Annotated in this window: 59 protein-coding genes (2 of these 59 running past the window's edge); 26 read left to right on the top strand and 33 right to left on the bottom strand. The window is 71.2% G+C overall.

The annotated features are described in order from the left end of the window. Window positions 1–2,380, top strand: the 3' portion of a protein-coding gene (locus ACZ4TR_RS44045) for a PA14 domain-containing protein (RefSeq protein WP_465294412.1). 758 nt of this gene lie to the left of the window's left edge; the window shows 2,380 of its 3,138 coding nt (coding positions 759–3,138); the start codon falls outside the window, past its left edge; its stop codon occupies window positions 2,378–2,380. A 107-nt stretch (window positions 2,381–2,487) separates the two neighbouring features. On the opposite strand, the gene ACZ4TR_RS44050 is transcribed toward ACZ4TR_RS44045, so the two are convergent. Further along, on the bottom strand, window positions 2,488–3,342 hold the full coding sequence (locus ACZ4TR_RS44050) for a DeoR/GlpR family DNA-binding transcription regulator (RefSeq protein WP_465294414.1): 855 nt from the start codon (window positions 3,340–3,342) through the stop codon (window positions 2,488–2,490). A gap of 194 nt (window positions 3,343–3,536) precedes the next feature. Between ACZ4TR_RS44050 and ACZ4TR_RS44055 the strand changes: the two genes are divergently transcribed. Genes ACZ4TR_RS44055 through ACZ4TR_RS44075 form a run of 5 tightly spaced genes read left to right on the top strand, consistent with a single transcriptional unit; the run spans window position 3,537 to window position 8,432 of the window. Beyond that, entirely contained in the window at window positions 3,537–4,694 is a 1,158-nt protein-coding gene (locus ACZ4TR_RS44055) for an SIS domain-containing protein (protein ID WP_465294416.1), read from the top strand. Between the two features lie 3 nt (window positions 4,695–4,697). Beyond that, a complete protein-coding gene (locus ACZ4TR_RS44060; RefSeq protein WP_465294418.1) occupies window positions 4,698–5,669 on the top strand; it encodes an N-acetylglucosamine kinase in 972 nt (323 codons plus the stop codon). After that, the gene (locus tag ACZ4TR_RS44065) at window positions 5,666–6,613 is read left to right on the top strand and encodes a DMT family transporter (protein ID WP_465294420.1); all 948 of its coding nucleotides are present in this window, start codon (window positions 5,666–5,668) and stop codon (window positions 6,611–6,613) included. Before ACZ4TR_RS44060 ends, ACZ4TR_RS44065 begins: the two co-directional genes overlap by 4 nt. After that, window positions 6,610–7,602 (top strand): 1-phosphofructokinase family hexose kinase, encoded by a 993-nt coding sequence (locus ACZ4TR_RS44070; protein ID WP_465294422.1) that lies wholly within the window; start codon window positions 6,610–6,612, stop codon window positions 7,600–7,602. The genes ACZ4TR_RS44065 and ACZ4TR_RS44070 overlap by 4 nt, the downstream gene beginning before the upstream one ends. Further along, window positions 7,599–8,432 (top strand): class II fructose-bisphosphate aldolase, encoded by an 834-nt coding sequence (locus tag ACZ4TR_RS44075; protein WP_465294424.1) that lies wholly within the window; start codon window positions 7,599–7,601, stop codon window positions 8,430–8,432. The genes ACZ4TR_RS44070 and ACZ4TR_RS44075 overlap by 4 nt, the downstream gene beginning before the upstream one ends. Window positions 8,433–8,482: 50 nt before the next feature. Here the strand turns inward: ACZ4TR_RS44075 and ACZ4TR_RS44080 are convergent, their stop codons facing one another. After that, window positions 8,483–8,698 (bottom strand): hypothetical protein, encoded by a 216-nt coding sequence (locus ACZ4TR_RS44080; RefSeq protein ID WP_465294426.1) that lies wholly within the window; start codon window positions 8,696–8,698, stop codon window positions 8,483–8,485. A 14-nt stretch (window positions 8,699–8,712) separates the two neighbouring features. Continuing rightward, on the bottom strand, window positions 8,713–9,759 hold the full coding sequence (locus tag ACZ4TR_RS44085; protein WP_465294428.1) for a ferritin-like domain-containing protein: 1,047 nt from the start codon (window positions 9,757–9,759) through the stop codon (window positions 8,713–8,715). A gap of 156 nt (window positions 9,760–9,915) precedes the next feature. Between ACZ4TR_RS44085 and ACZ4TR_RS44090 the strand changes: the two genes are divergently transcribed. From ACZ4TR_RS44090 to ACZ4TR_RS44100, 3 genes are read left to right on the top strand one after another with little or no spacing between them, the layout of a single operon-like run. Beyond that, entirely contained in the window at window positions 9,916–10,674 is a 759-nt protein-coding gene (locus tag ACZ4TR_RS44090; protein WP_465294430.1) for an SDR family oxidoreductase, read from the top strand. A gap of 23 nt (window positions 10,675–10,697) precedes the next feature. Then, window positions 10,698–11,591 carry an RNA polymerase sigma-70 factor gene (locus ACZ4TR_RS44095; protein WP_465294432.1) on the top strand — a complete coding sequence of 298 codons (894 nt, stop codon included), beginning with the start codon at window positions 10,698–10,700 and terminating at the stop codon, window positions 11,589–11,591. Beyond that, window positions 11,575–11,940, top strand: coding sequence for a sigma-70 family RNA polymerase sigma factor family protein (locus tag ACZ4TR_RS44100; RefSeq protein WP_364514939.1), 366 nt, complete (start codon window positions 11,575–11,577; stop codon window positions 11,938–11,940). The genes ACZ4TR_RS44095 and ACZ4TR_RS44100 overlap by 17 nt, the downstream gene beginning before the upstream one ends. A gap of 40 nt (window positions 11,941–11,980) precedes the next feature. On the opposite strand, the gene ACZ4TR_RS44105 is transcribed toward ACZ4TR_RS44100, so the two are convergent. Next, window positions 11,981–12,349 carry a cupin domain-containing protein gene (locus tag ACZ4TR_RS44105; protein WP_364514936.1) on the bottom strand — a complete coding sequence of 123 codons (369 nt, stop codon included), beginning with the start codon at window positions 12,347–12,349 and terminating at the stop codon, window positions 11,981–11,983. 217 nt (window positions 12,350–12,566) lie between these two features. Here ACZ4TR_RS44105 and ACZ4TR_RS44110 point away from each other — a divergent pair, with 217 nt between their 5' ends. Further along, window positions 12,567–13,811, top strand: coding sequence for a peroxidase family protein (locus ACZ4TR_RS44110; RefSeq protein ID WP_465294434.1), 1,245 nt, complete (start codon window positions 12,567–12,569; stop codon window positions 13,809–13,811). Window positions 13,812–13,834: 23 nt separating this feature from the next. On the opposite strand, the gene ACZ4TR_RS44115 is transcribed toward ACZ4TR_RS44110, so the two are convergent. Further along, the gene (locus tag ACZ4TR_RS44115) at window positions 13,835–14,314 is read right to left on the bottom strand and encodes a MarR family winged helix-turn-helix transcriptional regulator (protein ID WP_465294436.1); all 480 of its coding nucleotides are present in this window, start codon (window positions 14,312–14,314) and stop codon (window positions 13,835–13,837) included. 85 nt (window positions 14,315–14,399) lie between these two features. Here ACZ4TR_RS44115 and ACZ4TR_RS44120 point away from each other — a divergent pair, with 85 nt between their 5' ends. Then, window positions 14,400–15,524, top strand: a complete 1,125-nt coding sequence (locus ACZ4TR_RS44120) for an NAD(P)/FAD-dependent oxidoreductase (RefSeq protein WP_465294438.1) — start codon at window positions 14,400–14,402, stop codon at window positions 15,522–15,524. A gap of 10 nt (window positions 15,525–15,534) precedes the next feature. Here the strand turns inward: ACZ4TR_RS44120 and ACZ4TR_RS44125 are convergent, their stop codons facing one another. The 4 genes from ACZ4TR_RS44125 to ACZ4TR_RS44140 all read right to left on the bottom strand — a co-directional run bounded on the left by ACZ4TR_RS44125 (window position 15,535) and on the right by ACZ4TR_RS44140 (window position 20,215). After that, on the bottom strand, window positions 15,535–16,200 hold the full coding sequence (locus ACZ4TR_RS44125) for a response regulator (protein ID WP_465294440.1): 666 nt from the start codon (window positions 16,198–16,200) through the stop codon (window positions 15,535–15,537). Continuing rightward, entirely contained in the window at window positions 16,193–17,455 is a 1,263-nt protein-coding gene (locus ACZ4TR_RS44130) for a sensor histidine kinase (protein WP_465294442.1), read from the bottom strand. Before ACZ4TR_RS44130 ends, ACZ4TR_RS44125 begins: the two co-directional genes overlap by 8 nt. A gap of 65 nt (window positions 17,456–17,520) precedes the next feature. Then, window positions 17,521–18,822 (bottom strand): serine hydrolase domain-containing protein, encoded by a 1,302-nt coding sequence (locus ACZ4TR_RS44135; RefSeq protein ID WP_465294444.1) that lies wholly within the window; start codon window positions 18,820–18,822, stop codon window positions 17,521–17,523. A 229-nt stretch (window positions 18,823–19,051) separates the two neighbouring features. Further along, on the bottom strand, window positions 19,052–20,215 hold the full coding sequence (locus tag ACZ4TR_RS44140) for an acyl-CoA dehydrogenase family protein (RefSeq protein ID WP_465294446.1): 1,164 nt from the start codon (window positions 20,213–20,215) through the stop codon (window positions 19,052–19,054). Window positions 20,216–20,397: 182 nt separating this feature from the next. On the opposite strand from ACZ4TR_RS44140, the gene ACZ4TR_RS44145 reads away from it, so the two are divergent. Next, on the top strand, window positions 20,398–21,609 hold the full coding sequence (locus ACZ4TR_RS44145; RefSeq protein WP_465294448.1) for an oxygenase MpaB family protein: 1,212 nt from the start codon (window positions 20,398–20,400) through the stop codon (window positions 21,607–21,609). A gap of 35 nt (window positions 21,610–21,644) precedes the next feature. Here ACZ4TR_RS44145 and ACZ4TR_RS44150 read toward each other — a convergent pair whose 3' ends face one another. Next, window positions 21,645–22,814, bottom strand: coding sequence for a TetR/AcrR family transcriptional regulator (locus ACZ4TR_RS44150; RefSeq protein WP_465294450.1), 1,170 nt, complete (start codon window positions 22,812–22,814; stop codon window positions 21,645–21,647). Window positions 22,815–23,082: 268 nt separating this feature from the next. Here ACZ4TR_RS44150 and ACZ4TR_RS44155 point away from each other — a divergent pair, with 268 nt between their 5' ends. Further along, window positions 23,083–23,250 carry a hypothetical protein gene (locus ACZ4TR_RS44155; protein WP_465294452.1) on the top strand — a complete coding sequence of 56 codons (168 nt, stop codon included), beginning with the start codon at window positions 23,083–23,085 and terminating at the stop codon, window positions 23,248–23,250. A gap of 45 nt (window positions 23,251–23,295) precedes the next feature. Here the strand turns inward: ACZ4TR_RS44155 and ACZ4TR_RS44160 are convergent, their stop codons facing one another. The 5 genes from ACZ4TR_RS44160 to ACZ4TR_RS44180 form a co-directional block, all read right to left on the bottom strand. Beyond that, window positions 23,296–23,589: a DUF1330 domain-containing protein gene (locus ACZ4TR_RS44160; RefSeq protein ID WP_465294454.1), complete on the bottom strand. Its 294-nt coding sequence runs from the start codon at window positions 23,587–23,589 to the stop codon at window positions 23,296–23,298. Between the two features lie 24 nt (window positions 23,590–23,613). Next, window positions 23,614–25,029: an MFS transporter gene (locus ACZ4TR_RS44165; protein ID WP_465294456.1), complete on the bottom strand. Its 1,416-nt coding sequence runs from the start codon at window positions 25,027–25,029 to the stop codon at window positions 23,614–23,616. Beyond that, a complete protein-coding gene (locus tag ACZ4TR_RS44170; protein ID WP_465294458.1) occupies window positions 25,026–25,388 on the bottom strand; it encodes a MarR family winged helix-turn-helix transcriptional regulator in 363 nt (120 codons plus the stop codon). The genes ACZ4TR_RS44165 and ACZ4TR_RS44170 overlap by 4 nt, the downstream gene beginning before the upstream one ends. 391 nt (window positions 25,389–25,779) lie before the next feature. Continuing rightward, a complete protein-coding gene (locus ACZ4TR_RS44175; protein ID WP_465294460.1) occupies window positions 25,780–26,415 on the bottom strand; it encodes a response regulator transcription factor in 636 nt (211 codons plus the stop codon). Beyond that, a complete protein-coding gene (locus ACZ4TR_RS44180; protein WP_465294462.1) occupies window positions 26,406–27,611 on the bottom strand; it encodes a sensor histidine kinase in 1,206 nt (401 codons plus the stop codon). Before ACZ4TR_RS44180 ends, ACZ4TR_RS44175 begins: the two co-directional genes overlap by 10 nt. A 607-nt stretch (window positions 27,612–28,218) precedes the next feature. Here ACZ4TR_RS44180 and ACZ4TR_RS44185 point away from each other — a divergent pair. Next, a complete protein-coding gene (locus ACZ4TR_RS44185) occupies window positions 28,219–29,139 on the top strand; it encodes a CPBP family glutamic-type intramembrane protease (protein WP_465294464.1) in 921 nt (306 codons plus the stop codon). 196 nt (window positions 29,140–29,335) lie between these two features. Here the strand turns inward: ACZ4TR_RS44185 and ACZ4TR_RS44190 are convergent, their stop codons facing one another. Continuing rightward, complete coding sequence (locus ACZ4TR_RS44190) at window positions 29,336–30,253, bottom strand: hypothetical protein (RefSeq protein ID WP_465294466.1); 918 nt, start codon at window positions 30,251–30,253, stop codon at window positions 29,336–29,338. Between the two features lie 133 nt (window positions 30,254–30,386). Then, window positions 30,387–31,139, bottom strand: a complete 753-nt coding sequence (locus ACZ4TR_RS44195; RefSeq protein WP_465294468.1) for an alpha/beta fold hydrolase — start codon at window positions 31,137–31,139, stop codon at window positions 30,387–30,389. A 91-nt stretch (window positions 31,140–31,230) separates the two neighbouring features. Here ACZ4TR_RS44195 and ACZ4TR_RS44200 point away from each other — a divergent pair, with 91 nt between their 5' ends. Next, a complete protein-coding gene (locus ACZ4TR_RS44200; protein WP_465294470.1) occupies window positions 31,231–32,130 on the top strand; it encodes a LysR family transcriptional regulator in 900 nt (299 codons plus the stop codon). A 54-nt stretch (window positions 32,131–32,184) separates the two neighbouring features. Then, window positions 32,185–32,997 (top strand): SDR family NAD(P)-dependent oxidoreductase, encoded by an 813-nt coding sequence (locus ACZ4TR_RS44205; protein WP_465294472.1) that lies wholly within the window; start codon window positions 32,185–32,187, stop codon window positions 32,995–32,997. 300 nt (window positions 32,998–33,297) lie between these two features. Here ACZ4TR_RS44205 and ACZ4TR_RS44210 read toward each other — a convergent pair whose 3' ends face one another. Continuing rightward, on the bottom strand, window positions 33,298–33,708 hold the full coding sequence (locus ACZ4TR_RS44210; protein WP_465294474.1) for a DUF6292 family protein: 411 nt from the start codon (window positions 33,706–33,708) through the stop codon (window positions 33,298–33,300). A gap of 8 nt (window positions 33,709–33,716) precedes the next feature. Here ACZ4TR_RS44210 and ACZ4TR_RS44215 point away from each other — a divergent pair, with 8 nt between their 5' ends. Then, the gene (locus tag ACZ4TR_RS44215; protein ID WP_465294476.1) at window positions 33,717–33,926 is read left to right on the top strand and encodes an SHOCT domain-containing protein; all 210 of its coding nucleotides are present in this window, start codon (window positions 33,717–33,719) and stop codon (window positions 33,924–33,926) included. Window positions 33,927–34,177: 251 nt separating this feature from the next. Next, entirely contained in the window at window positions 34,178–34,603 is a 426-nt protein-coding gene (locus ACZ4TR_RS44220) for an AMIN-like domain-containing (lipo)protein (RefSeq protein WP_465294478.1), read from the top strand. A 223-nt stretch (window positions 34,604–34,826) separates the two neighbouring features. On the opposite strand, the gene ACZ4TR_RS44225 is transcribed toward ACZ4TR_RS44220, so the two are convergent. The 3 genes from ACZ4TR_RS44225 to ACZ4TR_RS44235 form a co-directional block, all read right to left on the bottom strand. Beyond that, a complete protein-coding gene (locus ACZ4TR_RS44225) occupies window positions 34,827–35,588 on the bottom strand; it encodes an HD domain-containing protein (RefSeq protein ID WP_465294480.1) in 762 nt (253 codons plus the stop codon). After that, window positions 35,588–36,553 (bottom strand): GlxA family transcriptional regulator, encoded by a 966-nt coding sequence (locus ACZ4TR_RS44230; protein WP_465294482.1) that lies wholly within the window; start codon window positions 36,551–36,553, stop codon window positions 35,588–35,590. Before ACZ4TR_RS44230 ends, ACZ4TR_RS44225 begins: the two co-directional genes overlap by 1 nt. A 162-nt stretch (window positions 36,554–36,715) precedes the next feature. After that, a complete protein-coding gene (locus ACZ4TR_RS44235) occupies window positions 36,716–37,369 on the bottom strand; it encodes a hypothetical protein (RefSeq protein WP_465294483.1) in 654 nt (217 codons plus the stop codon). Window positions 37,370–37,423: 54 nt separating this feature from the next. Between ACZ4TR_RS44235 and ACZ4TR_RS44240 the strand changes: the two genes are divergently transcribed. Then, the gene (locus ACZ4TR_RS44240; protein ID WP_465294485.1) at window positions 37,424–38,083 is read left to right on the top strand and encodes a TetR/AcrR family transcriptional regulator; all 660 of its coding nucleotides are present in this window, start codon (window positions 37,424–37,426) and stop codon (window positions 38,081–38,083) included. Between the two features lie 266 nt (window positions 38,084–38,349). On the opposite strand, the gene ACZ4TR_RS44245 is transcribed toward ACZ4TR_RS44240, so the two are convergent. After that, window positions 38,350–38,940 (bottom strand): TetR-like C-terminal domain-containing protein, encoded by a 591-nt coding sequence (locus ACZ4TR_RS44245; RefSeq protein ID WP_465294487.1) that lies wholly within the window; start codon window positions 38,938–38,940, stop codon window positions 38,350–38,352. Window positions 38,941–39,000: 60 nt separating this feature from the next. Here ACZ4TR_RS44245 and ACZ4TR_RS44250 point away from each other — a divergent pair, with 60 nt between their 5' ends. Further along, window positions 39,001–40,041 (top strand): amidohydrolase family protein, encoded by a 1,041-nt coding sequence (locus ACZ4TR_RS44250; RefSeq protein ID WP_465294489.1) that lies wholly within the window; start codon window positions 39,001–39,003, stop codon window positions 40,039–40,041. A 337-nt stretch (window positions 40,042–40,378) separates the two neighbouring features. On the opposite strand, the gene ACZ4TR_RS44255 is transcribed toward ACZ4TR_RS44250, so the two are convergent. Together ACZ4TR_RS44255 and ACZ4TR_RS44260 are read right to left on the bottom strand one after the other, a co-directional pair. Continuing rightward, complete coding sequence (locus ACZ4TR_RS44255; protein ID WP_465294491.1) at window positions 40,379–40,663, bottom strand: hypothetical protein; 285 nt, start codon at window positions 40,661–40,663, stop codon at window positions 40,379–40,381. Between the two features lie 308 nt (window positions 40,664–40,971). Then, a complete protein-coding gene (locus tag ACZ4TR_RS44260) occupies window positions 40,972–42,096 on the bottom strand; it encodes a cytochrome P450 family protein (RefSeq protein WP_465294493.1) in 1,125 nt (374 codons plus the stop codon). Here ACZ4TR_RS44260 and ACZ4TR_RS44265 point away from each other — a divergent pair, their 5' ends adjacent. Beyond that, a complete protein-coding gene (locus ACZ4TR_RS44265; protein ID WP_465294495.1) occupies window positions 42,097–43,083 on the top strand; it encodes a helix-turn-helix domain-containing protein in 987 nt (328 codons plus the stop codon). 75 nt (window positions 43,084–43,158) lie between these two features. Here the strand turns inward: ACZ4TR_RS44265 and ACZ4TR_RS44270 are convergent, their stop codons facing one another. Then, window positions 43,159–43,416: a hypothetical protein gene (locus tag ACZ4TR_RS44270; protein WP_465294497.1), complete on the bottom strand. Its 258-nt coding sequence runs from the start codon at window positions 43,414–43,416 to the stop codon at window positions 43,159–43,161. Between the two features lie 106 nt (window positions 43,417–43,522). On the opposite strand from ACZ4TR_RS44270, the gene ACZ4TR_RS44275 reads away from it, so the two are divergent. Further along, entirely contained in the window at window positions 43,523–44,236 is a 714-nt protein-coding gene (locus ACZ4TR_RS44275; RefSeq protein ID WP_465294499.1) for a Rossmann-fold NAD(P)-binding domain-containing protein, read from the top strand. Window positions 44,237–44,462: 226 nt separating this feature from the next. Here ACZ4TR_RS44275 and ACZ4TR_RS44280 read toward each other — a convergent pair whose 3' ends face one another. Together ACZ4TR_RS44280 and ACZ4TR_RS44285 are read right to left on the bottom strand one after the other, a co-directional pair. Further along, window positions 44,463–44,612: a hypothetical protein gene (locus ACZ4TR_RS44280; RefSeq protein WP_465294501.1), complete on the bottom strand. Its 150-nt coding sequence runs from the start codon at window positions 44,610–44,612 to the stop codon at window positions 44,463–44,465. A 38-nt stretch (window positions 44,613–44,650) separates the two neighbouring features. Next, window positions 44,651–45,571, bottom strand: coding sequence for a helix-turn-helix domain-containing protein (locus tag ACZ4TR_RS44285; RefSeq protein WP_465294503.1), 921 nt, complete (start codon window positions 45,569–45,571; stop codon window positions 44,651–44,653). Window positions 45,572–45,695: 124 nt separating this feature from the next. On the opposite strand from ACZ4TR_RS44285, the gene ACZ4TR_RS44290 reads away from it, so the two are divergent. The 3 genes from ACZ4TR_RS44290 to ACZ4TR_RS44300 all read left to right on the top strand — a co-directional run bounded on the left by ACZ4TR_RS44290 (window position 45,696) and on the right by ACZ4TR_RS44300 (window position 47,870). Further along, window positions 45,696–46,091: an MmcQ/YjbR family DNA-binding protein gene (locus ACZ4TR_RS44290; RefSeq protein WP_465294505.1), complete on the top strand. Its 396-nt coding sequence runs from the start codon at window positions 45,696–45,698 to the stop codon at window positions 46,089–46,091. After that, window positions 46,088–46,456, top strand: coding sequence for an MmcQ/YjbR family DNA-binding protein (locus tag ACZ4TR_RS44295; protein WP_465294507.1), 369 nt, complete (start codon window positions 46,088–46,090; stop codon window positions 46,454–46,456). The genes ACZ4TR_RS44290 and ACZ4TR_RS44295 overlap by 4 nt, the downstream gene beginning before the upstream one ends. A gap of 100 nt (window positions 46,457–46,556) precedes the next feature. Then, entirely contained in the window at window positions 46,557–47,870 is a 1,314-nt protein-coding gene (locus tag ACZ4TR_RS44300) for a replication-associated recombination protein A (RefSeq protein WP_465294509.1), read from the top strand. A 426-nt stretch (window positions 47,871–48,296) separates the two neighbouring features. On the opposite strand, the gene ACZ4TR_RS44305 is transcribed toward ACZ4TR_RS44300, so the two are convergent. Next, a complete protein-coding gene (locus tag ACZ4TR_RS44305; protein ID WP_465294511.1) occupies window positions 48,297–49,265 on the bottom strand; it encodes an alpha/beta hydrolase family protein in 969 nt (322 codons plus the stop codon). A 187-nt stretch (window positions 49,266–49,452) separates the two neighbouring features. Here ACZ4TR_RS44305 and ACZ4TR_RS44310 point away from each other — a divergent pair, with 187 nt between their 5' ends. Further along, window positions 49,453–50,058, top strand: a complete 606-nt coding sequence (locus ACZ4TR_RS44310) for a TetR/AcrR family transcriptional regulator (protein ID WP_465294513.1) — start codon at window positions 49,453–49,455, stop codon at window positions 50,056–50,058. A gap of 543 nt (window positions 50,059–50,601) precedes the next feature. Here ACZ4TR_RS44310 and ACZ4TR_RS44315 read toward each other — a convergent pair. The 5 genes in view from ACZ4TR_RS44315 to ACZ4TR_RS44335 are tightly spaced (each overlapping or abutting the next) and all read right to left on the bottom strand, a layout consistent with a single transcriptional unit that may run on beyond the window. Next, on the bottom strand, window positions 50,602–51,228 hold the full coding sequence (locus ACZ4TR_RS44315) for a chemotaxis protein CheB (RefSeq protein ID WP_465294515.1): 627 nt from the start codon (window positions 51,226–51,228) through the stop codon (window positions 50,602–50,604). Continuing rightward, complete coding sequence (locus ACZ4TR_RS44320) at window positions 51,225–51,491, bottom strand: PRC-barrel domain-containing protein (RefSeq protein ID WP_465294517.1); 267 nt, start codon at window positions 51,489–51,491, stop codon at window positions 51,225–51,227. The genes ACZ4TR_RS44315 and ACZ4TR_RS44320 overlap by 4 nt, the downstream gene beginning before the upstream one ends. Continuing rightward, window positions 51,478–51,870, bottom strand: coding sequence for a hypothetical protein (locus ACZ4TR_RS44325; protein WP_465294519.1), 393 nt, complete (start codon window positions 51,868–51,870; stop codon window positions 51,478–51,480). The genes ACZ4TR_RS44320 and ACZ4TR_RS44325 overlap by 14 nt, the downstream gene beginning before the upstream one ends. Continuing rightward, the gene (locus ACZ4TR_RS44330; RefSeq protein WP_465294521.1) at window positions 51,867–53,093 is read right to left on the bottom strand and encodes an NRAMP family divalent metal transporter; all 1,227 of its coding nucleotides are present in this window, start codon (window positions 53,091–53,093) and stop codon (window positions 51,867–51,869) included. The genes ACZ4TR_RS44325 and ACZ4TR_RS44330 overlap by 4 nt, the downstream gene beginning before the upstream one ends. Next, window positions 53,090–53,393 carry the 3' portion of a hypothetical protein gene (locus ACZ4TR_RS44335; protein WP_465294523.1) on the bottom strand. The gene runs 155 nt beyond the window's last position, so the window shows 304 of its 459 coding nt (coding positions 156–459); its start codon lies beyond the right edge, outside the window — the gene reads right to left on this strand; the stop codon is at window positions 53,090–53,092. Before ACZ4TR_RS44335 ends, ACZ4TR_RS44330 begins: the two co-directional genes overlap by 4 nt.

Raw genomic sequence — 53,393 nt, forward strand, 5'->3', positions numbered from 1 at the left:
CGACGGCGCGGGTGCGCTCGCGGTGAACGGCAAGAAGGTCGGCAAGACCATCCGCAGCGTCGCGAACGCGTCGACCGAACGGCTCCGGACGCCGTGGGGCGAGAACGTCGACACGCGCCACCCGTTGCCGGAGTACCCACGGCCACAGCTCGAACGCGAGAAGTGGGTCAACCTCAACGGCCCGTGGGAGTTCTCGGCCGCCAAGGAAGGCCAGCAACCGGCGTTCGGCAAGAAGCTGCCCGAAAAGGTGGTCGTGCCCTACCCGATCGAGTCGCAGCTGTCCGGGCTCGAACGGCACGAGGACCACATGTTCTACCGCCGCACGGTCACCGTCCCGCACGACTGGAAGATCGGCGGCGGACAGCGTCTCAAGCTGAACTTCGGCGCGGTCGACTACCAGGCCAAGGTGTGGGTGAACGGCAAGGTCGTCGCCGAGCACACCGGCGGGTACACGGCGTTCAGCGCCGACATCACCGACGCGCTCAAGCGCGGCGGCGAGCAGGAGATCGTCGTCGCCGTCACCGACACGACCGGCCCGTACCAGCCCAAGGGCAAGCAGTCCCCCAACCCCAGCGGGATCTTCTACACCCCGTCGTCCGGCATCTGGCAGACGGTGTGGCTGGAACCGGTGGCGGACAAGGGCATCGACGAGATCAAGACGACTCCCGACCTCACCACCGATTCGCTGGCGCTGAACGTCAAGTCCGCGGGCAACGCCACCGTCACGGCGGTCGCCAAGGACGCGCGCGGCCGGCAGGTCGCCGCGGTCACCGGACCGGCGAACGCGAACCTGAAGATTCCGGTGCCGAACCCGCACCTGTGGACACCGGACGACCCGTACCTGTACCAGCTGGAGATCAAGCTGGGCGGCGACAAGGTCAAGAGCTACTTCGGCATGCGGTCCACCGGCATCACGAACGTCGGCGGCGTCCCCAAGCTGACGCTCAACGGCAAGCCGTTCTTCTCCCTGATGCAGCTGGACCAGGGCTTCTACCCGGACGGCCTGAACACCGCGCCGAGCGACGACGCCCTCGTCTTCGACCTGAAGGCGCAGAAGGACCTCGGTTTCAACGCCGTCCGCAAGCACATCAAGGTCGAGCCCGCCCGCTGGTACTACCACGCGGACCAGCTCGGGCTGCTGGTGTGGCAGGACTTCGTGTCCCTCGACGACGGCAGCAACCCCGCGGCGCAGCAGGCGTGGCTCAGCCAGGGCCTGGAAGAGATGCACCAGCTGCAGAACTACCCGTCCGTCTACGCCTGGATCGTGTTCAACGAGGGCTGGGGCGAGTGGGACAAGGCCGCCACCGGCCGGATCACCGACCAGGTCAAGGCCGCCGACCCGAGCCGGATCGTCAACGCCCACAGCGGGGTGAACTGCTGCGCCTCCAAGGGTGACTCGGGCGCGGGCGACGTCCTCGACCACCACGACTACAACAACACCGACCCGGCCCGCTCGGACGGCAAGCGGGCCGTGATGGACGGCGAGCACGGCGGCTTCACGCTGCGCACGCCGGGTCACCAGTGGCCGGGTGCGCCGATCGCGATCTACAGCGGGGTGGCGGACAAGGCGGCGCTGACGGCGAAGTACGTCGACAACACCCGCACGTTCTACCTCGGGCAGGCTCGGGCCGAGCTGTCGGCCTCGGTCTACACGCAGGTCACCGACCTCGAAGGCGAGCTCAACGGGCTCTGGACCTACGACCGCAAGCGCCTCAAGGTCGACCCGGGTCCCGTCCGCGAGATCAACCGGCGCGTGATCGAGGCCGGTGCCGACGCCGGTAAGCCGTACCCGTACGCGGGGAAGGGCTCGTGGAACCTCGACGAGCGCGGGGGAACGACCGCGAAGGACTCGAGCGGCGGCAAGAACCCGCTGACGCTCACCCCGACCGGCGCCGCGTTCAAGGACGGCGCGCTGCAGTTCAGCGGCGGTTCCGCCGACACCTACGGCCCGGTCGTCGACACGACCGGTGACTACACCGTGTCCGCGAAGGTGCGGCTCGACGAGCTGCCCGGCAACTACGCGACCGCGGTGAGCCAGGACGGCCGGGAGCGGGAGAGCCCGTTCTACCTGCAGTACGGGCAGGGCGCGTTCGCGTTCAGCACGCCCGGCGGCAACCGGGCCCGGTACGAGGTCGTGCCGGAGGTCGGCCGCTGGTACGAGCTGACGGGTGTCCATGCGGGCAACGAAATCCGGCTCTACGTGGACGGCGTGAAGGTCGCGACGGCCCCGGCCGGACCGGCGTCGGTCAGCACCGGCGCGTTCACGGTCGGGCGGGCCAAGTACGACGGCCGCAACGTCGACTTCTGGCCCGGCGCGGTCGGCGACGTCGGCGTGGTCGGCAAGGCGTTGACGGACACGGAGGTCGCCGGGCTTTCTTGACGCCTTCCGTGCCGGGACACGGCACACCTGCGACGCGGGTGCCGCACTGCCCAGTGCGGCACCCGCGTCGTCAATCCACAGTGGATCGCCGACGCGCCAGCGTCTTCTCACGCGATCGATCGGCGGTTCTCCCCCTGCGCGGGCACGTCCACGACCGTCACCCGCACTCCTCCCGCCCGGATCGCCGCCACGCCCGCCGCGTCGGCCGATGAGTCCGTGATCAGCTCGTCGACCTCGGTGATGTCGCCGATCCGCGCCAGTGTTCGCTTGCCGAGCTTGCTGCCGTCCGCGATGACGATCACCCGTTGCGCGCGGCCGAGCATCGCGCGGTTCGTTCTCGCCTCGTTTTCGTCGTGGGTGGTGATGCCGCCCGCCGCGTCGATGCCGTCGACCCCGATGAAGGCCGTGCCGATGTTGATCGACGCCAGCACCTGCTCCGCCCACGGGCCGACGAGCTCGTAGGACCGCGGCCGGGATACGCCGCCGACCACGACGAGCTTCACCCGGGGCCGCAGCACGATCTCCATGGCCGTGTTCAGCGCGTTGGTCACCACCGTGAGGTCCGCGCGGTCGGGCAGCTCCCTCGCCAGCTCGCCCGTGGTCGTCCCGCCGGTCAGCGCGATCACGTGCGGGCCCGTGGGCAACCTGCGCACCGCCTGCCGGGCGATCGCCCGTTTCGCGTCCCTCGACCGGCCTTCCCGGTACCGGACCGGCAGCTCGTAGGCCACCCCCTGGGCCAGCGCGCCGCCGTGGGTCCGGGTCAGCAGCCGCTGCTCCTCCAACGCGGTCAGGTCCCGGCGCAGCGTGGCCTCGGAGACGCCGAACCGGCGCGCGAGCTCACCGACTCGCAGGCGACCCGTTTCGCCCAGTTCGCGGACCATCTCCGCCATCCGTTCGGACCGGGACGCGCGCCGCCGGGGCCGCCCTTCTCCCGGCGGATCGGCGACATCAGGAAGGCTCATACTTGCACACTATACGACTATTTCGAACACTTTCGTGCATCTATCCGACAACTCACCAGCGGCGACGCGGCAAACGAACATCCGCGATGCTCGTTTGCGCGACAACTCTTGCTCACCGGACACGGCACGACGTACCAAGAGCGGACCGCATGGCGGAGCCGGCCGAACCGGCCATGACCCGAAAGGTGATGTGGGTGTCAGTGCACCAAGAGCAGCCGGGGCACCGGAAGCAGCCGGGCGAAAGCCGCACCGCCGGCGAGATCCGGCAGCAACCCGGTACGTGGCCCGAGGTGGCGCGGACCGTCGCCGCCGCGCGGGCCGACATCGACCGCCTGCTCGGCGACGCGCTCGTCGACCCGCGGACCCGGATCGTCCTGACCGGCGCGGGGACCTCCGCCTACATCGGCGAAGTCGTGGCCCCCGACCTCGCCCGGCACCTCGGCCGGCCGATCGAGCCGATCGCGACCACGGACATCGTCGCCGACCCGCACTCCGTGGTCGTCGACGACCGGCCGGTGCTGCTGGTGTCGTTCGCGCGCAGCGGCGACAGCCCCGAGTCGATCGCCGCGGCCGAACTGCTGCAGCGGCTCACCCCCGCGCTGCACCACGTCGTCATCACCTGCAACGCCTCCGGCGCGCTCGCCCGCCGTTGGGCCGACGCCAAGAACGCCGTCGTGCTGACGCTTCCCGAGCAGCTGAACGACCGCGGCTTCGCCATGACGTCGTCGTTCACCGGGATGACCTTGGCCGCCCTGCTCGCCCTGGGCCTCGAGGTCGACGTGGCAGGCGCGGCCCGGGCGGCCTCCGCCGTCCTGGACACCGCGGCGAGCCGGGCGGAAGCGATCGCCGCCACCGAGCCGGCCCGGCTGGTCTACCTCGGCTCCGGCGCGTTCAAGGGACTGGCCCGCGAAGCCGCGCTGAAGTGCCTCGAACTCACCGCCGGCGCGGTCGTCGCGGTCGCCGACACGCCGCTGGGCTTCCGGCACGGTCCCAAGTCGGTCCTCGACGAAGGGACCGTCGCGATCATCTTCCCGTCCGGCGATCCGTACACCCGCCGCTACGACGACGACATCACGCGCGAGCTCGTGGAGTCCCTGGGGGCCGGGCGAGTGCTGGTGATCGGCTCGGACGGCGACGCCCCGGCCGGCGCCGGTGAGTGGCCGATCCCGGGGATCGCGCACCTGCCCGGCGCCCTGCGAGCCATCGTGGCCGCCATCCCGGCGCAGTCGATCGCCTTGGCGTGTTCGCTCGCGCAGGGCCTGACCCCCGACAACCCGTTCCCCGGCGGCGAAGTCAACCGCGTGGTCCGCGGCGTCGTCATCCACGAGTTCCCGAACCCGGCGAAGGGCTGAGCCATGTTCCTCGGTGTGGACGGCGGCGGGACGAAAACCGCCTTTTGCCTGATCGACGCGCAGGGACGCGTCGTCGCGGAAGCCCGCACGGCCGGCCTCTACTACCTGCAGCAGGGCATCGACATCGTCGAGCCGTTGCTGCGCCAGGGAATCGGCGAAGTCTGCGCCACCGCGGGCATCGACGTCGCCGCCCTCTCCTACGCCTTCTTCGGCATTCCTTGCTACGGCGAGGTTTCCGCCGACGTGCCCGTGCTCGACGCGCTCCCCCGCCGCATCCTGGGCGACGTCGGTTACGCGTGCGGCAACGACATGATCTGCGGCTGGGCGGCCTCCCTCGGCGGCGCGGACGGGATCAACGTCGTCGCGGGCACCGGGTCCATCGCCTACGGCGAATACCAAGGCCGGCAGTGGCGGGCCGGCGGCTGGAGCGAGCTGTTCGGCGACGAAGGGTCCGGCTACTGGGTGGCGGTCCAGGGTCTCGGCGCGTTCTCCCGGATGAGCGACGGGCGCCAGCCGCCGAGCGCGCTGGCCGAAGAGATGCGCCGGGCGCTCGGCCTGACCACCGACCTCGACGCCATCGACATCGTCATGAACCGGTGGCACGGGGACCGCGGGAGGATCGCGGACCTCAGCAAGGTCGTCACGCGCGCCGCGGAAGCGGGTGATCCCACCGCGGCCGTCATCCTCGGGCGCGCCGGGCGGGAGCTCGCCCTCCACGTCGAAGCCGGTGCCGCCGCGCTGGGGTTTGAGCAGGACCGGACCGTGCCGGTCTCCTACTCCGGCGGCATGTTCGGCTCGGCCCACCTCCTGGGTTCCTTCCGCGAAACGCTCCAGCACGGCAGCCACGGCTACGAACTGCGAGAGCCCCTGCTGCCTCCGCACGTCGGCGCGGCCGTCTACGCCGCCCGGCTGGCGGGCCACTCCATCCCGCTCGACCGGATTTCCGCCGTCCCCACCTTGGAGGGGTTGTCATGAGCGCATCGACGCGCCGCGCCGCCTGGATTCCCTACGCCGGCCTGCTGGTCCTGTTCTGGGGTGTCTGGGGCGCGTTCTCCAGCCTGCCCACCTCCCGCTACGGCTACCCCGACCCGATGGTCTACGTCATCTGGTCGATCACCATGCTCATCCCCGCGTACTTCTCCCTGCGCGGGCAGAAGATCGACCGCCGCCCGATCGCCGCGGTCTACGGCCTGCTGATCGGCCTGACCGGCGCCGGCGGGCAGCTGGTGCTGTTCAAGGCGCTCACCATCGGGCCGGCCTACATCATCTTCCCGATCGTGGCGCTCTCCCCGGCGATCACCGTCTTGATGGCCTTCGCGGCCCTGCGCGAACGGCTCACCGCGCTCAGCTGGATCGGCGTCGCCCTCGCCCTGGTCGCCATCGTCCTGTTCTCGGTGTCTTCGGGCGACTCGCAAGAGGCCGGCGGAACCTACCTGTGGCTCGCGATCCTGGTCTGCGTCGCCTGGGGCGTCCAGGCGTACTTCATGCGCAAGGCCGCCGTCGTCGGGGTCAACGACGCGACGACCTTCGGCTGGATGACCGTCAGCGGGCTCCTGCTGATCCCGGTCGCGATCATCATGATGGGCGGCCTTCCCCTGTCGTTCCCGTGGCAGGCTCCCGCCCTGACCGCGATCACGCAGCTGCTCAACGCCGTGGGCGCGCTGTTCCTCGTGATGGCCATGAGCCGGGGCAAGGCCACGATCGTCGCGCCGATCACCAACGCGCTGGCGCCCGTGCTGACCATCGTGCTCTCGCTGATCATCTTCCAGACCCTGCCGACCGGTTTCCAGGTCGCCGGCATCGTGCTCGCCCTCGTGGGCTCGTCGCTCATGGTCTACAGCACGGAGAAGAGCGGCGAAGAGCCGGCCGCGCAGCTGCCCGGAGCCACGCCGGCCGATCGGCGGGAAGCCGCGTCGTGAGCACGCGGATCCGGATCGCCGACAAGGTGTCCCCCGGGCACCGGAAGATCCTCACCGTCACCCTCAACCCCGCGATCGACGTCACCTACCGGGTCGCCGGGCTGGCGGTCGGCGAGACCGTCCGCGTGGCGAACGTGCGCAGCCGCGCCGGCGGCAAGGGCGTGAACGTCGCCGCGGTGGCCCGGCACCTGGGCAGCGACAGCCTCGTGCTGGCGTTGACCGGACGCACCGAGCCGGACGAGTTCCGGGCCGGTCTCGACCGGCTCGGCCTCCCCCACCACCTGGTCCCGGCGCTGGACGCGGTCCGCCGGACCGTGGCGGTGGTGGAGGACGACGGCGTCACGACGAGCTTGCAGGAGCGCGGTCCGGCCGTGGCGGCCGGAATCCGGGACGAGGTCATGGCGGCCTTCCGCGCCGAGCTGGTGGCCGGCGTGGGCGCGGTGGTCATCTCCGGGAGCGTGCCGCCCGGGCTCGGCGACGAGACACCCGCCCGGCTGGCGGTGCTCTGCGCCGACGCCGGCATCCCGGTGGTGGCCGACGTCTCCGGCGCCGCCCTGCGCGCCGCGGCGAAGACCCGGAGTGTGCTCGTACCCAATCGCGACGAGCTGTCCGAGCTGGCCGGAAAGCGCCTTCACGATCCCGGCGAGGTCGTCGCGGCCGGCCGGCAGCTGGTCCGGGACGGCGCAGCCGCCGTGGTCGCCACGCTCGGCGAAGAGGGCGTGATCGCGGTGACCGCCGGCCACGAGTTCGGCGTCCGGCCGGTCGAGCGGGTCGTCGGCAACCCCACCGGGGCCGGCGACGCGGCCGCCGCCGCACTCGCCCGCCACCTCGCGGCCGCCGGTGCCGTGTCCGAAGTGGACTGGCCGGCCGCGCTGGCCGACGTCGTCGCGACGTCGGCCGCCGCTGTCCTGCGCCCCGTCGCGGGCGAAGTCGATCTCGAGGCACGAGCCGGCTGGCTCGGTGCCCTCGCCGTGAAGGAGACCGCGTGAACACCGACGCCGAGACCATCTTCGCCGGCCTGCGAGCGAAAGGCGGGGCGATCGGGGCGTTCAACGCGATCCTCCTGGAGCACGCGGAGGCCATCGTGGCGGGCGCCGAGCAGGCCGGTCTCCCCGTCATCCTGCAGATCTCCCAGAACGCCGTCCGGTACCACGGCTCCCTCGACCCGTTCGCCACGGCGTGCCTCAGCATGGCCGGCGCCGCCACGGTGCCGGTGCTGGTCCACCTCGACCACATCGAGGACGAAGCCCTGGTCGACCAGGGTCTCGCGCTGGGCATCCGGTCGATCATGTTCGACGCGGCGAGCTCGGCCTACGCGGAGAACGTGACGCGGACCCGGGCGGTCACCGAGCGGTGCCACGCCGCGGGCTGCTGGGTGGAGGCCGAGCTCGGCGAGATCGGCGGCAAGGACGGCGCGCACGCACCGGGCGTCCGGACCGCGCCGGCCGAAGCGGCGGCGTTCGTCGCCGCGACCGGTGTCGACTCGCTCGCGGTGGCCGTCGGGTCGTCGCACGCGATGGCCGGCCGCGACGCGGTACTGGACGACGAGCTCATCGGCCGCCTCGCCGCCGCCGTGCCCGTGCCGCTGGTCCTGCACGGCTCGTCCGGAGTACCCGACGACGGCGTCCGGCGGGCGGTCGAGCGCGGCATCCGCAAGGTCAACGTCGGCACCCGCCTCAACCAGGTCCTGACCGGCGCGGTCCGCGCGACGCTCGCCGAGCGGGAGAGCCTGACCGACCCCCGCCGCTACCTCTCCCCCGGCCGCGACCGGATGCGGGACGAGGTCGCACGGCTCCTGGAGCTCCTGGCCGGTGCCTGAGCTCCGTTCCAGGGCAGCGGGTCCTGAGCAAGTCGGTGTGCTCGCCGCAGCTACCGGTTCCCCCTTTCCGTCTCCTCGACCGCTTCGACCGCGTCGAGCAGACCCCGGAGGTTGACCTCGTAGATCTGGGCTTCGGCGGGGTCGAACCGCCATTCCGAAACCGCCGTGCGGGCGGCGTCCTCGGGATGGCTCGACTCGGCGATGTCCAGCTCCGCCGCCACCTCGGCCTCGAGCCCGTGCAGGAACTCGTCGTCCGGCTTGTTCATCGTTCTCCCCGCCTTCAGTTGCGCCGCTCGGGTGGCACGTACTCGAAGGTCGGACCCGCGGTCGTCTTCCCGTCGCCGGTCGGCATCTTCATCAACGCCATCGCCTGGTTGCGCAACCCGAACATCGTGCCGACGGCGTCCATCAACTGACCCGGGTCGCCGTTGAAGGCCTCTTCCAGCTGGTAGAGCAGCAGGCTGTACGTCTGGTTGAACTCCTCCTGGGCGACGCGGACGGGGCTGCCCTCCGGGTAGTCGGCGGTCCGCGGGTTGTGCCGCATCGGCAGCACACCGGCGAAGTCGACCGCGATCTCCTCGCCGGTCGGCCCGGACTGGGGTGTGTCGCCGGTCCGGAAGCGGCGGCCGAGCCGGAGCTCCTGGAACCGGTAGTAGTGCGCGACCTCTTCCCGCTCGGGGTGGAAGACGTCGCGATCGCCGTCCCACACGTCGGTGCGCGCGGCGCCCTCGCCCTGTTCGATGACCTCGTCCAGCGCGGCCAGTGCCGACTTCAGGTCGTGGACCGGCAGCACCTCGCCGCCCCCGCCCCGCAGGTGCAGCTCGCCGATCTGCCGGGCCGGATCGCCGCTGAACACCTGCTCCTCGCCCAGCTCGTCGCACAGGGTGCGCAAGCCGGCCTCGATGGCGGCGTAGAACTGGCCGATCGTGCGGTACTCGTCGGTCTGCGGCGGCGCGTCCGCCGACGCGGGCTGCTCGATGCGCAGGAACAGCTCGAGGGCTTCAGGGCCGAAGGGCACCAGGTGGACGTGCACGGACCGGTCGCCGTGCGGCAGCGGGTGCGGGTACGGCGGCAGCAGGTCCGGCGTGTCGAGCTCGGGCGAGCCGCCGACGGCGTTGAGCAGGTTCGCGGCCAGCGCGAGGTGGATCATCTCCTCGGCGAGGACCGTGCCCACGACCTGGGCGGCTTCGGGGTTGCGGGCCGGGTCGAGGGAGTACAGCGCGCACAGGTACGGGGGAATCGTCGCGTGCTCGAGCTCGATCGCCCACTGCAGGTGGCGACGGAGATCGTCGATCGTGTCGATGGCGTGGGCGCCACTGGTGTCCATGCGGTTCCTCGGTTCGTCGGGTCGGGTGTCGCCAGCCAGGACCGGACGCCACCGCGGTTTGTGACATCGGGCTTGTCACAAACCGGCGGGCTGTCCTGTCTTGACTGGCGAACGACGTTCCCGGAGCGGCCGGGACGCGGGAGGAGAAGGCACCTCATGAAGATCGTCGTGATCGGCGGCAGCGGGCTGATCGGCTCGAAACTCGTCCGGAACCTGGCCGGGCACGGCCACGAAGCGATCCCCGCGTCACCCGACACGGGCGTGAACACCCTGACCGGCGAAGGGCTGGCCGAGGTCCTGGACGGCGCCGAGGTCCTCGTCGACGTTTCGAACTCGCCCTCGTTCGCCGACGACGCCGTGCTGGACTTCTTCCGCACCTCCACCGGAAACCTCCTCGCCGCCGGGGAGAAGGCGGCGGTGGGGCACCACGTGGCGTTGTCGGTCGTCGGCACCGAGCGGCTCACCGAGAGCGGTTACTTCCGCGCGAAGATCGCGCAGGAAAAGCTCATCAGGGAGTCCGGACGGCCCTACTCGATCGTGCACGCCACGCAGTTCTTCGAATTCGTGGGCAGCATCGCCCAGGCGGCGACCGAGGGGAACACCGTGCGCCTGTCGGACGCCCGCATCCAGCCCATGGCCGCCGAAGACGTGGCCGCCGCGGTCGGCCGGGCCGCGGTCGGCACACCGCTGAACGGCACCGTCGAGGTGGCCGGTCCCGAGCAGTTCGGGCTCGACGAGCTGATCCGCACCGGCCTGGCCTTCCGCGGTGACGCCCGCGAGGTCGTCACCGACCCGGGCGCGCGCTACTTCGGTGCCTTGCTGGACAGGGACATGCTCCTGCCCGGTCCGGACGCACGGCTGTCCGCCACCCGGTTCGCCGACTGGCTCCCGCTGAACCCGCCGCCGGCGAAGTGACGCCCGAGGTGGCGGACTCCGGGGTGAGTACCGATCTCGAGGCCGCCACGGCGGCGTTCACGCGGGTGCGGCCGCGCCTGTTCGGGATCGCCTACCGCATGCTGAGCAGCGTCACCGAGGCCGAGGACCTCGTGCAGGACGTCTGGCTGCGGTGGCAGGCGTACGACCGGTCCACGGTGGACAGTCCGGAGGCCTTCCTGGCGACGACGACCACCCGGCTGGCCATCAACGTCCTCCAATCGGCACGCAAGCGGCGGGAGACCTACATCGGGCCGTGGCTGCCCGAACCGGTCGACACCGGCGCGGACCCGTACCTGGGCGCCGAGCGCGGTGAAGCGCTGGAGTTCGCGGCCCTGCTGCTGATGGAGAAGCTCACCCCCGGCGAACGCGCGGCCTACGTGCTGCGGGAAGCCTTCGACTACTCCTACGCACAGATCGCCGAGATCCTGTCTTCGAGCGAACCCGCGGTGCGTCAGCTGGTCAGCCGGGCCCGCAAGCACATCGCGAGCGAACGGCGCGCACCGGTGACCGCGGCCGAGCAGCGGGAGCTGCTGACCGCGTTCCTCGCCGCCGCCCGGTCGGGCGACCTGACCGCGTTGGAACGGCTGTTCACGCCGGACGTGACCAGCCTGTCCGACGGCAACGGCCGGAAGGGGGTCGCCCGCACGCCGGTCGTCGGCGCGGCGCGGGTGGCGAAGTTCCTGAGGGCGATCTCCACCTGGTTCTGGGACGGCGTCGACGTGCGCTGGGCGATCACGAACGGGCAGACGTCCGCGGTGCTGCGCCGGGACGGCGCCCGGTACGGCCTGCTCACGGTCGGCGCCACCACCGAAGGCATCGATCAGGTCCTGTGGCTGGTCAACCCCGAGAAGAACCAGGCGGTGTCCGTGGGGACCGAACGTGCTCGACCGGCATGACCGGGTCGTCCGCAGGTTCGCCGAGGCCTGCCGGCGCGGAGACGTCACCGCACTCGCGGCCGTCCTGGACGCCGAGGCCGTCGCCACGGGTGACGGCGGCGGGCTGGTGCCCGGCCCGGACGGGCCCGCGCACGGTGCGGCGGACGTCGCCCGGATGGTCGTGACGTGGCTGTGCGGCCGAGCGGGCACCGAGCTGACCGTCGAGTCCGTGAACGGCCGCGCCGGACTCGCCCTGCGCCGCGGGTCCCGCGCCGTCGCGGTGGTCGGTGCCGAGACGGCCGGGGCCAAGGTCACCGCGCTCTGGATCGTGCTCAACCCGGCCAAGCTGGGCGGCTGGCACCGCGGTTGACCGGGCCCGCACCGCGTCGGCCGTGCGGGCCCGGTCTCTGTCATTTCCTCGACCAGCCCTTCGCCCGGAGTTCGTCCTCGGCCACGAGGTCGACCATCGGCTTGCCCGGTTCGCAGAGCATGGTGACGGTGAACCGCACCGGGACGTCGTCGCGGTTGTTGCCGTCCTGGTAGTGGATGACGTCGCCGCCCGGCTCCCAGAACGCCTCCCCGGCACGCACCACGCGCGGCGGCTCGCCTTCGAGCTCGAACACCATCTCGCCCTCCAGCACGTAGCCGAAGGCCGGTCCGGGGTGGCGGTGCGGCGGGGTGCCGGGGTCGCCCGGCGGGTACTCGATGACGATGGTCATCGCGTGCGCCCCCTCCGGGATGAAGGGCGGTTTCGCTTCCTGGAGCACGGTCAACGACATGGAAGAACCTCCTCGACGAACGGGTACGCCCGCTAGGACCGGACAGCCGGGCGATTTGTGACTCGCGGGGCTGTCACACACCGCGGGACCGGCTTGTCTTCACTGGCGCCGGGATCGCGAGGATGCCCGGCGGACAGGAGGTTTTGCCGTGACGAGCGTGGTGGCAACCGCTGAGGCGGGGCACCCATCCCCTACCGCGCCGGGCCGGTACGGGCGCATGTTCCCCGGCCTCGCCCCCCTGGTCACCGACCCGGGGCTGCCGGCGCACGGGGGCGGCCACGACGGGATCTGCGACGCGGCGGCGCCCGGGCCGGGCGGCGACGACGCGACCGAGTCCGCCGGGTGGCCGTTCTTCGGGCAGTTGATCGCCCACGACATCACCGCGGACCGCTCTTCCATCACCAGCGGCGTGCGCCCGGGAGCGCTTCGCAACGCCCGAGAGCCGAAGCTCGACCTGGAGATGCTCTATTCCGACGGTCCGGTCGGTTCGCCGTTCCTCTACGACAGCGGGGATCCGGCGAAGTTCCTGCTCGGCCGCCCCGACGGGGGCGACGTGCCGCGGAACCGGCAGGGCGTGGCGCTGATCGGCGACCCGCGCAACGACTCGCACCTGTTCGCGCTGACCCTGCACGCCGCGATGCTGCGGGCGCACAACCGCATCGTGGATCTGCTGCGGGACGACGGCGTGACCGAGGTTTTCGACCAGGCGCGGCGGGCGCTCACCTGGCACTACCAGTGGATCGTGGTCCACGACTTCCTGCCGAGGCTCGTCGGGCCGCCCCTGGTCGAGCAGGTGCTCGCGACGGGCGGCCGGTGGTACGCGCCGCCGCCGGGACAGGCCGGCATCCCGCTGGAGTTCTCCCACGCGGCCTTCCGCTACGGCCACGGCCAGATCCGCCACGCCTACCGGCTCGTCCGCGGCGGCCCCGAACTGCCGCTCTTCCCGGACCTCGTCGGGTTCCGGCCGGTGCCCGCCGGCCGGCGCGTCGATCTCGCGCTGCTCTTCGACCTGCCCGGCCACCCACCGGCGCAACGGGCGAAACGCATCGACGGCCGGCTTCCCTCGAGCCTCATCGCCCTGCCCGAGCAGATCACCGGAGCCGTCGACGTGCCCGCCCACCGTTCACTCGCGGTCCGCGACCTCCTCCGCGGCGAGATCACCGGCCTGCCCAGCGGCGAAACCGTCGCCCGCCACCTCGGCGTGCCCCCGTTGCCCACGCACTTCCGGCCGCACGGCACTCCATTGTGGAGCTACATCCTCGACGAAGCCCGGCACCACGGGGACGGCGACCGTCTCGGCCCGGTCGGCGGCCGCATCGTCGCGGAAGTCCTGATCGGACTCCTGCGCGCCGATCCGGCGAGCTACCTGAGCCAGGAATCGGACTGGCGACCGACCCTGCCCGCCGCGGGACCGGCCTTCGGCCTGGCCGACCTGCTCACCCTGGACCGCCACGACGACTGAACGCCGCGCGGGGACACGGATTCTCAGGATTCGGCGGGCTCGGACGAGGCCGCCGTGAGGTGCTCGATCAGGCCGGTGCTCCAAGCGCCGATCGCCGCGGCCTGCTCGGGGGTGAGCCGATCGAAGGCGAGGCGGCGGATCGTGCGTGCGTGCCCGCGGATCGCGCGCTCGACCACCTCCTCGCCCGGCGGCGTCAGCGCGATGCCGGTCCGGCGGCCGGCCGCGCCCGCTTCGCTTCGCTCGAGCAGCCCGCGGCGCTCCATCCGCGTCAGCTGGTGCGCGACGCGGCTCTTCTCCCAGCCGAGCGAGCCGGCCAGCTCGGTGACCCGCATCCGTCGATCGGGAACTCCTTGCAGGGTCACGAGAATGCTGAACTCGGCCTTGGAAATGCCGAAGTCGCGCTGCAAGACCCGGTCGACCTCGCCGGCCAGCAGGCGCTGGGCCCGCATCCACGCGTCCCAGAACGCCCATTCCTCCGGCGACAAGGATGCGGGATCGGCCATGCGGGCATCCTACCAACCGAGTTGACGCGGCAACTCTTCTGCTAGAGTTGTCACGTCAACTCTAGGTCGGTGGAAGGTGCAGCACATGAGCTCAGCAGTCGTGGTCGTCGGAGGTGGCTATGCCGGCACCCTCGTCGCGAAGTCCTTGGACGGCGACGCGAAGGTCACCCTCATCGATCCCCGGGACGCGTTCGTCAACTTCTCGGGTTCGCTGCGGGCGTTGGCGCGTCCCGGCTGGGCGCACAACCCGTTCTTCGCCTACCGGACCCTGCTCGAACACGGCGACGTGCTCCAGGACACCGTGACGTCGGCCGACGCCACCGGCGTCACCCTGGCCGCCGGTGGCCGCGTTGCCGCCGACTACCTCGTCCTGGCCACCGGGTCGAGCCACTCCTACCCGGCGCACCCCCGGCACGCCACCACCAGTGCGGCCCAGGCCGTGGCGGATCTGCACGTCACGAACGACCAGCTCGCGCGCGCCGGACGGGTGCTGATCCTGGGTGCGGGCCCGGTCGGGCTCGAGCTGGCGGGCGAGATCCGCGAGGTGTGGCCGGACAAGCGCATCACCATCGTCGATCCGTCGGCCGAGCTTCTGCCCGGCTTCCTCCCCGAGGTGCGCGACGATCTCCGGCGCCAGCTCGAGGAGCTGGAGGTGGAGCTGCGTCTCGGAACGTCCCTGACCACCCTGCCGCCCGTCGAGCCCGCGACGGAGACGACCTTCACGGTGCGGACGGACACCGGCGAGCCGATCACCGCCGACATCTGGTTCCGCAGCTTCGGCGCGCGGGTCAACACGGGCTACCTGGAGGACGGCGCCCTCGTCGGGCTCACCGAGCGTCGCACGGTTCCGGTCGACGACCACCTGAACGTGGCCGGCTACCGGAACGTCTACGCGCTCGGCGACATCGCCGACCTGTCCGACGCCAAGATGGCCACCCACGCGCAGACGCAGGCGCCGGTCGTCGTCGAGAACATCCGGGCCCAGCTCCGGGGCGAGCAGCCCGCGGCCGTGTACGAGCCGGGATCGGTTCCGCGGATCCTCCTGCCGTTGGGCACCCGCGCCGGCGTGGGTCAGCTCCCAGGCCCCGGAGGCGGCGCCGTCGCGGCCCCGCTGGAAACCGTCATCCAGCGCAAGGGATCCGACCTCTTCACCTCCCGGTTCGCGGAACGCTTCACCCCGGCCGCCTCCGTCTCGCGATCCGCGCCCTGAGTCTCGGTTCTCAGTTCAACGTCTCTCGGGCCAGCAACGCCGCCTGCGCGCGGCTCTGGCAGCCGGTCTTGGTGAGCATGCGGCTGACGTGCGTCTTCACCGTGTGCAGGCTGACCACGAGCCGGTCGGCGATCTCCGCGTTGCTCAGGCCTTCGCCCACCAGGCGCAGGACGTCGCGTTCTCGCGGGGTGAGGCCGGCCAGGCGGGCCGGCTCGGCGTGGTCCGGTGACCGCCGGGTGGTGAGGTGGCTCGCGATGATCCGCTGGGTGACCGCGGGGCTCAGCGTGCTGTGCCCGGCGGCCGCGGCGCGCACCGCGGCGGTCAGTTCCTCGTAGGAGCTGTTCTTCAGCAGGAAGCCCGTCGCGCCGGCGGCGAGCGCCTGGTCGACGTACTCGTCGACGTCGAACGTGGTCAGCATGAGCGCCCGGGTGCGGCCGGGTCCCAGCAACCGGCGCCGACCCAGCTCGGCCAGGGCCCACAGCCCGTCCCGGCGCGGCATCCGGATGTCCAGCAGCACGACGTCGGGTTTCCGCCGGCCGCACACCTCGACGGCTTCTTCCCCGTCGCCGGCCGTGCCGGTCACGGTGATTCCTTCCTGGCCGCCGAGGATCGCGGCCAGGCCGTCGCGGACGATCCACTCGTCGTCGACGACGAGCACGGTGATCGGCTCAGGCACCGGCGGCGTCCACTGTGTCCGATGTGGCCGGTGTGTCCACTGTGTCCACTGTGGCCGGTGCCACCGCACCCGGCGGCAGCGTGGCCACCACCCGGAAGCCACCGTCGGCGGTGGGCCCGGTGCGCAGCTCGCCACCCAGGACGTCCACCCGCTCGCGCATGCTGACCAGCCCGAGCCCGGTGCCCCAGCTCGGCTCGCCGGGCTCGGCCGGTCGCGCGTTGACGATCTCGCAGCGCACCGACCCGGCGTCCTCGGCGATGGTGATGTGCACCGGCGCTCCCGGCGAGTGGCGGCGCGCGTTGGTGAGCGATTCCTGCACGATGCGGTAGACGGCGAGCTGCGCCGGACGCGGAAGTGCGGCCACGTCGGCCTCGATCCGCGCGTCGACGGGCGTGCCGGCGGCTCGGCTGCGCTCCAGCAGGCCGGGCAGCTCACCGGCGCCGGGCACCGGGTTCAGGGGCGCCGGGTCGTCGGGGTCCCGCAGGATCCGCAGCAGGTCGCGCAGTTCGCCACCGGCCTGCCTGCCCGCGCCGGCGAGGCCGTCGGCCTGGGCGCGGGCCCAGTCCGGCAGCTCGTCACGGCGAGCGCGCAGGGTCTCCGCCTGCACCACGAGCAGCGTCAGCGAATGCGCGACCACGTCGTGCATCTCACCGGCGATCCGCCCCCGTTCCCGTTGCGCGGCCTGGTGTTCGCGCAACCGCTGCTCCCGCACCACGTCTTCCACGCGCCGCTCGGTGGCGGCGAGGTGCGCACGGTGGTTGCGCGCGGCGAAGCCGGTGGCCCAGGCCAGCGGCATCGGGGCGAGGATGGCGACCACGTCCGCGCCGCCGCGGAAGGCACCGGCGGTGGTGGTCAGGTGGTTGATCCACACCCCGGCGGCGACCAGCGCGCTGCCGCCGAGCGCGGTCAGCGCCGCGCGCCGCCAGCTCTCGCAGAGGCTGCCGACCCCGTACAGCGCGACCGCCAGCGACAAGCAGACCAGCGGGGTCAGCTTCGTGCCCGCGGCCGCGCCCCCGGTGACCGCGGCCACCAGGGCGCCGGTGACGACCAGGAACGCGGTCAGCGGCCACCGGCGCCGCACCAGCAGGGCCACCGCCGCGACCACCTCGAAGGCGGCCAGCAACCACCAGGCCCGCGCCGAGCCGTCCGCGCTGGGCTGCAGCAGCAACGGCGGGCACACGGTCAGGACGACGAGCCCGGCGTCGGCGGCACGGAAGCGCCACCCGGTACGCCGGTGGCTCGCGGCTTGCGTCATTCCGCCGACTGTAACGAGGTCCGGTCCGGGCATCGTCACTCCTTCGAACGAGATCGGGTGCCGGGTCAGCGGGAGCCGGCCGGGACGGGCTTGCCCAGCATCGTGCAGATCGCGGCGTCGACCACCTTCTGGTCCGCGGCGCCCGTCGCCGGGGCGTGCAGCCCGAACAGCGTCGTGGTCACCACGCTGACCGCGCGCTCGCCGGTCGCGTCGGTGTAGTTCTGGCTGGAGTAGCCCGCCATCCCACCGGTGTGTCCCCAGACCGGTCCGCACGGGCTGCAGTACTCCTCGATGCCGAGCCCGTAGCGCGAGCTGTTCGGGTCACCGGCGGTCTCGGCCACGGTCTTCTTCATCTCGGCCAGCTGGGCCGGGGGCAGCAGGGCACCGGAGGCCAGCGCGCGCAGGAACCGCTGTTCGTCGGCCGGGGTCGACACGATGGCCGCGGCGGCCCAGCTCCAGGCCGGGTTGACCGAGGTCACCAGCACGTGCTCGCCCCGGGCCGGGCCGGCGAACGAGGTGCCTTCGGGGGCACCCGGCGGCAGCAGCGGCGCAAGGTGCTCGGCGTCCGGCTCGTAGGCGGCGGCCAGCTTCGCGCCGTCGCGCGACCGGCCGTCGGCGGCGAAGTAGGTGTCGTGGAGGCGCAGCGGCTCGATGATGCGCTGCTGCAGCAGGGTCGCCAGGTGCTGGTGGGTCGCCTTCTCCAGCACCAGGCCCAGCGCCACGTAGTTCGTGTTGCTGTAGCCGTACCGGGCGCCCGGCACGGACGCCCGCGGGTACTGCGCCGCGACGGCCAGCAGCTCCCGCGGCGTCACCGCCGAGGGGTCCGTGCCGGTTTCCCGGGCCAGGACGGTGGGGTCGTTGATGTAGTCGAACAGGCCGCTGGTGTGGTTCAGCAGCATCCGCAGCGTGATGCTCCGCCCGCCCGGCACCAGGCCCGGCAGCCACTTCTCCACCGGGTCCGACAGCGACAGCCGGTGCTCGGCGACCAGTTGCAGCACCAGCACCCCGACCATGGTCTTGGTGTTGGACCCCATCCGGAACTGGTCGTCGGCGGAGAGCCGGTGGTCGGCCCGGGTCCACGCGGCCTGCTTCGCGAGAGAAAGCGTCCGTCCGTCACCGGTGCGCACCCGCACCACCACACCCGGCACGCCCGCGTCGAGGTCCTGCTGCATCAGCGCGGCCAGCTGCCGCGTCGCCGGATCACCGCCGAACTCCTGCGGGCTGCTGTCGGCGGCGTTGACGATCCGCGGCGCGCTGTCGCCGGGATCCGCGCAGGCCGTCAGGGCGGCGGCCGCGACGAGGGTGGCGGCCACGGCCACGCCCGCCCGTCGGGTGGGCAGGTGCGGTCCGGCGAATCGGTGACCCATGGTGTCCTCCTGAGCTGGTTCCCGTTGCGGGGCAACGGCTGTACCAGACCCATTCAGCCAGGGACGCCGCACGGGATCGTCACTCGTTGTCGCCGTGTTCGCGCGTCGCCGGTCGCTCTCCCGGAGGAGGAGATCCGCCGGCGGATCATCCCAAGGAGTGACGCCGCCGGATCAGAGCTGGGAGGCGCCGCCGTCCACCGGGACTCGGCACCGGTGGCCGAAGCGCACCTCACAGGCCCAGATCGCGGCCGACGATCTCCTTCATGATCTCCGTGGTGCCGCCGTAGATGGTGGAGATGCGCGAGTCGAGGTAGTCGTGCGCGATGCGGTATTCGAGCATGTAGCCGTAGCCGCCGTGCAACTGCAGACACCGCCCGACGATGTCGACGTACTGCTCCGTGGCCCAGAACTTCGCCGCCGCCGCGTCCACAGCGGACAGTTCGCCGCGGGAATGCCGGGTGAGCAGGTCATCGAGGTAGCTGCGGCTCACCCGCACGGCCGTGACCATTTCCGCCAGTTCGAAGCGCGTGTTCTGGAACGACCCGATCGGCTTGCCGAACGCCGTGCGCTGCTTGACGTAGTCCAGGGTGCGCTCCAGCACGCCCTCCGAGGAAGCCACGGCGTTGGCGGCGATCGAGATCCGCTCCTGGGGCAGGTTGCGCATCAGGCCGGGGAAGCCCGCCCCCTCCTCGCCGAGCAGGTTGGCGGCGGGGACCCGGACACCGTCGAAGAAGAGCTCGCTGGTGTCCTGGGCGTGCAGGCCGATCTTCTCCAGGTTGCGGCCGCGGGAAAACCCGGCGCGATCGGCCTCGATGACGAGCAGGCTGAGCCCGCCGTGGCGGTCCTGTGCGGTCCGGACGGCGGTGACGACGAGGTCGGCGTTCTGGCCGTTGGAGATGAAGACCTTGCTGCCGTCGACCACGTAGTCGTCCCCGTCGCGGACGGCGGTGGTGCTGATGCCGGCCAGGTCGCTCCCGGTTCCGGGCTCGGTCATCGCGATCGCGACGACGAGCTCCCCGGCAGCGATCCCGGGCAGCCAGCGGGCCTTCTGCTCGTCGTCGGTCAGGTCGGTGAAGTAGGGCACGACGATGTCGTTGGAGAGCGCCACGCACGCGAGCCCGTCCGACACCGGGTTGCGCGAGAACTCTTCACCGATCACGGCGTTGAAGCGGTAGTCGGTGATGCCGCCTCCGCCGTACTCCTCGGGGATGGAGAAGCCGAGAATGCCGGCGCGGGCGGCCTCCCGGAAGAGCTCGCGGTCGACTTTGCCCGCCGCCTTCCACCGCTCGGCGTGCGGCGCGGCGTGCTTGTCGACGAAGGCGCGGACCGTGTCCCGCAGGAGCTCGTGGTCCTCGTCGTAGAGCGGCCGGTTGGCCGGGAAGACAGTCGTCACACGAACTCCTTCGACGTTGCGAACCGGTTCAGGCCGGTCAGGGCCTTGCTGGAGGGCACCCCGCTTCGATATGTTAACGAGAAATCGCACAACTAGACAAGCTCGGGTACGACGATGTGCCATCAAGTCCAGGCCAGACAGCAGAGATGCACGGTTACGCCTCCAAGGAAGCAGGTATGTAAATGAGCAATCTCAGCAGGCGGAGTGTCTTGTCCCTCGGCGCGGCCCTGGGGCTCGCCGGTGTGGCGAGCACGGCCGCCCCCGCGTGGGCCTGGTCGTCCACCGGCTCGGTGGCCGGCACCGGCTCGGGAGCCGACCCGTGGCAGGTCTGGGACGACCCGGTCGACGGTCTGGTGGCATCGCTTCTCGACAACGGCCAGGTGCCGGCGGTCAACGCCGCGCTGGCGTCGTGGGCGAACAACAACGACCCGGTGCCCGGCAGCCTGCCGGCCGCTCTCGCCACCCACCTTCAGCAGGCCAAAAACCTGCCCGCCTGGGCCGACCGCGCCAAGCTCCGGCTCGCCGCCGACTTCAACCGGCGCAAGGACACCTACCTGTTCATGCTCTACGGCCTGGGCAGCGGCATCATGAGCACGGTCATCCCGCGCGAGGCCGAGTCGGTCTACTGGTCCGCGGGCGGTGCCAACATGAAGGACCGCGCGGCCAAGACGTTCACCTTCGGCTACGACCTGAGCGAACTGACCGCCTACGAGCCCACCGGTCAGTTCGTGGTCACCGCCAGCAAGACGCGGCTGGTGCACGCCGCGGTGCGTCACCTGCTGCCGCAGTCGGCGCACTGGAAAGCCACCACGGACACGCAGATCCCGATCAGCAACGGCGACATCCTCGTCACCTTCCACAGCCTGGGCACCTTCGTGCACCGGAAGCTGCTCGAATGGAAGGTCCCGATGACGGCCGCGGATGAGGAGGCCTTCCTGCACATGTGGCAGGTCGCCATCCACCTGCTCGGCGTGCGGGACGAGTTCATCCCCAAGACGTGGGCCGACGCGAACGCGCAGTCGGCGTACGCGCTCACGCCGATCCTCGCCCCGACGACCGAGGGCAAGGCACTGGCCCAGGACCTGCTCGGCCTGACCGCGCAGGTCGACCTCGGCGTCACCCGCGGATTCCTCAACGAGTTCGTGCGCTACGTGCTGAACGACAAGATCGGCGACTGGCTCTCCCTGCCCCGCGACTACGCGGCGGCCGCCCTGGTCCGCACCGGGTGGCCCGCCTACATCGCGTTCCGCGAGGGGCTGTTGCCCGTGCTGCCCGTCGGGTTCTCCATGTTCGACCAGTTCGTGCGCGCGCTGGCGATGCTGTTCCTCAACAACGGGACCTCACCGGCCGGCACCACCATCGTGATCCCGACCGGGAACCGGCCCGGCGCCTGACCCGGGCGTCCGACGGCGTGACGGCCCGCGAGCCGTCACGCCGGGAGACCCAGCGCAGCCACGACCAAGGCGGTGACGGCGCCGCGATGGTCCGGGCCGTCCTGCCACCGCAGTCTCCGGCCGGCCTCGACCACCACGCCGAACCCCGCGTGCACCAGGGTCCGGGTCTGGCGCGGGTCGAGGTCCGGACGAGCCAGCCGCAGCTGCTGCTCCCAGATGGCGATGTGCTCGCGCTGAGCGACGGCCAACGGGCGCTGCAAGGCGGCCGGCAGGCCGGCGACCTCGGCGTCGGCGACGCTGGTGAGGGCGGTGTGCTCGAAGCTGTAGGCCACGTACGTCGCCGCCAGGGCGACCACGGCGTCGTGCGGGCCGGCCACCCCGTGCAGGTTCTGCTCCACCGCTTGGGACAGCAGCCCCGCCGCCTGCAGGCACGCCGCCGCCAGGATGTCGGCCTTGCCCGGGAAGTGGCGGTAGATCGTCGACGGGACCAGCCCCGCGGCCTCGGCGATCCGGCCGTTGGTGACATTGGCGAAGCCGTCCCGTTCGAACAGCGGGATGGCGGCGGCGAGGATTTCCGCGCGCCGGGTGCGCGGCACGGGCAGGACGGGCAGCTCGACGGTTCGCGCGCTCCCGACGGGCGCCGCCGGGCTGGTCGCGACCACGCGCAAGGCCGACTCCAGCAGCAGGTCCTCGGCCCGGCGCGGGGCGATCGAAGTGCGGTGCATCGTGACCGACGCGATCGCCCCGAGGGCCGCCGCGGCCCGCAGGTGCTCGTCCGGCAGCGGGTGCTCGCGCCGCACGACCTCGGTCACCCGCTCGACGACGTGCGCGAACTTCGCCTTGAGGACCCGGCGGTCCGCCCGTTCGAGATACCGCGCCTCCCACCGGTACAGCCCGCCCGACGCGCGATGGGCGACGGTGACCCGGGTGACAGCGGCGAGCAGGTCCGCCAGGGCCGCCTCGGGCGGCACCTCGTCGACCGCGGCGACGAGCCGGTCGACCATGACGTTCGCGCACTCGGCGAACAGCGCGTACTTGTTCGGGAAGTGCCGGTACAGCGCCGCCGCGGTGATGCCCACGGTGGTGGCGATCTCCTCCATCGACGCGGCGTGGTAGCCGCGCTCGCTGAACACCCGGCCCGCCGCCTCGACGATGAGCTGTCGGCGGTTGCGCGGGCGGGTGGCCGCGGGCGACCCGGCGGTCATCGGCGGACCCGGGCGAACGGACGCGGGAGCAGGGCCATGCGTGCCAGTCAATCACGAGCCGGACCGAGGGCCCGAGGTCACGCGGACGACAACGGCCAGGCGTCTACCTGACTTCCGCCTCGACGGCGCCGCGGCCGTGTGCGGCGCTCGGGAACGGTGTTGCCGCCCCGACCTGTCACCCCCGAAAAGGGCAGCGAGCCAGACGCCCCTCGGACCCGGGAAGGCCTGCCCGACGCGAGGGCTCCTGCCCAGCTCCCACGACGCCCGGATGACCCACATCGGCCGCTGGAACCTCGCCGAACGTCCCCCCGCCGACCTCGAGGCCGACATCCATGCCGCGCCGCCGCCGGGAACCGTCGCCGGCCTGGACATCACCGCCGATGCCACTGGCCTGACACTGTTCGCGACGGTGCGGCGCGCTGACGAGCCGGGGTGATCCCCGCAGCCGGCGTCGTGTTCGCCGCCGATGCAGCCTCGATCGTCAGCCGAGGCCTTCGACGATGCGGAAGTCGCGCTCGACGCCGTCGGCGAGTGCGGCCAGCGCCTCCTGGTAGGCCGCACTCTCGCGCGCCGCGACCGCCTGCTCGAAGCTGTCGAACTCGATCAGGATGGTGCGCTCGGCGATTCCGGCGTCGTGCGCGAGGACCCGGCCGTCCCGGGCGAGCACCCGCCCGCCTGCGGCCTTGACGGCCGGAGCAGCCAGCTTGTTGTAGGCAGCCAGCTTCTCGCGGTCCGAAATGGTGCGGTAGACGCTGACCCAGTAGCCCTTGGGCATGGACCCTCCAGTGTTGGGGATGACTTACGGGTTGGTCTCGGACGAGCGTCGGCGGGCGAGAGCGAGGCTCGTCAGCGTCGTGACCGCCATGGCGCCGATGCCGACCAGCGCCGCGGTGGTGTAGGCGCCCTCGTCGGGGAAGAGGTGGCCGGGGCCGGTGCCCGCGGCGAGGATCAGGCCGCCGATCGCGCTGCCCAGGGAGTATCCGACGCTGCGGACGACGTAGTTGAAGCTCATGGCGCTCGACGTCTCGCTCTTGGGGGTGACGGCCAGGATGACACCGGGCATGGCGGCCGCGAAGCTGCCGACGCCGAAGCCCAGCACACCCATGGCCACGAGCAGTTCGGCCAGGGTGGACCGGGCGGTGGCGAACAGGACGAACCCGCCGCCGACGATGGCCGCGCTGCCGGCCAGGAGCAACGGGCCGTCGATCCGTTCCCGGACCCGCGGCGTGAGCTTGCCGGCGACGAACCCCAGCACGGAGAACGGGATGAGGACCAGCCCCGCCACGAAGGTGGTCAGCCCGAAACCGTAGCCGGCGCTGTGGGGCGTCTGCGCGTAGCGGGTGATGAGCGTGAGCAGGAGGTACATGCCGCTCCCGCCGACGAACATGGCGATGTTCGCCCCGGCGACCGCCGGGTGCCGTACCGCCCGGACGTCGACCAGGGGCGTCTTGGTTCGCAGTTCGGAAACGGTCCAGACGCAGAGCAACAATACGGCGGCGACGGCAAGGGCCACCGCCACGGCGAGGTGCCGGCTCCACAGGCTCCTCTCGCCGGCCAGGAAGAGGACGAGGAACAGTCCACCCGCCAGGACGAGCGCACCGGTCACGTTCACTCGAGCGGAGCGGCCTGCGGGAGCTGCCGGCACCGAGCGCCACGCGGTCACGAAGGCGATGGCGGTGACGAGCAAGCCCAGGCCGTAGGCGGCCCGCAGTCCGCCGAGCTCGGCGAGCAGCGCGGCCAGCGGGTAGCCGACGCCGGCTCCGATGATGGAGACCACCGAGATCAGGGCGATCGTGGCCGCGCTGCGCGCCTCGGGAAGATGGTCGCGGGCCACGCCCATCATCAGCGCCGTGAGACCGAGTCCGACGCCTTGGGCCGCTCTGCCCACGAGCAGCCACGCGAACGGCAGCGGCAGCACGGTGAGCGCGCTGCCGACGACGACGATCGCCAGCGTGACGAGGATCGTGGCCCGCCGGCGCGGACCGGCTCCGAGCCGGCCGAGGACGGGTGTGGCGACGGCACCGCTGAGCAGGGCGATGGTCAGCGTCCACTGCGCGCTGTCGAGGGAGACGGGGAACGTGGTCGCCACGCTGGTGATGAGCGGCGTTCCGAGGCTGGCGACCGCCGCCACGACCAGGGCGATGAACATCAGGGCGGGGACCAGCAGGCGGGCCTCGGAACGGATCAGCTGGTCATGAGCCCGGGCCGCGGTCACCGGTCCGCCCCCTCTCGGGCGCGGCTTTCGAGCTCCGCCAGATGCCGCAGCGCCGGAAGGGCGGCCGCCAACGCCTCGACCTCGTCACCGGGGAGTTCGTCGATCAACCGCGCGTACGCGTCGACGCCCGCCTGGCGTCGCGTCCGGACGTACGACGCGCCGGCCTCGGTCAGGCACACCAGCGTGACCCGCTTGTCGGAAGGATCGCCCGTCCGCTCGACCAGCCCGGCTTCCTCCATCACCCGGACCAGGACGGTCATCGCGGGCTGGGTGACGCCCTCGGCCGCCGCCAGCTCGGTGATCCGTCGCGGACCGGTCTTGTCCAAGGTGGCCAAGGTGGCGGCGGACGTCAGGCTCATGTCGCGAGGAAGGCGTCTCACGGCCCTGGTGGCCAGACCGTAGAGGGCTGACCCGATGGCATCGGCAGCGCCCGGCGCGGCGTCTCGGCGACTCACCCCTGAAGCATAGCAGACTTATATAAATTACTTATGCATCTCCCGCTCGGGGTTCGGCGGTACGCACGGCTTCGTCCCTCGGTCGGCCGGCGGGCGGCCGCGCACCCCGGGCCGCGATGGAGCACTCGCCCACCAACCGGACGTCCTGACGGGTGATCACCCGTCGACGTCCGCGCCCTTGAACCACTGGCGTTGCTCGAGAACCGGCCCGGTCCCTCACTCAGTGGTACGGGTCGCGAGTGACAGGTCGGGTTCCAAGCCGACTTGCTCGTGCGACATCCGTGGCGCTCCGGCCTCAGGCATTGACGTACGCCAGCACCGCCAGCACCCGGCGGTGTCCGCTGTCGCTCGCGGGCAGGCCGAGTTTGCGGAAGATGTTGCCGATGTGCTTGGTCACCGCGCGCTCGGTGACCACCAGCTCGCCGGCGATCGTCAGGTTGTCCAGTCCTTGGGCCATCAGGTGCAGCACCTGCTGTTCCCGCGCGGTGAGGCTCTGCAGCGGGTCGCGCTTGTTCATCAGCTGCGACACCACTTCCGGGTCGAGCGCGGTGCCGCCCGCCGCGACGCGTTCGAGTGCGTCCAGGAACTCCTCGACCCGGCCGACGCGGTCCTTCAGCAGGTAGCCGGTGCCGGCCGCGCCCGTCTCCAGCAGCTCTTTCGCGTAGGCCTGCTCGACGTACTGGGACAGCACCAGCACCGGCAGCCCGGGCAGGTGGTCGCGGGCCTCGATCGCCGCACGCAGGCCCTCGTCGCGGAAGGACGGCGGCAGCCGGACGTCGAGCACCGCGATGTCCGGCCGGTGTGCGAGCACTGTCGGCAGGATTTCCGGGCCGCTGGCCGCGATGCCGACGATCTCGTGCCCCGCGCTCTTGACCAGCAGCGAGATCCCCTCCCTCAGGAGGGCGTTGTCCTCGGCGAGCACTATCCGCATGGCAGCAGTACCTCGATCGTCGTTCCCGCGTTCGCCGGGCTGTCGATCCGGGCGGTGCCGTCGAGCGCCGCCACCCGGCGCCGGATGCCGGACAGCCCGCTGCCGCCCCGGACGTCGGCGCCGCCCTGGCCGTCGTCTTGCACCGTGACACGCAGGCTTTGCCCGTCGCCGTCGAGGACGACTTCGGCGTGCGATGCCGTGCTGTGCTTGGTGACGTTGGTCAGCGACTCGGCGATGACGAAGTAGGCCGCCGCCTCGATCGCCGCCGGCGGGCGCGGCAGATCGTCGGGGACACGCACGGTCACCGGGATGCGCTGGCCGCCCGCCAGCGCGTGCACGGCGCCGGTGAGCCCGCGGTCGGCGAGGATCGGCGGGTAGATGCCGCGGATGAGGCTGCGCAGGTTGCCCAGGGAGTCTTCGATGCCCGTCCGGGCGTCCTTCACCAGCTCGGCCGCGGGGCTGCCCGGCTCGCCCGCCAAGGCGCGCGCGGCGAGCCCGAGCCGCACCGAGACCGCGACCAGCTGCGCTTGGATGCCGTCGTGCAGGTCGCGCTCGATGCGGCGCAGCTCGGCACCGTGCGATTCCAGCGCCTCGGCCCGGGTTTCGGTGAGCCGCTCGACCTGCTGGGCCAGCAGCTCCGCCTCGTTCGGCCCGAGCAGCGACCGCGCGAGCCGCAGCTGGCCGCGCGCGATCAGCGGCACCAGCCACACCACTGCGGCGGCGTAGACCACTGCCTGCAGCGGCGCCAGGGTGAGAGCCTCCGGCCACGTCCGGATGATGACGAACATCCCGGCGAAGCTTTCCGGCGGGAACAGCCACCAGTACAGCGGGATCGTGGCACTCTCGGCGATCGCCGGCCACAGCATGATGCCCAGCAGGCCGAGGAACGTGCCCGCGAACCCGTGCACGGCCATCCACACCAGAGCGCGCCAGGTCGCCGGGTCCCGCACCGCGCGCAGCCGGCCACCGCGCTCGGCGTAGGCGGCTTCCGGCAGCGGGTACCCGAGGTGGCGTCCGGCCCGCTCACGCTCCAGCCCGGCCAGGACGCGCACCGGCTTCAGCACCGCCGGCCCGAACGGCAGCAGCAGCACCAGCAACGGCAGGACGATCACGCCTGCCAGCGCGGGCAGCGCCGTTTGCAGGCCCGACGCGAGCACCGCGGTGGCAGCGGTGCTGCGCTTGATCGCCGTCCTCATCGCCGCCCCCCTGCCTGGGTAGTGCTGCGACTCTACTGAACCCCCCGCGGGGGTGTAGCTGGCTACACCCCCGGTTCGGGTGTGCGGGGGCGTGTGCCGCGCCTTTCCTGCTCCTAGCGTCGGATCAACGCGGACAGGTGAAGGAAGACGGCGATGGCAGCAGTGGCGAACGAACTCGAATACGCGGTGCGGATGGACTCGGAGTGGACCGGCCGACGTCGGGGCGCATCATGCTCGGCGACGCCGAGTTGACCGGGCGCCGCGAGGCCGAGCTGACCGCGTTGCGGCGCGAGCGGACCGGGTTCGTGTTCCAGTCCTGCAACGCCGGAACACATCGCCGAGCGGATCACCCACTTCGGAGAGTGGCGAGGCGGCCTTCGTAGCCGTGATCGTGCCGGGGTCGGTCGCTGTCCTGCCACCCCGGGGCAGCATCGGCATCGGCCTGACCGGGACGGCGCCGCACACCGCGCCCCGCCGGGATCCTCGCCGCCGCTGCCGTCGCCGGCCGGGGCGCCATCGCCGTTCCAACCCCGTTCGTCCTCCGCCCGGCCGCAGTCACGGCCATGCGCGTCGGCGAATGAATGTCCGCGCTCGAGAAAGGGAAACCATGGCGGAACCTGAAAAAACCGGACTACGCGGCCTGATCGCCCGATACCCGCTCATCAGTTTCTTCACCCTCGCGATGGGGTTGAGCTGGATCGCATGGACGCCGTACATCCTGGGCCGCAACGGCCTCGGCGTCGAACCGGAGATCGCGTTCCCGGAGATCATGGGCACGACGCAGCTGTTCGGCGTGCTGCCGGGCGCCTACCTGGGTCCGATCCTGGCGGCTTTCCTCGTCACGGCGGCCGCCGAGGGCCGCCCGGGCCTGCGGCGCTGGGCCGGCCGGCTGCTCAAGTGGAAGGTGAACTGGCGCTGGTACGTGGGCGCGATCCTCGGCGTCCCGGCGGCGCTCATCCTGACCGGCATGGTCCTGAACGGCGGTGAAGCCCACGTACCGGGCGCGGCGGTGTTCGTGGCCCTGGTGCCCGGGCTGGTGTTGCAGATGGTCACCACCGGCCTCGCGGAAGAGCCCGGCTGGCGCGACTTCGCGCTCCCGCACCTGCAGCCGAAGTTCGGCCCCCTGCGCGGAACGCTGATCCTGGGTCCGCTGTGGGGCCTGTGGCACCTGCCGCTGTTCTTCTCGGAGTGGGGCCGCTGGCCGGACGTGACGGTCTGGACGATCGTGGTGTTCATCGCGACGACCACGTTGTTCAGCATCCTGATGACGTGGGTGTTCAACCGCAGCGGCCAAAGCCTCCCGATCGCGATGCTGGTCCACACGGGCGTGAACAACACCATCTCGGTCGCGTGGGCGGACGTGTTCCCCAACGCGGGAGCCGACGACGTCGCACTGGTGTTCCTGGTCTCGTCGGCCATCGCGGCGGCGGCAGTGCTGATCGCGACCCGTGGGCGATTGGGCTACCGGCCGGAAGCCGTGGCGTCGCCGAGCACGTCGGCGCAGGTGTCCTCGCCTGGAGGCGGGTGACGACCACCCGTGCGGCGAAGCCCCGGCCAGGCCGGGGCTTCGCCGTGTGCAGGTCATTCGCTTTTACCTCCGTCACGCGCAGCGAGCCAGAGATCGAAACCAGCGGCGACGAGCTGCTTGGCCGTTTCGAACCCACGTCGTTACGGCGGGACCTGCTCATCGGATCGCTCACTGCTGCTGTCACCTCCGTGGGCGATCAGAAGACTTCGTCGTCCAAGTAGCGCACGACTTCTGTTTCCGTACGGGCCCACCAGAACCCGGCGACGTGGTCGAAGAGGTGAGTGGTGGCGGGAAGCCCGACGATCCGCACGGTGCCGTCGGCCACGCGCAGCACGCGCTGGCGGCCACCGGACTTGAAGACCGGGGTGAGGATCACGTGCTCGCCGCCGTGGGTGAAACGGCCGTCCACACCGTGCTTGCCAGGCTGGTCGTGCAAGCCCGTTTCTTCCCGGATCCGGTCGGTGACCCGGCCGTCCGGACCCAGCCGGTAGCAGCCGTGGAAATCCACACCGTGCTTGCGGCGGCCCCACACCCCCCGCCCCACGACGAACACCAAGCGCTCGTCGCCGTCGGTCCACACATCGCCGAGGTCGGGCAGTTGGTCCGGGTCCTCCTGGCCGGCGGCCGGGAAGTCCGCTACCACCAGGCTGAGCAAGTCGCCGTAGGCCGCGGTCCCGCCGTCGACGACCACGTCCCGCAGGTAGCGCGGCTCGTCGTGGTGGAACTGCTGGCGCACCGGCCACGCCCGGCCGTCGGCGCTGTGCGCGGTCCCCCCGGCCACCACCGGCGGCGCCGGAGCGGGCACGTCCGGACCCGGATCGACGCCCAGCTCTTCGAAGGCCGTTCCCACTCGCAGCACGCGGTCGTGGTTCATCGCGACGACCAGTTCGCCGCCACCCACCAGCAACGCCGCCCGGTCGAACAAGCCCGGATCGGGCAAGAGCAGTTCACGCACGCCCGTCTCGACGTCGGCGATCAGCAGGACGGTCTGCTCGCCACCGTCGCGGTGCCCGATCAGCGCGGCCCGCTGCGCGTCGATCGCCGCCGCCGTGTCCGGGAAGACGACGTCCACTCCGTCCGGGATGAGCACGCTCGCGATCCTACGGCCGGACATGCGCGCGTCCGAATCGCGCCTGTTCGTTCGGCGCGCCCGTAGCGGACGGTTCGCTGGCCGACGACCCCGATGACGACAGGAATTGATCATTCCCCGGTGCCGCCGGGCCGTCCGAGCAGAACTCCACGACGCCTCAGTAGCTGTCCCAGAAGTCGACCAGCATGGCCGCCGCCCGCGCTGGGTCGTCGAGCATCCACCAGTGGCCGAGCCCGTCGAGGTCGGCGGTGCGGGCGGCGGCCCGTTCGGCGGCCCGGCGGCGGATGGCGGGGCTGCCCACAGTGTCGTCCCGCAAGGCGATGGGGACCAGCCCGGGCCTCGCTGCCGCCGCGGGCAAGTCGCGGCCTCGCTCGATCAGCACCCGCTGGGGCACGGACCGGTACAGCGCGAGAATCGCTCTGCCCATCTCCGCGCCCTGGTGGAGCGCGACCTCACCGGCGGTCGGCTCCGGGATGCCCCAGCCGACCATGCGCGCCGCCCGGTCACCGGCATCCCCCGAGAAGAGTTCCTCGAGGTGGCGTTCCCCCGCGCCGGGTGTCTGCCACAGCTTCGCGAGGTCGTGCCAGGTGTAGTCCGGCTCGTAACCGGCGACGGTGTCGCTCACCCAGCTGCGGATCAGGTCGGGACGGCTCATCGCCACCTCCAGCACGTACCCGCCCGCCAAGCTGTGGCCGACGAGGTCGACCGGCGCGTCGAACCGCGAAAGCTCATCGATGAGCCAGTCCCGGTAGTCGTCCACTGTGGCCGCGAAATCCGCCGGGAGGGGTGCGCCGAAGCCCGGCGGCGCAAGCAGGACCGCTTCCCGCCGCCGGGCCTCGGGCAATTCGGTGATCAAGGGCGTCCACACCGCGGGAGTCACGGGAACGCCGTTGACGAAAGCAATGGTCATACCCCCAAGACACCACCGAACCTGGCTGTCCGTCCAAGACCTCGTTCGCACGTCGCCATACCGGAACTGCATGACGGAGTAGCCTGTGAGCATGCTGTCCGATCTGGATCTGCGGCTGGTCAGATACTTCCTGGTGGTGGCAGAACACCTGAACTTCGCCCGCGCGGCCAAGCAGCTGCGGGTCGCCCAGCCGTCCCTGAGCCGCCAGATCCAGCGGCTGGAAAGCGCAGTGGGGGTACGCCTCTTGGAACGCACCAGCCAGGGCAGCCGCCTCACCGCCGCCGGCGCGGCGTTCCTGCCTCGAGCGCGGCAACTGGTGCACAGCGCCGAGCAAGCCGTGCTCACCGCGCGCGCCGCGGCGCCGGCCCGCACCATCACCGTCGGGTACGCCGACGACCTCCTCATCACGCCCGCCGTCCGCGACCTGCAAAACCGCCATCCCCGCGCCCACGTCCGCACCCGCCACCTCAGCTCGCGCGAGGCGGGCGCGCTGCTGGACCGGCAGATCGACGCACTCGTCATCCGCGCACCGCTGCCGATCCCAGCAGACGACCTCGCCGTCACGACGCTCTACACCGAGCCCCTGGTCGCGCTGGTGTCCACCGCCCACCGCTTCGCGGGCAAAGAGTCCATCGACGTTTCCGACGTCCGGTCCGAACCGCTCGTCGGCTGCACCGGCATGGGCGAAGACTGGGTCGGCTTCTGGCGGCTCGAACCCCGCGACGGCGGCGATCCGGCCTCGCTGGGCCCCACCCTCGCCGACACCTACGACGACAAGCTCGAGGCCATCGCCGAGGGCACTGCCATCGCGGTCGTTCCCGCCGATGACCGGCGCTTCACCCTGCGTCCCGACGTGGTCGCCGTGCCCGTCGACGGGGCCGAGCCGAGCCAGGTCGTCGTAGCCGGCCGTGCCGGGGAAACCAACCCGCTCGTGACGGAGTTCGTCCGTTCCGCGCAGAAGCTGCTCCTCCGCGATACCGCTCGTGCATGACCAGGTGCGAAACAGGCCTTGGACGCGCGCGCCGCCCGCCGGTTCGCTGGTGGCATGACCATCGACTACCGCACCCAAACCGTCCTGCTCACGGGAGCGAGCTCCGGCATCGGAGCCGCGTTCGCCAGGACACTGGCCGCCCGCGGCGCGAACCTCGTGCTCGCCGCCCGCCGCGCCGACCGGCTGACCTCGCTGGCGGAGGAACTCCGCCGCGCCACCGATGCCCGCATCGACGTGATCCCGACGGACCTCGCCCGACCCGAGGCCGCCGATGAACTGCACCAAGCGATCACCGAACAGGGCCTCCACGTCACCGGCCTGATCAACAACGCCGCGTCCGGATCGTTCGCCCCGTTCCTCGAGTCAGAACCCGGCCGCCTCTCCGCCGAGATCGCCGTGGGCGCCCTGGCGCCGATGCGGCTGACCGCCGCCTTCCTCCCCCGCATGGTGAACGCCCGCCACGGCTTCGTCATCAACCTCGCCAGCGTGTCCGCCTACCTGCCCGCACCCCGGATGGCGGTCTACGGTGCCGCGAAAGCGTTTTCCCTCAGCTTCACGGAATCACTGTGGACCGAGCTGCGCGGCACCGGCGTCACCGTGTTCGCCGTCTGCCCCGGCGCCACCGCCACCGACTTCACGTCGAGCATGGGCCCGGACGCGGCCGTGCTGACCGCCGGAAAACTACGCAGACCCGACAACGTCGTGACCACCGCACTGAACCACCTGGAGAGCCGCGACCCGGGCCCCGTCGTCATCGACGGCCGCGCGAACCGCCTCGGCGTGGCCGCGAGCCGGCTCCTGAGCCGCCGGCGGGCTGCCCGGACGATGGCGCGTGTCTTCGATCCCCGTCGCGTAACCGCCCGGTAGTTCCGTGGTACGAAGGGGCTGAAGCATGATCACCGGGAACTTGCGCGGGGACTTCCTCGTCCACTACGGCATGATCCGACCCGTTCGGCCACCGGTACCGGCTGCCATCAACCAGACGGGATCCGCTTCTGCTGAAGTTTGACGAGCCAGCGTCACAGGAGCCGGCCGGGGTCGCGAAGGTCGGCGTAGGCGCCAGTTGCGCTGGATGTTGTGCACCGACGGCGCGCGCATCAATGACCGGAGCAGTACTTCGGTCTCGGCTGCCGTCCAAGGTCTTCCCTCCGCAGTGGACATGCCGAGTCACCCGGTCCGGCCCAGAAAAGACGCGGACCACTCGTCGCGGCGGTAGCGCAGCAGACGGGCCGCCAGTTCGCCCGGGTCGCCGCGCAGATCCACCGGAACCGGCGCGGAGACCGGCCCGCCGGTGGAGTGGATACCGGCCACGAAGCGGCGGATCCGGGACGGCGACGGCACGAGCTCGCCGCCGAGATAGGCGACTACCAGCAGGTCCTCGCCGGACTGGGTCTCCATGACGAACGCCCACCCGTGGCGCTCGTCCCACAGCAGAGCCATGTCCCGGCCCGGGTGGCTGCGCAGTCGTACGTCCAGCGCGACGTAGCCCGAGACGGGGTGCCGAGATCCACGGTGCAGGACTCCTCGCCGACACCGAGCGCGGCGCTCACCGCGGCGAGGTAGCCGGTCAGCCCACACCGTAGGCCGTGGTCACGACGATGGGCTGGGCGGGCGGCATCGGCATGCTCGTGCTGATGGCGCTCGTCCTGGCCGCACTCGTCGTCTTCGCCCGCAGGGCACCGCAACCGCCGACGCCGGGCGACACCGCCAGGCGGATCCTCGACGAGCGGTTCGCGTGGGGAGATCGCCCAGGAGAGTACGAACGCCGCCGCGACGCCCTGACCCGAACGAGCTGACGATGCGCCCGGCGACGATCCTCCTGGCAGCAGGGCTCGCTGTCGCCGGCTGCGGGAGTGACCAGAGTGCGGTGCCGGCCGCCGGTAGCACTCCTCCGGCCACGACGGCGCTGCCCTCCACGCCGCCGACCACCATCCCGGCGCCGGGCGCCACCACGGTTCCGCCGCGCATGACGACATCGCCACCACCGGCGACGCCGTCATGCGCGGTGACCTCCGGTTGGCGAACCGGCGCTCTCAGCTCCGACACGATGAGCCGGGAAGCGCTCTACCTCGTGCGCGCCGGGCGTCACGGCTGCTTCGACCGGGTGGTTTTCGACGTCAACGGCCCGGCGGAGGCCGGGTTCACCGTCCACTACGTCGCGGTCGTGGCCACAGACCCGAAGGGAGACCCCCTCCCGGTTCCCGGAGGAGCGGCCCTCGAGGTCGTCGTCCGGGCGCCCGCGCTCGGCACCGACGACGCCGGGCACCAGCCCGGCCGGGTCCTGGCCAAGACCGGCGACACCTTGGTGACCACACCGGGTTGGCCGTCGCTGCGGGCCGTTCGCTTCGCCGGTTCCTTCGAGGGCCAGAGCACGTTCGCCGTCGGCGTGCGCAGGAAGCTGCCCTTCCGCGTGTTCACGCAAGCCGGGCCGCCGGACGCGATCCGCCGGGTAGTCGTCGACATCGCCCACTGAGAGGACGTCATGGACCGCCTGAGCCCGCTCGACGCGGCCTTCCTCGAAATCGAGGACGAAGACCCCACCTCGTCCCTCGCCATCGCCTCGATCGCGATCGCCGAGGGACCCGCCCCGGAGGAGGAGTTCGTCGACGTCGTGCGAGCCCGGTCGCGGGCGGAACCCGTGCACGCGGCCGCGAGCGGTGCATCTCACAGGAGATGCTCATGGGCTACCACGCTGGTCAATCTCGCCAGGTGTTCGCGTCGAGGATCATGTCCCAGGTCAGGTAGGGCAAAGCGGGGTGTCGTTGGTGGACGATCTCACCGGCGAGGGTCGTCGGGGGCGCCTTGCGTGGGTCGGTCAGGGCTTGCGCGACGATGGCGTCGGTGAGGGCACGGCTGCCACCGAGGCGGGGGTAGCGGGCGTGCACGCGGTCGGCGAACCGGGGCGGGAGTTGGCCGGGGTCGTCGGGGCCGCCCACGTCGATGCCGATTCCCTTCTGTGCGATGCCGATCTCCACGGGGCGACGCCGCTGGAACACCGGTGACTCGTGTAGCTGCGGGGAGGTGTGCAGTGCGATGGCCTCCCACACGGTGTCCACCCGGTGGTCGGTCACGCCGTGCTGTTCGAGGAATCGCGCGGCGAGGTCGGCCCCGGCGACCTCGAATCGCTGACCGGTGTTTCCCTCGTCGGTCAGCCCCATGTCGTGCAACATGCAAACGAGGAACACCAGCTCGGCGTCGTAGTCCTGGCTCGGTCGTCTGCCCTGCCGCTCGGCGGCCGCGCGAGCGAACAGGAAACTACGCAGGCTGTGGTTACGCAGGAACGGCTCCTGTGTCTCGGTCACCAGTGTGTGGACCCGCCGGGCCAACGAGGTGGCGGGGAAGGACAGGTCGGGCTGGCTCGCGTCAGCGGCCGGTCCGCCGATCACGACTCCGGCGGCGGTGACTGCCGCTCCAGCGGCGCTACCCAGTACGACGCGACGGGGAACGGGACGGGACATCAGGTCTCCTCTACGAGGTGTGCGAAACGTTGCCGGTATGCGGTGGGAGTGGTGCCGAGGGTTTGGAGGAACAGGCGGCGCATGGTCTCGTCGGAGCCGAAGCCACAACGTCGGGCCACGGCCGCCACTCCGGCGCTGCCGGACTCGAGCAGTGTGCGGGCGGCCTCGACGCGGACCCGGGTGACGTACTGGCCCGGGGTGATCCCGAGCTCGCGCTGGAACAGGCGAGTCAGATGGCGTTCGCTGACCATTGCGCGGGCGGACATCCCCGCCAGGGTGTGGTCGGCTGCCGGCTCGGCCACGACCGTGTCAAGCACGACGCGCAGCGCGGGGCTGCGTGGCGGAGGAACGTCGCCCCAGACACTGAACTGGGACTGGCCGCCCGGCCGCCGTAGGAACACCACCAATTGCCGCGCGACGGCCCGGGCGACATCCGGCCCGTGATCCTCCTCGACCAGGGCAAGTGCCAAGTCGATACCCGCGGTTACTCCCGCCGAGGTCACCACTGGGTCGTCGCGCACGTAGATGGCGTCCGGTCGCACGGCCACATCGGGGAACCGCGCGGCCAGCTGGGCACACATGAACCAGTGCGTGGTGGCCCGCCTTCCTGCCAGCAATCCGGCCTCCGCCAGGAGGAACGCACCGGTACATACCGAGGTGACCCGGCGTGCGGCACCGCCAAGCCGGCGGACCTCGGCGATCAGCTCAGAGGGGAGCCGGTCCAGTTGACCCGGCGGAGGCCCGGGCACGACAACCGTGTCCACCGAGTCGTCCACATCGGACAGTGCGTGGTCCACGTCGAGCACCACCCCGGTGTCCGAGCGCACTGGCTGACCGTCCAGGGAGGCGAGGCGCACCCGGTACCCGCCCGCACCGTTGAGGACCTGCACCGGTCCGGCAAGGTCGAGCAGCACCACATCCGCACACACCACAACGACGACCTCGCGCCGATCCACATCAGTCACACCGGAAGTCTCGTCAGGAAACGTAAGGTACTCAAGGACAACCAACCCACAGATGCAGACATCGGCGGCGCCGAACTCCCGATCGCACCTGGTTCTGCTCAGGCGGGTCGCCACGCCGGCTCGGCTCCGCCATGAGTGGTCCCAGGCTGCACACGGCCTGCTTCAAAGCTGTAGCAGGGTGATGCTGCAGGCGATGATCCAGGTGACCCAGCCAATCCAGCCGAGAAGGCCGAGCGACGAGATCCGATTGGTGCCGTCGGTGTTGTAAGGACTGGCCGACGCGGAGAGGAACAACAGTCCTGCGCTGACATACCCGAGCCACGCCTGCCAGGCGGAGATGAGCCCGGCCCCGGTTCCGGCCGTGGTGAACCCCAGCAGGGCGATGGCCAGGAATGCCTGGTTGAAGCCGAACAGCACGTTGTTCAGGCTCCACAGGCCCGCCACGGAGCCGCGGTCGCGGGCGGCGGCCGAAGCCAGGCCGAATCGCAGCGCCTCGATGCACGTGAAGGTGCTGTTCTGCATGAGCACACCGGCGAAGCCCACCAGCGCCCACGAACCCGGTTCCACCCCGCTGCGCCAGAGGATGGACAGCAGCCCCGCGGCAAACACCGTGGTGCACAGCCACATCGCCGGAGCGGTCACCGAGGGCCGCCGGAGCGCCTTGCCGACGGCGGCGAAGGCGTCCGTGGCCGCATCGAGGTTCTTGCCCGAGTTCGGTAACGGCAGCCCTCCGCGGACGTAGACGACATTGACGGCGACGGCGGTGAGCACAAACCCGCTGCCGCCCAGGCCTGCCACTGCGGTGAAGCTCCCCATGGCGACTCGCTCTCGTGCGGATCCAATTGAATGTATGGATGCTATAGTCAATATATGGTCGAGAAGATGAAACCGGCAAGCGGGACGGATCAGGAAGGACGGCGCCGCTACGACTCGGCGCGCCGGCTAGCGCAAGCGCAGCAGACCCGTGTGGAGATCGCCGACGCCGCACGCCGGCTGTTCCTCTCCCAGGGCTGGGCGGCGACCACGGTGCGCGACGTCGCCCGCGAGGCGAACGTCTCCCTGCCCACCGTCTACGCGGCCTACCAGAACAAGAAGGGACTGGTCTGGGCCCTGGCCGACGCCGCGGACCTCGCGGCGGATCTACCCCGGATGCTCGACGAGCTGGAAGCCGATCCCGACCCGCGGCGGCAGATCGCCGTGATGGCCGCCTACGACCGACGGCTGTTCGAACGTGCAGGCGACCTCATCGCGCTGGTGCGCGAGGCCGGCCGCACCGAGCCCGAGCTCGCGGACCTCTACCGGCAGGCTCGGCGGCAAGCCGATCAGACCCGCGTCCAGATGTTCTCGACGTGGCCTCCCGGTGCACTCCGGGCCGATCTCGACGTGCCCGCCGCCGTCGACATCTACGCCGCGTTGTGCAACGTCGACGTCTACGTCACCCTCATCACCGAGCGCGCCTGGATGCCGGTGCGCGTCGAACGGTGGTGGGCCAAGACACTCGCGAGGGAACTCCTGAGCCCGAACCCGTAAACCCTGCGCGCATGGGCTTCGCGGCAAGGTCCGCTGATGTGACGGGCTGCCGGAGAGCAGCTTCGTCAGCAGCTGTGACTGGGCAGCTGAACGAAACGCACGCGGTACCGCACGACCGCTTCCGCCGGTTGGTCGGCGCATTCGGCGGGCGTGCGCATTCGGGCGCCGAACAGGGTGCGGATGCTCATCGTGGACAGCCAGCGGTGCTCGCGGGCCGCGGTCACAGCACGGGACCGACTCCGGGTCCGCCGCCGCCCCTGGGTGGGCTATCGGCCGGGGGCCGGAGGCGTCACCAGCGGCAGCAGGACCTCGTCCACGATCGCTGTCACTTCTGCCGCGGTGGCTGTCCCCGCTTCCACGTGTTCGACAAGGACCAGGCGGGGTCCCACCGCGGCGATCCGGGCGGTGACCGCGGCGGGGCGTGCCTCTCCGCGCTCGGCGGCGCCGGCCAGCACGCCGAGGATCAGCTCCTGGCGGGGGCGCAGCACCAGGGCGCGGACCCGGGCGAACAGCTCCGGATGGCGCGCCCGCTGCGTGATCAGCGGGCGCAGGGCCCGGCCGCGCGGTTCGTCGAGCACCCGGGCCAGCCCGCCGAGCAGGGCCAGCAGGTCGCCGCGCAGGGTTCCGGTTTCCGGCGGCCGGGTCTCCCCGAAGCCCGCGTCCGGGTCGGTGAGCGCGGCCAGCACCAGCTCCTCGGGCGTCGCCCACCGCCGGTAGAGCGCCGCCTTGCCGGTCCGCGCGCGGGTCGCGACCTTCTCGAAGCTCAGCTCCTCGAACGAGGTTTCGGCCAGTTCGGCCAGCGCCGCCTCGAGGATCGCGCGGACCAGCGCGTCGCCGCGGCGCCGGGTCTCCGTCATCGGCCCCTCCTCTCGTGTACGGTCGTTAGTGAACGATATCGTTCCTTATAGGGGTGGGTTATGACAGCCATCACGAACGTCCGGGTCTTCGACGGCACCGGGCTCACGGAACCGCGGACCGTCTTCGTCGACGGCGGCCGCCTGTCCGACGAAACCACCGGCGGCCCAGTGCTCGACGGAACCGGACAGGTCCTGCTCCCCGGCCTCATCGACGCCCACGTCCACCTGCACGGCCGGGAGAACCTCGAACAGTTCGCCCGGTACGGCGTCACCACGGCCCTCGACATGGCGACGACCTCGGCGGCACTGCTGGCCGGCCTGCGGGACCGGTCAGGGCTCCCCGACATCCGCAGCGCCGGCGTGCCCGCAATCGGGCCGGGCGGGATGCACGCCCGCATGCCCGGCATGCCCGCCGACGCGGTCGTCACCGATCCCGCGCGGGCCGCGGGCTTCGTCGCGGCCCGCACCGCGGCCGGGTCGGACTACCTCAAGATCGTGCTCGAAGCACCCGGGAGCGGCGGACCCGAACTGCCGGTGGCCCGCGCCCTCACCGAAGCCGCGCACGCGGCCGGGCTGCTGGTCGTCGCACACGCCGCGAACACCGGGGCGTACACGATGGCGCTGGACGCGGGCGTGGACGTCGTCACGCACGCGCCGCTCGGGCCACCGATCGCGGACGGGGACCTCGCGCGGGCGAAGGTCGTCGTGCCGACGCTGACGATGATGAAAGGCGTTGCGACGGCGACCGGCCGGCCGCAGCTCTACGCAGGCGCGGCGACGTCGGTGACCAGGCTCCACGGCGCGGGTGTGGCCGTCCTGGCCGGCACCGACGCGAACGCCGCGCCGGGAGCTCCTTTCCCCGTCGCGCACGGCGCGAGCCTGCACGACGAGCTCGAACTGCTCGTCGCCGCCGGACTGTCCACAGTGGAAGCACTGCGCGCCGCGACCGTGTTACCGGCCAAGCACTTCGGACTGACCGACCGCGGCGCGATCCGGCCGGGACTGCGCGCGGACCTGGTCCTGCTCGACGGCGACCCGATCGCCGACATCCGCGCCACGCGTGCGATCAGCCGCGTCTGGTGCGCAGGCGTCGAGCACTGATCCAGGCCAGGCCGAGCACGGCGATCGACCCCCGCGCCGCAACCTCCGCGACATCGCAGAAGCTGGAGACGGCGAGACCGGAACTGCCCGCGCCAGCACCGTGCTGTACGCCGGTCCGGGTTGGCCGAGCTGCAGCTGGACCGCGGCAAGGTCGACCAAGTAGCGCCCCTCCCGCTCGACGTCAGGGAACCGGACCCCGCGGGCTGTGCGAGCGTGATGCACCGCGGCCCCGGCTCGCGGAGCAGCTGCTCCACCGAGACCCGGTGGCTCAGCAGGTTCGCCCGGGCCCGCGCAGCCCCGACTCCGTCGAGCCGGTTCGCGGTCGCGGCGGCCTCCGTCAGCAGGTCGCGAGCCGGCCGGCTGCCTGTACAACGAGGGCGCCGGCCCGGTCGTGGTCGCCGGCGCGGCGGCACACGCTGGAGAGCATGCGCTCGGCTTCGGCGAGAATGAGCGGCTGACCTGCTGCTTCCGCAGCCCGAACGGCGCGGTCGGCGCTGATCCACTCCAGCCCCGCGGGGCGCAGCTTGACCAGCGCGCGGGTGACCAGCGTATAGGCGACGTACGGGTCGGCTCCGCGACCTTCGGCCGCTGGCACGCCGAGCGTGTGGCCAAGGTGGTTCACGTGTCCACCGACGAGGTCTACGGTCCCCTGCCGACCGGCGCCGCTGCCGAGGACGCGCCGCTACGGACCGCGCCAGCACGCCGAGAAGCTGATCCCGCGTTTCCTCGGGCTGCTGCTGGCCGGCCGGCAGCAGCCATGTGCCAGGTGTCCTCGACCGACAGCTCACCCATCGGGGCCAGGGCGAGGCCACGTTTCAGGGACGGCTCGTCCGACTCGGTCACGATGTCGAGGATTGCCCAGGAAGCCGCGTCCCAGCTCAGAGTTCCGTCTCTTCGTCCGTCAGCCCGGAGACGAGCGGGTTCAGCCGGTCACTCATCCTGCCGCCGGGTGCTTCGGGTCCGGACGGGAAGGCTGGGCAGGGCGTGCATGAAGTCGGAACGCCAGGTCAGCTCGCCGGCCGGGACGGCGAGGTCGAGGTCGGGGTACCGGTTCATCAGGGCGGTGAAAGCGACCTGGGCCTCCATCCGGGCCAGAGGCGCGCCGAGGCAGTAATGGATGCCGTGGCCGAAACCGAGATGAGGATTCTCGACCCGGTCCAGCTGCAGCCGGTCCGCCTGCGGGAAGCGGCTCTGGTCACGGTTGGCCTGCGCCAGGCTGATCTCGATAGGCGTGCCGGCCGCAATTGTCCGACCGGCGAACTCGAACGTCTCGGCGGCGGCCCGGTAGGTGGTCGTGGCCAGCGGGGAGTCGAACCGTACGAGCTCCTCGATCGCGGTGGGCAGCAGCCCGGGCTCGGCTCGGAGCCGGTTCCATCGCTCGCGGTTTTCAAGCAGCCGGAATGCGCCGTTGCCGATCAGGCCAGCGGTGGTTTCGTGCCCGCCGACCAGCAGCGCGAAGACCATCGAGGTCAGCTCGCCGTCGGAGAGCCGGTCCCCCTCCTCGCGGACCGCTATCAGGTCACTGAGCAGGCCATCGCCTGGGTGTGCACGCTGGTGGGCGATCATTCCTCGGATGATGACGAGCAACCGGGTCAGCTGGGTGGGCTGCTCGTGTTCCCGGGCCGCTCCACCGGCCACGATGGCGGTCCACGTGCGGAACTCCTCGCGGCTGTCGGCCGGGACGCCGAGCAGGTCGCAGATGACCCGCATCGACAGCGGCCACGCGTACGCCTCGATCAGGTCCAGCGTCTCGGGGCCGTCCATGGCGTCCAGCAGGTCGGCCGCGACGCGCTCGATGCGTGGGCGCACCGCCTCGATGCGCGCGGCGGTGAAGGCGGACGAAACCAGACGACGCAGGCGGGTGTGGTCCGGCGGGTCGAGGAACAGGATCATGCGCAGCATCGCGTCGCCCAGTTCCGGTGAGAGTCCCATCGCGTCTGCGTCAAGGACTTTCGATGCCCGCCGTTCGGACAGCATCCGTCGGGCAGCGTCGAAACCGGTCACCAGCAGGGGGTTCGTCCCGTCGGGCGGAGTGGATTGCCGGGCGCTGGTCAAGTGCTGCTCCTCGTACAGGCGGTGGGTGTCTCAGGCCTTGCCAAGCTACGTCGTGCGCCGAGCCCGCTGATTGAATCCGGGAGCCATGTGGTGGAACATACGGGCCACAATGGCGACATGAGCCGGCCGGAACTTGATGATCAGACGGGCAGCTGCGACCGACCGCCGGAATACGCCGTCGGCACTGAACTCGGCGCCCGTGTGCAGACCCGGGAGACCCGGCTACGGGACGCGAGTCTCACCGACTTCCGCACCGCGGTCAGAGTGCGATCCGGCACACCGCGCGCGGCGGACGAGCTGCGACTGTACGTCGTGCACCAGGGTTCCTGGATCCTGCAGCACTCTGCTGGTCCGGTCGCCCTGCCGGGCGGGCGGTTCATGGTGCGGCGCTCCGGCGGGCTGACCGGCTTCGAGGCGAGCCCGCAGACCGCAGGCGCCACCATCGCATTGCCGGCCGGGGCCGTCGGCGGCTACCCGGGCGACAGGCCGATCAGCGGCTCGGCAGTCACACCCGAGGTACGCCTCCTGCTGGCTCACGCCGACCTGCTCCACGACACGATCGATGACCTCACCGACTACGGCGCCGACGCGGCCCGGAACGCCCTGATCGAGCTGACTCGCGGCGTGGTGTACCGCTACGTCGATGGCGCCGAGCCCACCTTGGCGCCCGCACTGGCCACGGCGGCCCGTGAACTCGCCGACCAGTGGCTCACCCACCCCGAACTGACACCCAGCCTGCTCGCCCGGGAACTGCACGTCTCCGTACGCACCCTGAACCGCGCGTTCGCCGACACCGGCGAACCGGTCGCCGCCTACATCCGCCGCCGCCGCCTCGAAGAGGCCCGCCGCGCCCTGACCATCGGCCACACCGTCTCGGAGATCGCGGCCCGCTGGCAGTTCGCCGACAGCAGCCACTTCATCCGGTCATTTCGCCGGCGCTACAACCAGACCCCGGCCCAGTACGCCCGCAGCCGACAACCGTCCTGACTGCACACCGCTGCGTGACGGAAGGCACCTGCCGTCCCTGCATGGCACGCAAAGGGACTGTTCCAAGATCGGTGTTCACCGGGCTCGCCCGGTCGGCCGCCTCGGCCGCCGTCGTCGGGGGCGCGGGGTGGCGAGGTCGTCCGCGGTTCGGTCGAGGATCCCGACGTGCTGCGCGAGGCGGCCGCGAAGGCCGATGCCGTCGTCCACCTCGCCTTCCGGCACGACGTCGCGTTCGACGGCGGGTTCGCCTCCGACGTCGCGGCGATCGAAGCGCTGGGTTCGGGACTGCCACCCGGCGGCGCGATCGCCGTCGCCGCGGGCATGCTCGGGCACGGGCCGGGCGGACGTCCCACCACGAAGCGGAACGGCGCCACCCCCGGCGGGGTCGGCGAGCCCGCCGCCCTCGCCCTGGCGCGGGCTGCGGCCCTCGGTCGTGCGGTTGTCGCCGACCGTTCACGGCGAAGGCGACGACGCCGGGTTCCTGGCCACGCTCGTCGAGCTCGCCCGCAAGCACGGGTTTTCCGGCTATCCCGGTGCCGGGGCCGCCCGCTGGACCGCCGTGCACGTCCGCGACGCGGCGCGCCTGACCCGGTTGGCGTTCGAGAAGGCGCCGGCGGGGTCGGTGCTGCACGCCGTCGCCGACGAGGGCATCGCGGTGCGTTCGGTCCCGGCCGGGCAGGTGGACGAGCACTTCGGGTTCCTCGGGATGTTCCTCGGCATCGACCGTCCGGCCTCGGCCGCCGTCACCCGGGAGCTCACGGGCTGGGCTCCGCGCGAGCCGGGCCTGCTCGAAGACCTGGACCGGGGGACTACTTCGCGCCCGAGGCGGGCGGTGGCGAATGGGGTGACCGACGCGCTCCGCGCGCGGCACGCCGCCGGAGAATCCGGTGCCGATCGGGCACTCACCGGGCTGCTGCCGACGTACGACCGGATCGGCCGACCCGCGCCGGTGCTGCCGGTGCGGGTCGCCGGGCGTCGAGGTCAGGACCCGGCAAGAGGGTGCGCATCCACGACGTTGCCGGAACCCCGAGCGGCACGCCGGGTTGACCCGGCCGGTGGGCGAGAGCGTGAGATGGGTCAGCGCGGCGTTGTGGGTGGTGACGACCAGGGTGCCCGGCATGGTCGCGGGCGCGCCGACCGGTGCCTGCGGTGAACGGCACCGGGCGAGCCAGGCTCACGGGGCGTCCGCTTCACACCTCGGCCGCGGCTCGCACGCGGGCCGCGGCGTCGATGAGGTGCGGGGTGCCCAGCTGATCGTCGGGACCCCACCGGCCCAGTTGGTCGGCAACGCGTCTCCGGTCATCGCGAAGACCGGTACCTCCGCCGGCCGGCTTCGTCGTGCCCTGCGTCGGGCTGCGGGGCAGGGACGATGGCAGCGGTCAGTGCTGCAGGGTCATCGCGTAGATCTCGACGTCACTGTCGCGTTGCCAGTCGAGCCCGCCGGATCCGGGCGCCACCCAGGCCGGCACGGACGGGGTGGCCAGGGAGAGGGAACGGACCTGCTTCCCGCAGACCGGGGAAGGAGCCATCGCCTCCTGCCGGGCAAAGGGGCTCCGCCGCGTTTCTGTCACGTGGCGGTTCTCTCTTCGCGCGCGGCGAAGGCGGCCGGGGTGAGGCCGGTGTGTCCGCGGAAGAAGCGGCCGAAGTTCGCGGGATCGGTGAAACCGAGGTGGACGGCCACCGCCCGGGCGTCCCACCGCGCGACTCCCAGCAGACGCCGGGCTTCGAGCAGCCGCCGCTCGTTGATGAGCTCACGCACCCCGTGGCCGGTGGCGTCCTGGGCGGCGCGGCTGAGGGTGCGGACCGAGCAGCCGAGCAGTTCGGCGTAGTCCGCAGCCCGGTGCAGTTCGCGGAAATGCAGTTCCAGGGCGTCCACGAACCGTCCGTAGGTGTCGGCCCGGCCGGGACCGGGTGCCGAGTCGGTGGGTGTGACGCCGGGGGCGTTGGCCAGGCGCAGCAGCAGCGATTCGAGCAGGCTGCGGCGCAGGGCGTGGTGGACGTCGAGAGGACGGCGCCCGAGCGCCCGGTGTTCGTCCAAGAGCTGGAACGCCGTCTGCTGGAGCCAGCGGGCGTCCTCGGGGTGCGGGCTCAGCACGGCGGGGGCGTCGTGCGCGGTGAGCGGGGCCACCAGGCGGGCGGTGGCGGGTGTCAGCACGTCCGGCTCGAACAGGATGAACGGGCCGCGGGCGTCGCCGGGCGAGTGCCAGCACTGCGCGTGTCCGGGACGCACCCACAGCCACTGGCCGGGGGCAACGGTCTGCGTGACGTGGTCGACGTCGTGCTGCAGCTCGCCCTCGGTGACCAGGATGAGGTAGTGGAAGGTGGCGCGGCCGGGACGGGGCGGGTCCCACGGCCAGGCGTCGTGCTGGGCGAAGAAGTCCTCGATGGTGATCACTTCGAGGCCGTACGGAGTGCCGACCGGGGGCTGGAAACCGTACAGCGGGACCGCGACCGGCTCGCTCGGCCTGCCGTGTCGCTTGTCGACCATCACGTGTCCGCAGCCTACCGCTGTCTTGATCGGATTGGCGGGAAGGATGGGACGTGCCGCCGCGACCGCGTGTCGCGCTGCGCGTCCTTTACTGCCACAGCCCGTCACCATCCGAGGAAAGCCCATGAACGGATCCACCCTGCAGAAGACCGCCGCCGACCGCGCCGAGGAGCTTCCCGGAGCTCGGCTGGAGCATCCCTTCGGCCCCGGCTGGGAGGTCTTCAAGGTGCGCGGCAAGGTGTTCATGCTGATGACCGAGGTTCCGGGGCGCCCGGTCGTGATCCTCAAGGCGGACCCCGGTGAGGCCCGCGCCCTGCGGGAGCAGAACAGCCACATCACCCCCGGCTACCACATGAACAAGAAGCACTGGATCACCCTGGAGGCCGGCGACGGCGTCGACGAGACCCTGCTCGAGGAACTCGTCACCGACTCCTACCTGCTCGTCGTCGCCGGCCTGTCGAAGGCCGAGCGGCCCGTCGACCCGCACACCTACGGCAGCGGCACGCGGGTGGCCAGGTGAGCGCGGCCGGTGACCGGCTCCAAGACACTGCGCGCGCCACGGCCCTCGCACTGCCCGGGACGGACCACGGCTACCCGTTCACCGAGCACCTGGACGTGTACAAGGTGGCGGGCAAGGTGTTCCTGATCGTCACCGACGACCCGGACGACCCGATCATCACGGTCAAGTGCGAACCCGAACACGCCCGCGCTCAAGAACGCAGCTACGCCTCAATCACCCCGGGCCGCTACCTCGACAAACAGCATTGGATCTCCCTCGGGCCGGGACCCGGCATCACCAGGCGGCTGGTCACCGACGCGGTCGAGAACTCCTACGACCTGGTCGTCGAGCGGCTGCCGCGACGCGACCGCCCCGGTTCTCGATGAACGCCGTGAGCTTCCCCGCCGGCGGCTGAGCTCTCACTCGTCAGTGTCCCGTGCAACGCTTGTCAAGCCCGCACACGTCCGCCTTCGACTCGAGAGTCCGATGGAACCGACCGAACCGACCCTGCCGCTCTTCGACACCGAGCCCGCGCGGCCACTTGCCGACCGCCTGCGCCCCACGCGGCTGGAAGAGGTCGTCGGGCAGGACCACCTCCTGGCCCCGGACGCCCCGCTGGGCCGCATGGTCGCCCAGCAGCGTCTCGGCTCCGCCATCCTGTGGGGGCCACCCGGCGTCGGGAAAACGACCATCGCCCGGCTCCTCGCGGACGGCAGCAACCTGGCCTTCGAACCGGTGTCGGCCACCTTCTCCGGCGTGGCCGATCTGCGGAAAGTCTTCGCTGCCGCAGGAAAACGGCGGGGCATCGGCCAGGGCACCCTGCTGTTCGTCGACGAGATCCACCGCTTCAACCGCGCCCAGCAGGACAGCTTCCTTCCCTACGTCGAGGACGGCACGATCACCCTGATCGGCGCCACCACGGAGAACCCGAGCTTCGAACTCAACGGCGCGCTCCTCTCCCGCACCCAGGTCCTCGTCCTCAACCGCCTTGACGAAGCCGCGCTGTCCACGCTGCTCGACCGCGCCGAGCAGCTCACCGGCCACCCGGTGCCCCTGGACGACGACGCCCGCCGCGCCCTGATCGCCATGGCCGACGGCGACGGCCGCTATCTCCTCAACATGGCCGAACAGCTCCAGGCCCTCCCGGACACCGAGACACCCCTGGACACCACCGCGCTCGCCCACCACATCCAGCAGCGCGCCCCGCTGTACGACAAGGCGCAGGAGAGCCACTACAACCTGATCTCCGCGCTGCACAAGTCGATGCGCGGCTCCGACCCGGACGCGGCGCTGTACTGGCTCGCCCGCATGCTCGACGGTGGCGAGGACCCCCTGTACGTCGCCCGCCGCCTGGTCCGCTTCGCCACCGAGGACATCGGCATGGCCGACCCGCACGCGGTCCGGCAGACGCTCGCCGCCTGGGACGTGTACGAGCGGCTCGGCTCTCCCGAAGGCGAGTTGGCGATCGCGCAGGCCGTCGTCTACCTCGCCACCGCCCCGAAGTCCATCGCCGTCTACCGCGGCTTCAACGCGGCACATCGCGCCGCCCGACGCACCGGCTCGCTCATGCCGCCCGCCCACATCCTCAACGCCCCGACCCGGCTGATGAAGGACCTCGGCTACGGCAAGGACTACCAGTACGACCCCGACACCGCCGACGGCTTCTCCGGCGCCGACTACTTCCCCGGCGGCATGGACCGCGAGACCTACTACCAGCCCACCCAAAACGGCTACGAGATCGAGATCGCCGAGCGCCTGCGCCGCTGGGCTGCCTCGCGTGCTCACCGACAACACGGATGACCGGGCGGGGAAGCGCGAGCGGCCCGGCGTGGCTATCTCAACCTGGACATCTTCGCCGTTCGAGAGCTCGTGTGAGAGCAGTAGAACGGGCTGCTCAGCTGCGCACCATCCGGCCAACACTGGGCTGCGCAAAATGCCCGTGGCACAACTTGCCCCACCGCTGTCGCCGGGGTAGGCCATCGTCATCTGCGGGGTGAAAGCGCCGAGGGGTCAAGCACGATTCTCTTGGCCAGCACGTCATCCCGATGTCTTCCCAGGCACCGAGCACGGCCGTGCCTGGGATGGCGGTGACGACCGCGTCGCTGGACGCGACGGCCTCGCGCGGGCGGTAGCTCGGGCGATCGACATGTGGGGATGCGGGCGCGACGACACTGTCAGGCTGCGGTGGCGATCGCGGCTCACATGTCGTTTTACTGACGTCGCGGGCTACTTGGTTTCGACCTTCGCCAGGGGCGTCTTCCGGGTTTCCAGGGCTTTCACGGCGATGTCCCAGGACAGGTCGCCGGGGAACAACCGGGAACGCAGGTAGGCCCACACCAGCGCCCGCAGCGCGGCAATCCGTTCGGGGTTCTCGTCGGAGGTTTCTGCGGCGTCGTAGCCGGAGATCCCGCCGAACAGGTGCTGTGCGCCCAGGAAGGTCAGCAGCGTCTTGTTCCCGCCGGGGCTATGGGTGTAGGCGTCCCAGCGGTAGCTGAGCCGGGAGGAGAAGTTCGGGTTCAGGTCGTCGTCGCCGGCGATGACGAGCGCGGCGCCGGTCATCTGTCCGAAGTCGATGTACTTCATCATCGGGTAGTGCTCGGCGGCCCACGGCGAGAAGTGCTCGTCGGCGATGCCCGGTCCTCCGATCACGACGCCGGCCTTGACCCTGGGATCGGAGAGATTCTTCTCCCGAGGGTCGTTCGGGTCAGTCACCCGCGAGCCCAGCAGCAGCGAGACCGTGTGGCCACCGGCCGAGTGTCCGACCGCGGCCACCTTCTCGGTGTCGACACGGCCTGGCAGCCCTGGAACCGCGGCGAGGACCTCCTCCAGGTGATCGAGGATGGTGTGCATGTCGACGGCGCGGTCACGCCAGAACAGCGGCGCGTCGGGCAGGTCCTGGTCGCGCAGCCCGAGCACTGTGGAGTCCAGGTGTGTCGGCTGGACGACGACGAACCCGTGCGCGGCCCAGAAGTCCGCGACGGGGCCGTAACCGCGCAGCGAGGAGAGGAAGTTGGCCATGCCGTGCCCGTGCGAGAGCAGGATCACCGGCAGGTCGGTCCCGGTCACGGGCGCCGAGATCTTGATTTCCAGCGGCACGGGCCTGTCCGGCACCTCGAGCGAGACGGGACTGTAGCTGACGATGGGGGTGGGGTCGCTGACCGGGAAGCCGGCGGCGTCCGCGTAAGACATGCTCATGGTTGTTCCTCTCAGGCCGTTCGTCTGTGAACCTGTTGCTTGACGGACTCGGTGGGTGATCGACTCCGACCGCCCGGCAAAAGATTGCCATGTACGGCAAGTTTGCACAAGAAGGCATTTTCGCCGTGGAACGCATGTATGCTGAGCCGCACGCAGGCGGTGATCCACGGAGTGCAGGAGGGTGCACGTGACCAGCGACGGTCCGGGGCTTCGAGAACGGTCCAAAGCACGACGACGGCGGCTGATCCTGCACACGGCCCTGCGCCTGTTCGCCGAACACGGGTATGAACGGACCACGATCGCCGACATCGCCGAGGTGGCCGAAGTCGCACCGCGCACCGTGACGGGCTACTTCCCCTCGAAGCTCGACTTCATCACCGAATGGCCGGCGTCCATCGAGCAGCGGATCATCGCGCTACACCAAGAGGATCCCGCCTTGGAGTTCATCGATCTGGTGGACAGGTGGTGGCACGACCTGCGCGACAACGTCGACCAGGAGGAAGCCGCACTCACCCGCGCCATGGCTCTGGCCAACCCCGGCGTGGTCGCCATGGCGGAGGCCGAGGTCTCACAACGAACCCCCGGAACCAGCTTCCCCTTCGACGGAACTGATCGCGACGACCTGCTCGGAGCCGCAGGTCGAGCCGCGATCAGGGGTGCCAACCACGTGTTCCTCCGCGGCGTCGCCGAGGACCGCATGACCGACGAACTCCACAACGACCTGCTGGACCTGATCCGCGCCATCGCCGACAGCACCAACGTCGGCCACGGCTCGCTCAAGCTAGACCCTTGATACGACAACGACAGCAGTAATGCGGGTTCGCGTGAGCTTCCCCGCCATTCGCCGGATACGGCAGGTGCGGGGTCAGGCCGTCGCGCCTGGTGGCCTGGTGAGGGCTTCGAATGTGGCGTGGTCGAGCCGCTGTCGTCGGCGTCGGCCTGGGCCATCCAGTTGCGCAGGCAGGACTCACTGATGCCCAGGTCCTTCGCCGGCGCGGCGACCGGTTTGTCGCCCAGGCGGGCCAGCTCGACAGCACGCTGACGAAACTCAGGCGGCTGTGGTGCAGACATCGGAACATCCTCCCCGGTGACCGGCTGGTCAGCGACCGTCGAGCCGGAGGACTGGTGCTCCCCCGGCGCGCCGGGTCTACGCCGTCGAGGACCTGTCGTTCACCCCGTGGCACTGCCGGGTCGTGCATCAGCCGCTGGCTCGACCCAGCGCGTGCCCAAGCCGGTGTACGACGGCTCCGCCGACGAGCGCATCCGACTCAACGCCCGAGCACGACGCGAACCCGACAGCATCGAAAACTGCTCGCGTGATCGGAGGCCGCCGATCTCAGCGCTCTGGGTCGTTGGCCGTCGGCCGCTCGTGCCAGTCGCTGACATGCCGACGGATCGCTGCGGCGATGCCGGCCAAGGGTAAGACCTGGTGCACCAGTGTGGTGCCGATGGCGGCCGACGGCATGCCGGAGTAGGCGGCGGTGGCCTCGTCCTGGGCCAGCACCGTGCCACCGCAGTGTGCGATCGCGCGGATCCCGGCTTGGGCGTCGGTGCCCTTGCCGGTGAGCACCACAGCCAGCGCGCGCGGGCCACAGGTCACCGCCAAGGTCGCCAGCAGCATGTCCGCCGACGGACGCGCGGGCGGCAGAGCACCGGCGTCGATCAACCCGATCCGCGCCTCGGAGGTGACGAGCAGGTGCCGCGCCGGCGGGCCGACGAGGACCGTTCCGGCCGCGAGTTCGTCGTGATCGCGGGCGACGCGCACGCGCAGCCGGGTCCGCTGCGCGAGGATGCCGGCCAGTTCACTGGGCCGCTCGGGGTCGAGGTGCTGGATGACCAGGACCGCGGCGGGCAGATCCGCCGGAAGCGGCGCCAGCACCTGCGACAGGGCGTCGAGCCCACCGGCGGATGTCACCAACGCGACCACCGGGAACCGCAGGACGTAGGGGTCAGCGCTGATCACGACGGCTCAAGCCGTACGTCGGACCAGGGAACCTCGCGCAGGCCGCGGTTCAGCCACCGCGCGATCCGGTCGACGATCCACGGGCTGCTCATCTCGTCCCGCTCGTAGCCGAGGAGCCGGGCCCGGTGCCGGGGTGCCACCAGGACGGCGCGGACGACCGGTGCACCCTGCGGGTCCGGATCGGTGACCAGGTCGACGATCCGGCCCCACCGTCGTCCGTCGGCGTCGTAGGCGGTCGCGCCCAGCAGCTCACTCGCCCGCATTACCCGCTCCGGGGATCCGGCCGATCAGATGCTCGCGCAGCCACGTCTCCAGCGGCGGCTCGTTGAGCACCTCCAAACGCAGCGACAACGTGATGTGACTACCCACCTCGGCCACGTGCTCGAACGGGATCCGCAGCGGCGCCGGAGTTTCCTCCGCACGCAGGCGTGTCGCCACGGCGGCCAGCCAGTGCCCGAACCGGCCACCGATGCGCCGGCCCAGCGCCACCTGGCCGGCCAGCAGCGCGGCGATGCGCAGCCGCCCGTCCTCGCCGATGGTGAGCTCGACGTCGTCGACCTTGCCGACCTTGTGGCCGGCGAGGTCGACGATCTGGCGGTCGAGCAGGTGGAAGTCGACGCGCAGCGGGTCGGGTGTGGTCATTGGCCGGCTCCGGTGATGATCATCAGCGGGATCGCGGCGATCGCCGCGATCAGGATGACAGCGAGGTAGGCGACGCCCAGAACGTTGCGGATCCGGCCGTTGACCTGGTCGCCGAGGTACTCGCGGTCGTTGGCGACGACGAGGATCGGCAGGTAGGTCAGCGGCAGTACCACCGCCGACAGCAGCAGCGTGTACTCCGTCAGCTGGACCGGGTCGATGGTCGTCAGCAGCAGCACAGCGCCCAGCACGACGCTGACGAGCACGACGGTGTGGAACCGGGCGGCCCGGCGCGGCGCGACGCGCTTGCCCCACTCCCAGCCGAAGTACTGCGCAACGGTGTAGCCCGACGACAGCCCCGTCTCCAGCGCCGCTCCGAACGTCGCGGCGAAGACGCCGAGGATCACCACCGCCAGGCCGAGCTTGCCCAGGGCAAGCCCGACCGGCAACGTCGTCTGCGTGATCGCATCGACCTTGATCGACGCGGGCTCGAACACGACCGCGGCGCACGCCATGATCGCCAGCGACAGCAGCCCGCCCAGCGGGAACCCGACGAACACGTTGATCCGCTCGGTGCCGAGGTCCTTGCGGGTCCACTTCTCCTCCACCCCACCCGAGGAGAAGAAGAACACCTCGTACGGGGTCATCGCGGCGGCGAACAACGCGACCGCGAAGTAGCCGTAGGTCGCCCAGTTCTCCGTCGGCGGCGGGCCGCCGCCGATCTGGCCCAGCAGCTCCGGCCAGGACATCGGAAGCGTCACCAGCGCAACGACGAACACGACCAGCGCCAGGCCCAGCAAGCCGAAGACCCGCTCGAGAGTCTCGAACTTGACGCGCCACAACACCACCCACAGCACGACGGCGACGACCGGCACCCACAGCAGGTAGTGCACGCTGGTCGCCAGGTGCAGCGCGAGCGCGACGCCGCCGATCTCCGCGCCCAGCGTCAGCATCGTGACCAGATAGGACCCGGCGAGGTTCACCAGCGCGACGCGTGGACCGAGCCGTTCCCGGACGAGGTCGAACACGGGACGGCCGCTGATCGCGGCGATCCGCCCGGCCATGTCGGCGTACACGCAGATCCCGACGATGCCGACGATCACCACCCACGCCAGGCGCATCCCGAACCGGGCGCCGGTCTGGGAGTTGGCGACGAGGTCGCCGATGTCGACGAACCCGCCGATCGCGGTCAGGATCCCCAGCGTGACGGCCAGAATCTTCTTCATCGGTGACGCTCCACGAAGCCGGCCAGCAGTTCTCCCGTGTGCCGTAGTTTCGCCGCCAAGGCACGCTCGCTGTCGGGCCCGGCGTCGGCGGCCGCGGTCACGGCCGCGACCTGGGCCGCGGCTTCGGTGAGCAGCGGCGCGCATTCGTCGTGGACGGCAGCTGAAGCCCGGTCGGGGATCTCTTCACCGGAGAAGTCGCTTTCGGTCGTCGCCATGGTGTCGCGCGCCTGCCACACCACCGCCGAGCGGTACGGGGCGAGGACCTTGCCGTCGGCGTCGGCGGTGACCATCAGCTCGGTG

The organism is Amycolatopsis sp. NPDC028719 (genome assembly GCF_055565395.1).

What these genes read in the sequence shown, in the direction of transcription:
- ACZ4TR_RS44050 (WP_465294414.1), bottom strand. Translation starts at nt 3,342, where the DNA reads ATGAGCCTTCCTGATGTCGCCGATCCGCCGGGAGAAGGGCGGCCCCGG.
- ACZ4TR_RS44060 (WP_465294418.1), top strand. Translation starts at nt 4,698, where the DNA reads ATGTTCCTCGGTGTGGACGGCGGCGGGACGAAAACCGCCTTTTGCCTG.
- ACZ4TR_RS44065 (WP_465294420.1), top strand. Translation starts at nt 5,666, where the DNA reads ATGAGCGCATCGACGCGCCGCGCCGCCTGGATTCCCTACGCCGGCCTG.
- ACZ4TR_RS44080 (WP_465294426.1), bottom strand. Translation starts at nt 8,698, where the DNA reads ATGAACAAGCCGGACGACGAGTTCCTGCACGGGCTCGAGGCCGAGGTG.
- ACZ4TR_RS44085 (WP_465294428.1), bottom strand. Translation starts at nt 9,759, where the DNA reads ATGGACACCAGTGGCGCCCACGCCATCGACACGATCGACGATCTCCGT.
- ACZ4TR_RS44090 (WP_465294430.1), top strand. Translation starts at nt 9,916, where the DNA reads ATGAAGATCGTCGTGATCGGCGGCAGCGGGCTGATCGGCTCGAAACTC.
- ACZ4TR_RS44105 (WP_364514936.1), bottom strand. Translation starts at nt 12,349, where the DNA reads ATGTCGTTGACCGTGCTCCAGGAAGCGAAACCGCCCTTCATCCCGGAG.
- ACZ4TR_RS44110 (WP_465294434.1), top strand. Translation starts at nt 12,567, where the DNA reads ATGTTCCCCGGCCTCGCCCCCCTGGTCACCGACCCGGGGCTGCCGGCG.
- ACZ4TR_RS44115 (WP_465294436.1), bottom strand. Translation starts at nt 14,314, where the DNA reads ATGGCCGATCCCGCATCCTTGTCGCCGGAGGAATGGGCGTTCTGGGAC.
- ACZ4TR_RS44120 (WP_465294438.1), top strand. Translation starts at nt 14,400, where the DNA reads ATGAGCTCAGCAGTCGTGGTCGTCGGAGGTGGCTATGCCGGCACCCTC.
- ACZ4TR_RS44130 (WP_465294442.1), bottom strand. Translation starts at nt 17,455, where the DNA reads ATGACGCAAGCCGCGAGCCACCGGCGTACCGGGTGGCGCTTCCGTGCC.
- ACZ4TR_RS44135 (WP_465294444.1), bottom strand. Translation starts at nt 18,822, where the DNA reads ATGGGTCACCGATTCGCCGGACCGCACCTGCCCACCCGACGGGCGGGC.
- ACZ4TR_RS44145 (WP_465294448.1), top strand. Translation starts at nt 20,398, where the DNA reads ATGAGCAATCTCAGCAGGCGGAGTGTCTTGTCCCTCGGCGCGGCCCTG.
- ACZ4TR_RS44150 (WP_465294450.1), bottom strand. Translation starts at nt 22,814, where the DNA reads ATGACCGCCGGGTCGCCCGCGGCCACCCGCCCGCGCAACCGCCGACAG.
- ACZ4TR_RS44155 (WP_465294452.1), top strand. Translation starts at nt 23,083, where the DNA reads ATGACCCACATCGGCCGCTGGAACCTCGCCGAACGTCCCCCCGCCGAC.
- ACZ4TR_RS44160 (WP_465294454.1), bottom strand. Translation starts at nt 23,589, where the DNA reads ATGCCCAAGGGCTACTGGGTCAGCGTCTACCGCACCATTTCGGACCGC.
- ACZ4TR_RS44170 (WP_465294458.1), bottom strand. Translation starts at nt 25,388, where the DNA reads ATGAGCCTGACGTCCGCCGCCACCTTGGCCACCTTGGACAAGACCGGT.
- ACZ4TR_RS44175 (WP_465294460.1), bottom strand. Translation starts at nt 26,415, where the DNA reads ATGCGGATAGTGCTCGCCGAGGACAACGCCCTCCTGAGGGAGGGGATC.
- ACZ4TR_RS44180 (WP_465294462.1), bottom strand. Translation starts at nt 27,611, where the DNA reads ATGAGGACGGCGATCAAGCGCAGCACCGCTGCCACCGCGGTGCTCGCG.
- ACZ4TR_RS44185 (WP_465294464.1), top strand. Translation starts at nt 28,219, where the DNA reads ATGGCGGAACCTGAAAAAACCGGACTACGCGGCCTGATCGCCCGATAC.
- ACZ4TR_RS44190 (WP_465294466.1), bottom strand. Translation starts at nt 30,253, where the DNA reads ATGTCCGGCCGTAGGATCGCGAGCGTGCTCATCCCGGACGGAGTGGAC.
- ACZ4TR_RS44195 (WP_465294468.1), bottom strand. Translation starts at nt 31,139, where the DNA reads ATGACCATTGCTTTCGTCAACGGCGTTCCCGTGACTCCCGCGGTGTGG.
- ACZ4TR_RS44200 (WP_465294470.1), top strand. Translation starts at nt 31,231, where the DNA reads ATGCTGTCCGATCTGGATCTGCGGCTGGTCAGATACTTCCTGGTGGTG.
- ACZ4TR_RS44205 (WP_465294472.1), top strand. Translation starts at nt 32,185, where the DNA reads ATGACCATCGACTACCGCACCCAAACCGTCCTGCTCACGGGAGCGAGC.
- ACZ4TR_RS44220 (WP_465294478.1), top strand. Translation starts at nt 34,178, where the DNA reads ATGAGCCGGGAAGCGCTCTACCTCGTGCGCGCCGGGCGTCACGGCTGC.
- ACZ4TR_RS44225 (WP_465294480.1), bottom strand. Translation starts at nt 35,588, where the DNA reads ATGTCCCGTCCCGTTCCCCGTCGCGTCGTACTGGGTAGCGCCGCTGGA.
- ACZ4TR_RS44235 (WP_465294483.1), bottom strand. Translation starts at nt 37,369, where the DNA reads ATGGGGAGCTTCACCGCAGTGGCAGGCCTGGGCGGCAGCGGGTTTGTG.
- ACZ4TR_RS44240 (WP_465294485.1), top strand. Translation starts at nt 37,424, where the DNA reads ATGGTCGAGAAGATGAAACCGGCAAGCGGGACGGATCAGGAAGGACGG.
- ACZ4TR_RS44245 (WP_465294487.1), bottom strand. Translation starts at nt 38,940, where the DNA reads ATGACGGAGACCCGGCGCCGCGGCGACGCGCTGGTCCGCGCGATCCTC.
- ACZ4TR_RS44250 (WP_465294489.1), top strand. Translation starts at nt 39,001, where the DNA reads ATGACAGCCATCACGAACGTCCGGGTCTTCGACGGCACCGGGCTCACG.
- ACZ4TR_RS44280 (WP_465294501.1), bottom strand. Translation starts at nt 44,612, where the DNA reads ATGGCTCCTTCCCCGGTCTGCGGGAAGCAGGTCCGTTCCCTCTCCCTG.
- ACZ4TR_RS44285 (WP_465294503.1), bottom strand. Translation starts at nt 45,571, where the DNA reads ATGGTCGACAAGCGACACGGCAGGCCGAGCGAGCCGGTCGCGGTCCCG.
- ACZ4TR_RS44290 (WP_465294505.1), top strand. Translation starts at nt 45,696, where the DNA reads ATGAACGGATCCACCCTGCAGAAGACCGCCGCCGACCGCGCCGAGGAG.
- ACZ4TR_RS44300 (WP_465294509.1), top strand. Translation starts at nt 46,557, where the DNA reads ATGGAACCGACCGAACCGACCCTGCCGCTCTTCGACACCGAGCCCGCG.
- ACZ4TR_RS44305 (WP_465294511.1), bottom strand. Translation starts at nt 49,265, where the DNA reads ATGAGCATGTCTTACGCGGACGCCGCCGGCTTCCCGGTCAGCGACCCC.
- ACZ4TR_RS44320 (WP_465294517.1), bottom strand. Translation starts at nt 51,491, where the DNA reads ATGCGGGCGAGTGAGCTGCTGGGCGCGACCGCCTACGACGCCGACGGA.
- ACZ4TR_RS44325 (WP_465294519.1), bottom strand. Translation starts at nt 51,870, where the DNA reads ATGACCACACCCGACCCGCTGCGCGTCGACTTCCACCTGCTCGACCGC.
- ACZ4TR_RS44330 (WP_465294521.1), bottom strand. Translation starts at nt 53,093, where the DNA reads ATGAAGAAGATTCTGGCCGTCACGCTGGGGATCCTGACCGCGATCGGC.